General features: G+C 44.6%; 51 protein-coding genes and 1 tRNA gene (2 of these 52 cut by a window edge). 26 read left to right on the top strand and 26 right to left on the bottom strand.

Going from position 1 to position 57,671, the window contains the following annotated elements; translation table 11 throughout:
• From Nant_RS01800 to Nant_RS01770, 7 genes are all read right to left on the bottom strand, one after another.
• Positions 1-336, bottom strand: partial view of a M48 family metallopeptidase gene (locus tag Nant_RS01800; RefSeq protein WP_054339929.1) — the beginning only. It extends 387 nt beyond the left edge of the window; 336 of the gene's 723 nt are visible here — the first part of the coding sequence; it begins with the start codon at positions 334-336; its stop codon lies off the left edge, out of view.
• A complete protein-coding gene (locus Nant_RS01795) occupies positions 333-2,405 on the bottom strand; it encodes a transglutaminase TgpA family protein (RefSeq protein WP_054339928.1) in 2,073 nt (690 codons plus the stop codon). The genes Nant_RS01800 and Nant_RS01795 overlap by 4 nt, the downstream gene beginning before the upstream one ends.
• Positions 2,402-3,355 (bottom strand): DUF58 domain-containing protein, encoded by a 954-nt coding sequence (locus tag Nant_RS01790; RefSeq protein WP_054339927.1) that lies wholly within the window; start codon positions 3,353-3,355, stop codon positions 2,402-2,404. The genes Nant_RS01795 and Nant_RS01790 overlap by 4 nt, the downstream gene beginning before the upstream one ends.
• 2 nt (positions 3,356-3,357) lie before the next feature.
• Complete coding sequence (locus Nant_RS01785) at positions 3,358-4,272, bottom strand: AAA family ATPase (protein WP_054339926.1); 915 nt, start codon at positions 4,270-4,272, stop codon at positions 3,358-3,360.
• A gap of 139 nt (positions 4,273-4,411) precedes the next feature.
• On the bottom strand, positions 4,412-4,894 hold the full coding sequence (locus tag Nant_RS01780; RefSeq protein WP_054339925.1) for an FKBP-type peptidyl-prolyl cis-trans isomerase: 483 nt from the start codon (positions 4,892-4,894) through the stop codon (positions 4,412-4,414).
• A 689-nt stretch (positions 4,895-5,583) separates the two neighbouring features.
• The gene (locus Nant_RS01775; RefSeq protein WP_054339924.1) at positions 5,584-6,873 is read right to left on the bottom strand and encodes a M18 family aminopeptidase; all 1,290 of its coding nucleotides are present in this window, start codon (positions 6,871-6,873) and stop codon (positions 5,584-5,586) included.
• Positions 6,870-7,394 carry a BamJ family beta-barrel-assembly machinery protein gene (locus Nant_RS01770; protein ID WP_054339923.1) on the bottom strand — a complete coding sequence of 175 codons (525 nt, stop codon included), beginning with the start codon at positions 7,392-7,394 and terminating at the stop codon, positions 6,870-6,872. Before Nant_RS01770 ends, Nant_RS01775 begins: the two co-directional genes overlap by 4 nt.
• A 157-nt stretch (positions 7,395-7,551) precedes the next feature.
• On the opposite strand from Nant_RS01770, the gene Nant_RS01765 reads away from it, so the two are divergent.
• From Nant_RS01765 to rpsA, 3 genes are all read left to right on the top strand, one after another.
• Positions 7,552-9,624, top strand: a complete 2,073-nt coding sequence (locus tag Nant_RS01765) for a carboxy terminal-processing peptidase (RefSeq protein ID WP_054339922.1) — start codon at positions 7,552-7,554, stop codon at positions 9,622-9,624.
• 16 nt (positions 9,625-9,640) lie between these two features.
• Positions 9,641-10,417, top strand: a complete 777-nt coding sequence (locus Nant_RS01760) for a hypothetical protein (protein WP_054339921.1) — start codon at positions 9,641-9,643, stop codon at positions 10,415-10,417.
• 179 nt (positions 10,418-10,596) lie between these two features.
• Positions 10,597-12,279, top strand: a complete 1,683-nt coding sequence (rpsA, locus tag Nant_RS01755; protein WP_054339920.1) for a 30S ribosomal protein S1 — start codon at positions 10,597-10,599, stop codon at positions 12,277-12,279.
• A gap of 116 nt (positions 12,280-12,395) precedes the next feature.
• Here the strand turns inward: rpsA and Nant_RS01750 are convergent, their stop codons facing one another.
• The 8 genes from Nant_RS01750 to Nant_RS01715 all read right to left on the bottom strand — a co-directional run bounded on the left by Nant_RS01750 (position 12,396) and on the right by Nant_RS01715 (position 20,724).
• Positions 12,396-12,836, bottom strand: coding sequence for a YcgN family cysteine cluster protein (locus Nant_RS01750; protein ID WP_054339919.1), 441 nt, complete (start codon positions 12,834-12,836; stop codon positions 12,396-12,398).
• A complete protein-coding gene (locus Nant_RS01745; RefSeq protein WP_054339918.1) occupies positions 12,836-13,123 on the bottom strand; it encodes a YcgL domain-containing protein in 288 nt (95 codons plus the stop codon). Before Nant_RS01745 ends, Nant_RS01750 begins: the two co-directional genes overlap by 1 nt.
• Before the next feature lie 6 nt (positions 13,124-13,129).
• Positions 13,130-14,308, bottom strand: a complete 1,179-nt coding sequence (gene rnd / locus Nant_RS01740; protein WP_054339917.1) for a ribonuclease D — start codon at positions 14,306-14,308, stop codon at positions 13,130-13,132.
• Positions 14,309-14,317: 9 nt separating this feature from the next.
• The gene (gene recR / locus Nant_RS01735) at positions 14,318-14,914 is read right to left on the bottom strand and encodes a recombination mediator RecR (protein WP_054339916.1); all 597 of its coding nucleotides are present in this window, start codon (positions 14,912-14,914) and stop codon (positions 14,318-14,320) included.
• A gap of 3 nt (positions 14,915-14,917) precedes the next feature.
• Positions 14,918-15,244 (bottom strand): YbaB/EbfC family nucleoid-associated protein, encoded by a 327-nt coding sequence (locus Nant_RS01730; protein WP_054339915.1) that lies wholly within the window; start codon positions 15,242-15,244, stop codon positions 14,918-14,920.
• A gap of 16 nt (positions 15,245-15,260) precedes the next feature.
• The gene (dnaX, locus tag Nant_RS01725; RefSeq protein ID WP_054339914.1) at positions 15,261-17,231 is read right to left on the bottom strand and encodes a DNA polymerase III subunit gamma/tau; all 1,971 of its coding nucleotides are present in this window, start codon (positions 17,229-17,231) and stop codon (positions 15,261-15,263) included.
• Between the two features lie 478 nt (positions 17,232-17,709).
• Positions 17,710-18,267, bottom strand: coding sequence for a response regulator (locus Nant_RS01720; RefSeq protein ID WP_054339913.1), 558 nt, complete (start codon positions 18,265-18,267; stop codon positions 17,710-17,712).
• A 132-nt stretch (positions 18,268-18,399) separates the two neighbouring features.
• On the bottom strand, positions 18,400-20,724 hold the full coding sequence (locus tag Nant_RS01715) for an ATP-binding protein (protein ID WP_054339912.1): 2,325 nt from the start codon (positions 20,722-20,724) through the stop codon (positions 18,400-18,402).
• A 745-nt stretch (positions 20,725-21,469) separates the two neighbouring features.
• Between Nant_RS01715 and Nant_RS01705 the strand changes: the two genes are divergently transcribed.
• Genes Nant_RS01705 through Nant_RS01690 form a run of 4 tightly spaced genes read left to right on the top strand, consistent with a single transcriptional unit; the run spans position 21,470 to position 26,827 of the window.
• Positions 21,470-23,191 carry an EAL domain-containing response regulator gene (locus tag Nant_RS01705; protein ID WP_054339910.1) on the top strand — a complete coding sequence of 574 codons (1,722 nt, stop codon included), beginning with the start codon at positions 21,470-21,472 and terminating at the stop codon, positions 23,189-23,191.
• The gene (locus Nant_RS01700; RefSeq protein ID WP_076496094.1) at positions 23,188-24,351 is read left to right on the top strand and encodes an HDOD domain-containing protein; all 1,164 of its coding nucleotides are present in this window, start codon (positions 23,188-23,190) and stop codon (positions 24,349-24,351) included. Before Nant_RS01705 ends, Nant_RS01700 begins: the two co-directional genes overlap by 4 nt.
• 5 nt (positions 24,352-24,356) lie before the next feature.
• Entirely contained in the window at positions 24,357-25,181 is an 825-nt protein-coding gene (locus Nant_RS01695; RefSeq protein WP_054339908.1) for a phosphate/phosphite/phosphonate ABC transporter substrate-binding protein, read from the top strand.
• A 29-nt stretch (positions 25,182-25,210) separates the two neighbouring features.
• On the top strand, positions 25,211-26,827 hold the full coding sequence (locus Nant_RS01690; RefSeq protein WP_076496093.1) for a sensor histidine kinase: 1,617 nt from the start codon (positions 25,211-25,213) through the stop codon (positions 26,825-26,827).
• Between the two features lie 47 nt (positions 26,828-26,874).
• On the opposite strand, the gene Nant_RS01685 is transcribed toward Nant_RS01690, so the two are convergent.
• Both Nant_RS01685 and Nant_RS01680 read right to left on the bottom strand, forming a co-directional pair.
• Entirely contained in the window at positions 26,875-28,083 is a 1,209-nt protein-coding gene (locus Nant_RS01685; RefSeq protein WP_054339983.1) for a bifunctional alpha/beta hydrolase/OsmC family protein, read from the bottom strand.
• Positions 28,084-28,404: 321 nt separating this feature from the next.
• Positions 28,405-28,647, bottom strand: a complete 243-nt coding sequence (locus tag Nant_RS01680; RefSeq protein ID WP_054339907.1) for a CDGSH iron-sulfur domain-containing protein — start codon at positions 28,645-28,647, stop codon at positions 28,405-28,407.
• Between the two features lie 372 nt (positions 28,648-29,019).
• On the opposite strand from Nant_RS01680, the gene Nant_RS01675 reads away from it, so the two are divergent.
• Positions 29,020-29,253: a DUF3622 domain-containing protein gene (locus Nant_RS01675; RefSeq protein WP_054339906.1), complete on the top strand. Its 234-nt coding sequence runs from the start codon at positions 29,020-29,022 to the stop codon at positions 29,251-29,253.
• Positions 29,254-29,412: 159 nt separating this feature from the next.
• Here Nant_RS01675 and cysG read toward each other — a convergent pair whose 3' ends face one another.
• From cysG to Nant_RS01650, 5 genes are all read right to left on the bottom strand, one after another.
• On the bottom strand, positions 29,413-30,852 hold the full coding sequence (gene cysG, locus Nant_RS01670; protein ID WP_054339905.1) for a siroheme synthase CysG: 1,440 nt from the start codon (positions 30,850-30,852) through the stop codon (positions 29,413-29,415).
• Between the two features lie 102 nt (positions 30,853-30,954).
• Positions 30,955-31,578, bottom strand: coding sequence for a phosphoadenosine phosphosulfate reductase domain-containing protein (locus tag Nant_RS01665; protein WP_054339904.1), 624 nt, complete (start codon positions 31,576-31,578; stop codon positions 30,955-30,957).
• An 84-nt stretch (positions 31,579-31,662) separates the two neighbouring features.
• A complete protein-coding gene (locus tag Nant_RS01660) occupies positions 31,663-32,154 on the bottom strand; it encodes a DUF934 domain-containing protein (protein ID WP_054339903.1) in 492 nt (163 codons plus the stop codon).
• Complete coding sequence (locus Nant_RS01655; protein WP_054339982.1) at positions 32,138-33,796, bottom strand: nitrite/sulfite reductase; 1,659 nt, start codon at positions 33,794-33,796, stop codon at positions 32,138-32,140. Before Nant_RS01655 ends, Nant_RS01660 begins: the two co-directional genes overlap by 17 nt.
• A gap of 86 nt (positions 33,797-33,882) precedes the next feature.
• Entirely contained in the window at positions 33,883-34,668 is a 786-nt protein-coding gene (locus Nant_RS01650; RefSeq protein ID WP_054339981.1) for a sulfite exporter TauE/SafE family protein, read from the bottom strand.
• Positions 34,669-34,935: 267 nt separating this feature from the next.
• On the opposite strand from Nant_RS01650, the gene cysD reads away from it, so the two are divergent.
• From cysD to nth, 11 genes are all read left to right on the top strand, one after another.
• Positions 34,936-35,853, top strand: coding sequence for a sulfate adenylyltransferase subunit CysD (gene cysD, locus Nant_RS01645; RefSeq protein ID WP_054339902.1), 918 nt, complete (start codon positions 34,936-34,938; stop codon positions 35,851-35,853).
• Positions 35,854-35,902: 49 nt separating this feature from the next.
• A complete protein-coding gene (gene cysN, locus Nant_RS01640; RefSeq protein WP_054339901.1) occupies positions 35,903-37,579 on the top strand; it encodes a sulfate adenylyltransferase subunit CysN in 1,677 nt (558 codons plus the stop codon).
• Positions 37,580-37,742: 163 nt separating this feature from the next.
• A complete protein-coding gene (gene rsxA / locus Nant_RS01635) occupies positions 37,743-38,324 on the top strand; it encodes an electron transport complex subunit RsxA (protein WP_054339980.1) in 582 nt (193 codons plus the stop codon).
• 13 nt (positions 38,325-38,337) lie between these two features.
• The gene (gene rsxB, locus Nant_RS01630; RefSeq protein ID WP_054339900.1) at positions 38,338-38,994 is read left to right on the top strand and encodes an electron transport complex subunit RsxB; all 657 of its coding nucleotides are present in this window, start codon (positions 38,338-38,340) and stop codon (positions 38,992-38,994) included.
• The gene (rsxC, locus tag Nant_RS01625; RefSeq protein WP_054339899.1) at positions 38,991-41,345 is read left to right on the top strand and encodes an electron transport complex subunit RsxC; all 2,355 of its coding nucleotides are present in this window, start codon (positions 38,991-38,993) and stop codon (positions 41,343-41,345) included. The genes rsxB and rsxC overlap by 4 nt, the downstream gene beginning before the upstream one ends.
• A 15-nt stretch (positions 41,346-41,360) precedes the next feature.
• Complete coding sequence (gene rsxD, locus Nant_RS01620) at positions 41,361-42,410, top strand: electron transport complex subunit RsxD (RefSeq protein WP_054339898.1); 1,050 nt, start codon at positions 41,361-41,363, stop codon at positions 42,408-42,410.
• Complete coding sequence (gene rsxG / locus Nant_RS01615; protein WP_054339897.1) at positions 42,410-43,042, top strand: electron transport complex subunit RsxG; 633 nt, start codon at positions 42,410-42,412, stop codon at positions 43,040-43,042. Before rsxD ends, rsxG begins: the two co-directional genes overlap by 1 nt.
• Positions 43,039-43,755, top strand: a complete 717-nt coding sequence (locus Nant_RS01610) for an electron transport complex subunit E (protein ID WP_054339896.1) — start codon at positions 43,039-43,041, stop codon at positions 43,753-43,755. The genes rsxG and Nant_RS01610 overlap by 4 nt, the downstream gene beginning before the upstream one ends.
• A gap of 74 nt (positions 43,756-43,829) precedes the next feature.
• Entirely contained in the window at positions 43,830-44,837 is a 1,008-nt protein-coding gene (locus Nant_RS01605) for a response regulator (RefSeq protein WP_338011151.1), read from the top strand.
• Positions 44,834-45,805 (top strand): GGDEF domain-containing protein, encoded by a 972-nt coding sequence (locus Nant_RS01600; protein WP_054339894.1) that lies wholly within the window; start codon positions 44,834-44,836, stop codon positions 45,803-45,805. Before Nant_RS01605 ends, Nant_RS01600 begins: the two co-directional genes overlap by 4 nt.
• A 79-nt stretch (positions 45,806-45,884) precedes the next feature.
• A complete protein-coding gene (gene nth / locus Nant_RS01595) occupies positions 45,885-46,529 on the top strand; it encodes an endonuclease III (protein WP_054339893.1) in 645 nt (214 codons plus the stop codon).
• Between the two features lie 412 nt (positions 46,530-46,941).
• Here nth and yfaE read toward each other — a convergent pair whose 3' ends face one another.
• The 3 genes from yfaE to nrdA form a co-directional block, all read right to left on the bottom strand.
• Positions 46,942-47,205, bottom strand: a complete 264-nt coding sequence (yfaE, locus tag Nant_RS01590; protein ID WP_054339892.1) for a class I ribonucleotide reductase maintenance protein YfaE — start codon at positions 47,203-47,205, stop codon at positions 46,942-46,944.
• 10 nt (positions 47,206-47,215) lie between these two features.
• Complete coding sequence (gene nrdB, locus Nant_RS01585; protein WP_054339891.1) at positions 47,216-48,346, bottom strand: class Ia ribonucleoside-diphosphate reductase subunit beta; 1,131 nt, start codon at positions 48,344-48,346, stop codon at positions 47,216-47,218.
• 108 nt (positions 48,347-48,454) lie between these two features.
• On the bottom strand, positions 48,455-50,719 hold the full coding sequence (gene nrdA / locus Nant_RS01580) for a class 1a ribonucleoside-diphosphate reductase subunit alpha (protein WP_054339890.1): 2,265 nt from the start codon (positions 50,717-50,719) through the stop codon (positions 48,455-48,457).
• Positions 50,720-51,085: 366 nt separating this feature from the next.
• Here nrdA and Nant_RS01575 point away from each other — a divergent pair.
• The 5 genes from Nant_RS01575 to Nant_RS01555 all read left to right on the top strand — a co-directional run bounded on the left by Nant_RS01575 (position 51,086) and on the right by Nant_RS01555 (position 54,551).
• Positions 51,086-51,169: transfer RNA gene (locus tag Nant_RS01575), tRNA-Tyr, on the top strand.
• Between the two features lie 464 nt (positions 51,170-51,633).
• On the top strand, positions 51,634-52,548 hold the full coding sequence (locus Nant_RS01570; protein WP_054339889.1) for an HDOD domain-containing protein: 915 nt from the start codon (positions 51,634-51,636) through the stop codon (positions 52,546-52,548).
• An 87-nt stretch (positions 52,549-52,635) separates the two neighbouring features.
• Positions 52,636-52,842, top strand: a complete 207-nt coding sequence (locus Nant_RS01565) for a DUF2788 domain-containing protein (RefSeq protein WP_054339888.1) — start codon at positions 52,636-52,638, stop codon at positions 52,840-52,842.
• Positions 52,843-53,021: 179 nt separating this feature from the next.
• Complete coding sequence (locus tag Nant_RS01560; RefSeq protein ID WP_054339887.1) at positions 53,022-53,600, top strand: LemA family protein; 579 nt, start codon at positions 53,022-53,024, stop codon at positions 53,598-53,600.
• Positions 53,601-53,612: 12 nt separating this feature from the next.
• A complete protein-coding gene (locus Nant_RS01555; RefSeq protein ID WP_054339886.1) occupies positions 53,613-54,551 on the top strand; it encodes a GIDE domain-containing protein in 939 nt (312 codons plus the stop codon).
• On the opposite strand, the gene Nant_RS01550 is transcribed toward Nant_RS01555, so the two are convergent.
• On the bottom strand, positions 54,537-55,097 hold the full coding sequence (locus Nant_RS01550; protein ID WP_054339885.1) for a HugZ family pyridoxamine 5'-phosphate oxidase: 561 nt from the start codon (positions 55,095-55,097) through the stop codon (positions 54,537-54,539). The genes Nant_RS01555 and Nant_RS01550 overlap by 15 nt on opposite strands.
• Positions 55,098-55,194: 97 nt before the next feature.
• Here Nant_RS01550 and kdsA point away from each other — a divergent pair, with 97 nt between their 5' ends.
• Both kdsA and Nant_RS01540 read left to right on the top strand, forming a co-directional pair.
• The gene (gene kdsA, locus Nant_RS01545; RefSeq protein WP_054339884.1) at positions 55,195-56,040 is read left to right on the top strand and encodes a 3-deoxy-8-phosphooctulonate synthase; all 846 of its coding nucleotides are present in this window, start codon (positions 55,195-55,197) and stop codon (positions 56,038-56,040) included.
• 76 nt (positions 56,041-56,116) lie between these two features.
• A protein-coding gene (locus Nant_RS01540) for an SUMF1/EgtB/PvdO family nonheme iron enzyme (protein WP_054339883.1) crosses the window boundary here: on the top strand, positions 56,117-57,671 show its 5' portion. The gene runs 512 nt beyond the window's last position; the window shows 1,555 of its 2,067 coding nt (coding positions 1-1,555); the start codon lies at positions 56,117-56,119; its stop codon lies beyond the right edge, outside the window.

The following is a 57,671-nucleotide window of genomic DNA, read 5'->3' as shown; positions in this document are numbered from 1 at the left end:
TATATCAAACCTGTCCTGATTAAAACTAATACTACTTTTTTCAGAGACCATTTGTATGTTGAGTGGAAAATTTTCGCCTAAAAACGGAACACTGCCTGTTTTATAAGGGTTGACCTGATAACTCTGCTGCCTATCTAACTGGGAGCTAATATGCTGAATAATCCAGGCATGACGCTGTGTAATAAACTGTTGTATCCAATGCTCAGATGTTCCCTTCGGGACACGTACTTTTAACTCACCATTTTTCACTTCCAGAGATGCCGTTTTTCTGCGGCTACTCTTTATTACGATAGGCTCCACACTAAGCCCCTCGCATTCAAATGCCAATTTACTCAACGTACACTCCTTCGGACATCCATATCAGTATCAATATCATGCTTTTCCAAACGTTTAATTTTATACACTAACTGCCGGCTGCTTTTGTAATAGACGGCTTCATCACTCAATATTTGTGCATACCGCACACGCTGGTAAAGGGTGTGCCATTCCTCTAGTTCCTCCCTCAGCCCCGGTAATACTTCTTTTAATCGACGGCTGTATTGAGAGATCGTTTCTCCATGGACTCTCTGCAGCGCAGGAGCCAAACGGCCTAACGTATCAGACATCGTTACGGCCGCTTTATCCAATGGGCTTACCGAATGAGGTCTAGCTCTCAGCAACCACCAAATTACGAGAGCTAATACACATCCCACCGGTATAAAAAGCAGCAATAGCATTTTGATGAAATTAAGACGACCAAACCATTCCTCTAACAGACTATTCTGTTCCTGATGATAGCCCAGAACCCAGCGATGCCAGCTATAGTTCAATGCTTCATAACGCAGACGCCCGGCACTTAACCATGTTAAATTATGCTGTAGATTGATTGCTGATAAGGGACTGTCTGCCATGAATTCTGGCGCGTCTGCAAATAGCAGATCAAAGGGTTGTGTCACTCTTTCAGGCGCCACCGCCGCTGTGGGGTCAAGCCTAATCCAGCCTTTACCCTCCACCCAGGCTTCCACCCAGGCATGTGCTTCGTATTGTCGTACCAGTAAATATTTTTCGTAAGGGTTCCACTCGCCACCCAGGTAACCCGCCACGATACGCGTGGGAATACCCGCCAATCTTAAGGTATATGCCGTTGCGTTCGCAAAATGCTCACAGAAACCTTCCTGCGTTGAAAATAAAAATTGATCTATACGATCGTCAGTAAGCCGCTGAGGAGATAATGTGTAGTAAAAATGTTGATTAAAACGCATAAAAAGTGCATCAATAATCTCTTCAGAGGTCATCCCTTTTTTACGCCATTGATTAACCAACGCTCTACTTTTAGGGTTTCCCGTTTCAGGTACAAAAAGGTAACGCGAACGTTCATTCAATGGCTCACCGTTATAACGCCGTGTTACCTCAGCGTAGGCATGGTAATTTATTCTTTCAAGCAGTGGCGATCCTGCTCGATAAGAACCATCGCTTACACTAAGCACGCCTTGTGAAGGAGCCCCAACCGAGTAATCTAAAGCAAAGAGCCATACATGAGCGGAGGGTTCAGCAATAACCTGATATTCAATATCCCCCTGCTGTAACGTATTTCCTGCCGTACGGATTAACGTGTCTTTTCCCATAGACCAGCGCCGGCCATCGAAAACAGAATAGGTCATTGCACGCCAATAACGCGCTGCCGGTGGGGGCGGCCGGTCAGTTGAGAAACTAACGCGAAAAGCAACATCATCTGAGCGTGCTAGCTGGCTGATATCGCCAGGACTCATCGAATCAGACAAGCCCGTTTTTGCTGCTGAATGTTGCAACTGTACACTCCACAAAGGGCTAATACGCGGAAAAATCAAAAACAAAATCAACATTAACGGCATCGACTGCAGTAAGATCACTGCACTCTTCGACCCTGCGCTCTTTATCACAATACGAAAGCCCAAGCTCCCATTCTGATCCCCTTGATGCATCATAATTAAAGCAGTAAAAATAACGACCAGTGATATCAATCCATACAATGCAGCCAACATTGATTGATTGAATAAAAAACCCACCGCGGCAATAAAACAAGCCACTAGTACCAATACCCAGCCATCGCGCCGTGTCTTCAATTCGAGGGTTTTCAGCACAGCGGCGGCTACCAGTAGAGTAGAAAGTCCACCCAACCCCTGCGCAGCAACCGCGGACATTAAAACACCTAAAATAACACCCGCCACCAACACGCCTCTCCCCCATCGGGGCATGTTTGGGCAACGCTCTGGTCTTATAAGCGAGAGTAGTATCCAAGCCAAAATACAGCCCGCAATAATCGCTAACCAAAGAGGAATAATCACCAGTTGAGGAACACAAATCACCAGCAACATAACGATCAATGCGGTTTTCACAGGCGTATCTAAAGAGGCCGATTTTTGACTGACTCCTTTTAGCACACTCACGCCTCACCTCCATGCAATGCCAACAATCTCAGTACTTTCACTTTGTGCGCATCACCCGTTGCAGGGAGTATTTCACAACCAGGAAGACGCAATCCATAAAGCACATGGCGTTGAGACAAGGTTTTAGACCAATAACAAAGACGCGACAACCGTTCCTCTACCTCTAACGCAGGCCAGGCATTCCAGTCCAACCAAATATCCTCTCCCGATTGCCCCTGATACTCCTTAACATGCAACCCCTGCCCTTTGGCGAAGGATTTCCAGGCTATTCTATTTTTTGATACTCCTGAGTGATAACGCGTAAACCCATGAAAGTCATCATCACCCTTCCTGCCTTGAGCGCTGTGCGGATCACCGCCACTGTTTAGCGCCTCGATTTCACCACCACAGATAGGTTTCGGGTATACCAGAGCACGTTGTTCAAAACGCAACCAACTCCATGCACGAAACAGCCCTAATGGATATAAGGTTCTGATTTCAACCAACTCAGTATGCTGCCAGCCTCTTTTTCCACACAAAAACGGTATCTCAATTTTAACGGGGTTATTCACCTGTAAATCAACCGTTACCGTCGGATGATTTTTGAAACACAGCGTTAATTGGTGTATTTCACGCGCAGAATAGAGCTGGTAACGAAAGTGTGCTACGTCACCTGCAAATACAGGTTCGACTAACAACGCTGTTATTTTCACACCCGATAGGTTGGCATAAGTATGCAAGATCGCTGTAATAAATACCGACAACAATGTAAAACAAACGGCGTAGGCTAAATTATTCTGATAGTTAATCGACAGCAATAAGACCAGCATCGCAACCACTGAATACGCCATACCCGCTAGCGTGGGCAGTATATAGATTCGACTCTGTGTCAGCTTAATAGTCTGCTCTGGCGGATAACGATTCACCAGCCATGACTTAATCCACTCACGGACAATGCCTTGCTTTAGCATGATCAATTCAACACATCGACCTTAGCCAAAATATTCCGGACGGCATTAGTTTTACTGTCATGATCGAGCCTCACAATAAGACGATGATCAACAACAGAAGAAAAAACCTTTTGCACGTCATCGGGTATCAAATAATCACGTCCTGACAGGTACGCCCACGCTTTAGAGGCCTGAATCAACGCCAACGCCCCCCGAGGTGAAAGTCCTAATACGATATCATCAGAATCCCGGCTGAACTGAGCCAGTCGCTGGATGTAATCAACAACAGGATCAGACACCCGTACCTGCTGACACGCTATCTGCGCATCCAGAAGCAACGCACTATCAATACAAACAGGTAACTGACTGATATCGCGACGTGTATCTCCATGTTTGAGTAACACTTTTTCTGTATCCGCATCGGGATAACCTAGTGAGAGCTTCATTAAAAAACGATCTAATTGCGATTCAGGCAATGGAAAAGTACCGGACTGACTACCGGGGTTCTGTGTCGCAATAACAAAAAATGGTACCGGTAATTGACGAGTTACCCCGTCCGATGAAACCTGTCCTTCTTCCATCGCCTCTAACAAAGCACTCTGGGTTTTAGGCGTTGAGCGATTAATCTCATCTGCCAGCAACAGCTGCGTGAAGATAGGCCCGGGATGATACGTAAAGCTACTGGCTTGCTGATCGAAAACAGACCCACCCAGAATATCTGCTGGCAACATGTCGCTGGTAAACTGCACACGTCGGTATTCCAAACCAAAGACATGAGCCAATGTATGCGCCAACGTAGTTTTCCCCATACCAGGGAGATCTTCTATTAATAAGTGACCCCGCGCTAACATACAGGCAACTGCAAGCCTGACAGTATCCTCCTTACCTAAAACAACAGACGATACGGCGTTCACTACCTGCTCGATCCTGTCCCGCATAACATTCCTCTTTCTAAAACAGCTATATCATATTTTTAACAAAAATATGTTGTATCGATGTTATCAGTGTAGAGAACAGACTGAAAATTGGCACAAAAAAAACGCAGCCAATGCTGCGTTTTTTTGAAAATCTTAAATTTTAATGCTGATGACCGCCTTCACCATGGACATGTCCATGAGAACTTTCTTCTTCTGTTGGCACACGCACTTCCATAACTTCAACAGAGAACGTCAATGTCTGACCAGCAAGAGGGTGATTACCATCCAATGTAATGCCATCATCTTCAACATTCATAACAGTTACAGGTTGCTCTCCCCAAGGGGCTTGAGCCATAAACTGCATACCTACATGAATATCGTCAACACCCTGAAAATTCTCATGATCTACTTTTTGAACCAATTCTTCGCGCACCAGGCCATATGCCTGTTCAGGTTCAACAGTCACATCCAATTTATCACCAACAGCCTTACCTATTAACGCATTTTCAAGGCCGGGAATAATATTACTAGCACCACCCAAATAAGCCAAAGGCTCTTGCCCTTGTGATGAATCCAGTACTTCACCTTCACTATTCGTGAGTGTGTAATGAATGGTAACAGCTGAATTTTCAGCAATCTGCATGAGAAACTCCTTACATAAAATAATTAATAAATAGCCGGAGGCTCAGATATGTCGTCAGATCGCCAACAAACCCAAAATACCCTCACAGGAATCTGGCGTAATCCTAACCTGCATGTATAAAAACGTCCACCCTGATTCAGACAGGAAAGTAAGAACATCCTTAGATGATATGCGTGCCTATTCGACTAAACGTCAATTTATTAAATAATATTGAATGATGATTCAAGAAATAGGAATTTTTCCTATCTATTTATTTCATTAAGTTATCTATTATAGATAACTTAATCGGCATGCAACAAGGAGCTCAACGTTATGGATAACATCTGCCCAGAGTGTCAGAATTTAGTAACAAACACACAGAATAAGCATAAGAATAAAGAGTCTCATTCATTTTTAACTCTAATCAGCACACTCCCTAACAGCCGCCTATTTAAGTGCACTTCCTGCCATGCATATTTGCACAGCTATGACCAGCAATGGGAAGTATTAATCGAAGGATATTACGATAGATTATCGAATACGCTAGCGGCCAACTCTCACATGCTAGCGGCTGGTTAGCCCATACTTAAAAATGGTTAATTTCAATCATTGCCAGAAGACCGCCACTTTACAGAGCAGCGGTCTTATCAATGCCTCTGAATCCAGCAGTTAGACCTGAACCCTCAGAGCCTATGTTTTAAAGCATCCCGTTAAAGCGCTTTCAATTTAAAAAACTGCTTAAAGACTTTAATCGTATTGATCAAATCGTCCGTACCTGCCAGTTCTCTGATTGAGTGCATCGCCAGTTGAGGCACACCGATATCAATCGTTTTGACTCCAATTTCGGCTGACGTTATCGGACCAATCGTACTGCCACATGCCATATCAGAGCGTACAACAAACTCTTGTACCGGCACATTATCCAGTGCAGCCAGCATCCTGAATAAAGAACTGGTGATATCGGTAGTCGCATAGCGCTGATTAGCATTGAGCTTAATAACCGGACCCTTGTTTAGAACAGGACCATGATTAGCGTCGTGCTTATCCGAAAAGTTCGGATGGATGCCGTGAGCATTATCAGCAGAGATCATTATAGAATGCGCCAGCATGCGGCTTCTGCTTTCTGAATCTGCCTGAATACGTTCAAACAGATGCTCCAGCATTGGCCCTTGAGCGCCTGCAGCACTCATGCTTCCTACTTCTTCATGATCAGTACACACCAGCAGGATCCCTTCATCACTATCAGATTGAAGCAAAGCCTCCAGCCCCATGAAGCAACTTAACAAGTTATCCAAACGAGCCGAAGCAAGAAATTCTTGCTGCAAGCCTATTAAGGCCGCTGACTGGGTATCATATAGTGATAACTCATAATCCAGAACGCTGGATACCTTTTCACCGGCATTTTCTAATTGTTCCTTTAAAAGCGCCCGAAAGTCCGGCTTTTTTTCAGCCTGCCCCAACAGCGGCGGCAAAAACGTTTGCGCATTAATCGCACGACCGCTATTCGCTTCACGATCCAGATGAATAGCTAAACTAGGAATAATGGCAACAGGACTCGTAAAATCAATTAACGCACTGGCTAACGCCCCCTGATCATTAACAAAACTAACACGGCCCGCAATCGATAAATCCCGATCAAACCAAGGGCCCAGTAATGCGCCACCATACACTTCAACACCTAACTGAAAATAGCCAAGCTTGTGTAATTCAGGATTAGGCTTTATGCGCAAACAAGGTGAATCGGTATGCGCACCGACCATTCTGAAACCGGACTCAGATAACAAACGGTTTTTAGGTATTTGCCAGGCAACAATAGATGAATCATTGCGGGTAATAACATAACGTCCACCCGCTTTCAATATCCAGCTATCTTTCTCATCAAGCGACTGATAACCGGCTTCAAGCAGCCTTTTTTTCATCTGTGTTACCGCATGAAAAGGCGTCGGTGAAGCGTTAAGAAAATTAATCAGGCGGCTCAACGTGCTACTTTTATCACTCATTTACTGTCCTTATTGTCGGTAATAGCAAGAAGCTCTACTTTGAAAACTAATACTGAGTTAGCAGGAATCGCTTTCGATGGGCTGGTTGCGCCATAGGCAAGATCAGCCGGAACATATAACATCCAGATATCGCCGGTTTGCATTTTCAGCAATGCTTCCTGCCATCCTTTAATGACCCGTTTAAGTGGAAAAGTTGAAGGTTTGCCGCGCACGTAAGAACTATCAAATACCACACCATCGGTACGGGTACCTTCATAATTTACGACAACCGAATGTAAATAGTCGGGTTTTTCCCCCTGTTCACTTTTGTGTAATATTTGATATTGTAAACCTGACGATGTCACGACGACACCTTCACGCTTTTCATTTTCAGCTAAAAATAGAGTTCCGGCTTTGTGCGTATCATCATTCAATGCTTTTTCTATTAACTGTTGGCGAAAAGCCTGTTTCTCCGGATCTTCACCACAGCCCCCCAAAAACAGACCCGAGACGATGACCATTGAGATAAATATTGATTTCATCAGTAACCTTTCAGAAAAATTGAATTAAAGCGCTGAATTAAAGCATTGATTTTACATTAGTCAGACCGATAGCTACACTCAGAATAAATGATTAATGGAACAATAGAAGATACTTCATGTCTCATTAGCAACCAGAACTGGAAATAGATTGGATAATATGTTGAAAGGTTTACGTACCTCACTCGCAGTATGTTTATTGGCGCCTGCTATTGCATTAGCAACAGCTGACATTAATCTATTAAGCCCTGAAGCGGTTCAGCAGCAGACGCTAAAGGAAATTGTCGGATCGCTTAATATTGGTCACTACAACAAAATCAGTGTTGATGACACGCTGTCCAGCGGTGTTCTGGACGAGTATCTTGCTGAATTAGATCCTTCCCGAAGCTATTTTTATCAGTCTGATATCAGTGAATTTGAAGCTTATCGATATACGCTGGATGATTCGGTTCTTGCAGGAGATCTGGACAGTGCATTTGTCATATCCAATCGTCAACAACAGCGCGTAATCGAACGCTTAACCTGGACTATCGATAGATTAAGCAGCGACGAAGCCTTTAATTTTGACGTAGATGAAACACTAGATACCGATCGTGAAAATGATCCGTGGATATCTTCTCAGGATGAAATGAACGATTTATGGCGCAAACGCAACAAAAGCGCGCTATTAAGCCTCATGCTTTCTGACAAAACAGAACAAGAAGCCAGGGAAGTGCTAATTAAGCGTTATACCAATCAGCTTAAGCGACTTTCACAGAACAAGAGTGAGGATGTTTTTCAACGCTTTGCAAACGTACTAACTAAACATTTCGACCCACACACCTCTTACTTTTCTCCACGCAGCTCCGAAAACTTCAAAATTAACATGAGCCTTTCTCTTGAAGGCATTGGTGCCGTTCTACAAAGTGAGAATGAATTCACAAAAATCGTGCGTTTAGTACCAGCAGGACCTGCAGATAAAACCGGCTTGCTTAAACCCGCCGACTTGATCGTTGGCGTAGGACAAAGTGCTGACGGAGAGATTGAAGACGTTGTGGGCTGGCGTCTTGATGATGTCGTTGATCTGATTCGCGGCCCTAAGGATTCTACCGTTCGACTGGAAATCATACCGTCTGATAGCGAAGATCAGGCGGTACGGAAAATCATTCCTATCACCCGTAATACCGTTGCACTGGAAGAACAAGCGGCACAGAAGCGCATTCTGACAATTAAGCACAATAATAAAGATTATAAAGTCGGTGTTATTGATATCCCTGCCTTTTATATTGATTTTGAAGCACTACAACGCGGTGACGAAAATTATAAAAGCACGACCCGTGACGTCGAAAATCTCATTACAGAGCTACAGTCAGAGAAAATAGACGGCCTTATTATCGACCTCAGAAACAATGGTGGTGGCTCTTTACGCGAAGCGAACGAACTGGTTGGCCTCTTTATCGACAGAGGCCCTACTGTTCAGATCAGAGATCCAAATGGACGCGTCGACATACTCGGTGACTTCAACCCGAAAGTTGCCTATAACGGCCCGATCAGCGTCCTCGTCAACCGTTTAAGCGCCTCCGCTTCAGAAATTTTTGCCGGTGCTATTCAGGATTATCAACGCGGCATTATTGTGGGTAGCCAAACATTCGGTAAAGGTACCGTGCAAACATTACAAGCTCTTGATCACGGCCAGATAAAACTGACCCATGCCAAGTTTTACCGCATTTCAGGTGAGAGCACACAACATAAAGGAGTTATTCCCGACATCGCCTTCCCGGGCATATATGACACAGCCGAAATAGGCGAAAGCGCACTGGATGGCGCGCTACCCTGGGATCAAGTTAAAGAAGCACGACATGGCATCTATAAAGGAATATCAACATTCAAAGCCGAGCTGGAAAAACGTCATGCCATGCGTACAGACAATCAGCCCGACTTTAACTTTCTTCGCGAGCAAATTACCCGACAGGCTGAAGCCAAAATAGACGAAACAATACCGCTGAATAAAGTAAAACTATTGGCTAAACGTGACGAAGCTGAAAAATGGCAAGTGAATTCAGAAAACAAACGCCGCTTAGCCAAAGGACAAACGCCTATCGTGAAACTGACTGAACTCGAAGATTTACTACAGAAAGACGAAAAAGGCCGACCTATTTCAGCCGAATCAGAAGCACTACTGGTAGAAAGCGGTCAAGTTTTATTAGATATGGTTGATTTAACTAATCAACTCATAACATACAACCCACAATAAATACTGGCCGACACTTATGGCGCGCTCCGTAAAGTCCATCATATTTATAATCTTAGCGCCTCTGATACTCGCGGGACTCGGTATCGGAGGTTATTTTCTTTATCAAAGCATTAATGCACAGCAGGCGACTAACACGAAAGATCTGGAACTTTTTGGTTATGGGATGGTGGCATCTTCACAGAGCATGGCCAGCGTCGGAGTAACCGGCACCAACCAACTTCCACCAACTTTTGATGAAAAAACACTCACTCCGACGCAAAAAGTGATACACGGCCTCATTCGTGACAAAGATAACTTATTATTAGAAAACAAAGTGTTACAGAATGATATCGAAACACTAAAAGCGCAACTAACAGAGCTAACGAACTACAAACAGTTCAATGAACACTTTGCACCACAGCACCTTAAGGATGAATTGAAATCCGTAGAGCATCAACTTAAGGCGCTTCTGATCCGCACACCTGAAGCCGAGCGTTTCAGCACTATGCAAATAGAAATAATGTCAGCAGCAGGTGCTGCAGAATATAAAGTCTATATCACACGTAACCGACTGATGCTGTCGGAAGATAAAAAGCAGATAGTAGTCAGCGACTACCTGCCCGCTTATGCTTTCTGTGTTGGCGATGCAGTTGATATTGCGGCCAATACACGCTCAGAAGAACGCGAGCTCGCAGGATTTTTCAGAACTAATGACTCTTCCGGTTTATCAGAAGCATTATTACAGGATCTTTCATCCGTACTGAGCCCTTGTCAATTATCTGTGCGTCAAAAACTTGATAACGACAACGTTTAAATCTATTACCCCCTACCTTGATAACACTTCCTGCTGTACAATGTGCGCTCAATTTTCTCTAATGTGTAACTGCTTGCCAGCAATACAATTGCACATTAATTAATCTGACCCTGTACGCTGGCGTTACAGGTTACGTGCCGGATTTTTCTATCCCCGGCCAAAAATTATAGGACACTTTCATGAGCGAAAGCTTTGCAGAACTGTTTGAAGAATCCCTTCTAAATGTAGACATGAAACCAGGTACGCTTGTTATCGGTGAAGTTATCGATATCGACAGTGACTGGGTTACTGTTAATGCTGGTCTTAAATCTGAAGCGGTTATTCCTCGCGAACAGTTCCTAAACGACGCTAACGAGCTGGAAATCAAAATCGGCGATAGCGTTAAAGTTTCTCTGGAAGCAGTAGAAGATGGTTTTGGTGAAACAAAACTTTCTCGCGAAAAAGCTAAGCGCGCTGAAGCTTGGGAAGTACTTGAAGCTAAATTTGAAGCTGAAGAAACTGTTACCGGTGTTATCAACGGTAAAGTTAAAGGCGGCTTCACTGTTAGCATCAACAACATCCAGGGTTTCTTGCCTGGTTCTCTGGTAGATGTTCGCCCTGTTCGCGATATCGATCACCTGGAAGGCAAAGAACTCGAATTCAAACTGATCAAGCTGGACCAGAAACGCAACAACGTTGTTGTTTCTCGTCGTGCCGTTCTTCAGGAAGCCAACAGCGCTCAGCGCGATGAAATTCTGGCTGCTCTGGAAGAAGGTCAAGTTGCTAAAGGTTTCGTTAAGAACCTGACCAACTACGGTGCCTTCATTGATCTGGGTGGTGTTGACGGCTTGCTGCATATCACAGATATGGCTTGGAAGCGCATCTCTCACCCGAGTGAAATGCTGAACCCAGGTGACGAAATCTCTGTTAAGATCATTAAATTCGACAAAGAAACGGGTCGTATTTCACTAGGTCTGAAACAGCTGTCTGAAGATCCGTGGGAAGCTATCAAAAATCGTTACCCATCCGGCACTAAATGCCAGGCACGCATCACGAACCTGACTGACTACGGTTGCTTCGCTTCTATCGAAGATGGCGTTGAAGGTCTAGTTCACGTTTCTGAAATGTCTTGGACTAACAAAAACATCCACCCATCTAAAGTTGTTCAGATCGGTGAAGCTGTTGAAGTTATGATCTTAGATGTTGATGAAGAGCGTCGTCGTATTTCTCTGGGTATTAAACAGTGCACAGTTAACCCATGGGTTGCTTTCGCTGAACAATACGCAACTAACGATAAAGTATCGGGTCAGATCAAAACAATCACTGACTTCGGTATCTTCGTTGGTCTGGAAAACGACCTTGACGGTCTGGTTCACATGTCTGACATTAGCTGGGAAGGCGATGCTGAAGCAGCGCTACGTCAGTTCAAGAAAGGCGACGAAGTTGAAGCCGTTATCCTGTCTATTGATGCAGAGAAAGAACGTATCTCTCTGGGCATCAAGCAACTAGACAGCGACCCATTTGCTGAGTACGCAGCAGCAAATGATAAAAACACCATCGTTAAAGGCATCGTTAAATCTGTAGATGCTAAAGGCGCTGTTGTTGAACTGGCTGATGGTATTGAAGGCACACTGAAAGTATCTGAAATCAGCACAGACCGCATCGAAGATGCTACGACTGTACTGAAAGAAGGTGAAGAAGTTGAAGCGAAGATCATCAACATCGATCGTCGTAGCCGCGCTATCACACTGTCGATCAAAGCTAAATTCCAAGCTGATGAGAAAGCCGCTATTGCAGCTGTTCGCACTCAGGAAGTTGAAACTGCTGGCCCAACCACTATCGGTGATTTGATCAAGCAGCAAATGGCTAACAAAAACAGCTAATCAGTTGTCTTAAGCTATAAAAAAGGAGCACTTAGTGCTCCTTTTTTTATCTGTTTTCTAGCCGCCGCGCCTCTTGACAAAATGCACGCTAAATCTATCAGGTTATATTCTGACTTTTATTCATCTAATACATAGTCAATCAACTGATCTTCAGTGATCTCATTATCCTTAACTTCATAGACATGCAGAACAGAAGCTCCAGCATCAATAACAGAGTTTTCTTTTCCTGACATCAGCGGATGCCAATCAGGCAACTCCTTACCCTCATCGATGAGACGATAAGCACACGTAGGTGGCAACCAATGAAAAGTCTTCACATCCTCAGGACGTAATTTCACACAGTTAGGCACCAACTGAGTACGCGTTTCATATTCAGTACAGCGGCAATTATTACAGTCCAGCAGATGACAAACCACTGTGGTATAAAAAATTTCCTGCGTATCTTCATCTTCAACTTTCTGTAAACAACATAGCGCACAACCATCACATAGCGATTCCCATTCGGGATCCGTCATCTCCGTTAGCGACTTAGTACGCCAGAAAACTTCCTGAGCCACTAGCGAACTCCCGTTTCAGGGCGGTTTGGAAAAAGATCGAGCAAGTAGTCTTCTTTAGGAGGCGGCATCTGCAGATAAAAACCTTTTTCAGCGATATCCGCTAGCATTTTTTCTACATCAACCCGCGCCAGCTTTCGTTTACCAGTGATCGGCATATCCATCAGATGAGACGGTGTACCAAACATCTCGATCAACACGTCAGGAACACGAATCAACTGCTCCCGCTTATCCACATAAAGATACATTTCATCCTTACGGGGGCTTTTGAAAATTGTACAGATTATCATGTATTTCTAACCATTATTTTCAAACTGTTTAAGCTGAACCAGCAAAGGAAAACCAATAATTTCACGTCGCCAGCCATTTAGATCATCAGGCAATTGATACTCGTTAGTATCCAGGCCACTACGTATCAATGCATCCAAATCCTTTTTACGTAATAACACTTCTTGAGCCATACCCAAACGAGTCGCGACTTCCCGGGCAACCGCTTTGAGTTTCTTAAGGCGCTTATTCCAGACAATAGGCAGTGGACGACTAATCGAGAGAAACGGATCATTCTTCAGACTGATTTGCGCATTGGACAAAATAGCAAGAATTGCCTCGCCCTCATCACGCACCACTTTATGCCGGATATCTTCTGTGCGACCTAACTCATAACTATTACGCGGCCATTTATGAATAATAGAGAGTATCGTCTGATTTCTCAGCACCCAATTACGAGGAGTATTCCTTAAGCGGCTTTCCTTCTCGCGCCACATCGTGATATCACGCAGTGCCGCCAGCTTATAGTCTGGCAGACCCCACATCTGACTAAAACGCCGATAATATTCTTTTCCTTCCGGGTCGACGTCAATCGCATTTCTTAACGCAACCTCCGACTCTTCCACAAACCAGGCCTCTCGATCATGCGCATCAAGCTCTGCTTTTTGCATCAAACAAATCGCGGGCAAGTAAGCAACATCCAGCGCAGCATACACTTCCTGCTCAGAACTCAAAGGACGCTTAAGCCAATCGGATGTTGTCTCACCTTTCCCTAACTGGACGCCCAACGTATGCTCAACTAAACGTTGCAACCCCATTGTAAATCCCCACCCCACGAAAGCAGCGGCAAGCTGAGTATCAAAAATAGGCGAAGGAACCACACCTAACGTATGATAAAAAAGTTCTAAATCCTCACTACCAGCATGGATGATTTTCAGCACATCAGGGTTCTGAAAGACCTGGCACAGTGGCGTAAAATCATCGACACTCAGAGGGTCGATCAGATAACAATGCTGATCATCACCTATTTGAATCAACCCGGGAATCGGATAAAAAGTATCAATACGCTGAAACTCAGTATCCAGGGCGATCATGGGCAAAGATTGCCAATGGGCGCAATACTCGGCGAGAGATGCATTGGTTGTAATATGGACTGGCTGCTGAGCCGACGCTTCCAATACAGACCAATCATAACTATTATCTTTCATTCATTTACCTCACAGCAGCCGACGTCCAGCCAATGCATGCGCCAGAGTGCCACCATCAACGTACTCCAGTTCGCCACCCACCGGTACACCATGAGCAATACGGGTCACTTTAAGTGATTCACGTTTTAATTGCTCAGCAATATAATGAGCGGTAGCATCCCCTTCCACTGTCGGATTAGTTGCAAGAATAACCTCTTTTATCTCCCCTTCATTAATACGCTCCAGCAACTGCTGAATACCTATATCATCAGGCCCTACACCATCAATGGGAGAGAGATGACCTCCCAGCACAAAATACACACCACCAAAACTATTAGTATGTTCGATAGCCAAAACATCCATAGGTGATTCAAGCACACAGAGTGAACTACGGTCACGACTTGAGGATGCACAAAGCTGACACAGATCCGTCTCACTGAGTGTCCGGCACTGCTGGCATTGTGATACTTGCTCAGCAGCCAGGCGAAGCGCTGAGGACAGCTCAAGCGCAGCATTACGATCTCTTTCCAATAAATGGAAAGCCATGCGCTGAGCGCTCTTAGGCCCAACGCCCGGCAAACAACGTAGAGCAGTAACTAATTGCTGTATTAGAGGACTAAAAGACATTATCTAAAACGGCATGTTAAAACCAGGAGGCATAGCCATACCACCTGTGATTTTAGCCATTTTTTCCTGGGATTGCGTTTCAACTTTACGTACAGCGTCATTAACAGCAGCGGCGATAAGATCTTCCAGAATATCCTTTTCTTCTTCCAGCAAACTATCATCAATTGAAACGCTTTTAACATCATGGCGGCCGTTCATCACAATTTTAACCAAACCAGCGCCAGACTCACCGTTTACTTCCAAATTAGCAACTTCAGCCTGCGCTTTTTGCAAGTCTTCCTGCATTTTTTGCGCCTGCTTCATCAGATCACCCATACCACCCTTCATCATACTCTTACCTCATCTATTACGGGTCAATTGGAACAATGGAATCACGATCTATCGTGCCATTAAAGTGTGACACTAACATCTGTACGATGGCATCACTCTCGAATGCGGAAACAGCCACAATCAATCGCTCTGCTTTTAAACGCGCAAAATATTGGCTTGGCGTTTCTCTTGTTTGTACTGCTTCAACAAATTCTACCTCAAGTGAGGTTCTAAAATAATGACAAAGCGCATCTTGTATTCTCTGCTTCTGAACATCATTCATCACAGCATTCTGTTCTGCCCGGTAATGGAAGACTATTTGCGTATCAGACACCGATTCAAGAGAGAGGTTACTGGCAATATTAGCCGTCATACCACTCAATCCGATATACCCTAATAACAAAACCCAATGCGCTTCGCGACAATCGCTTAGCACACTCGGCACATCGGCAGGCAGGCTCGTTACTGCAACAGTGGGTACAGTAACGGATATCTGTTGTTTTTCTACCAACGCTGGCTCAAGCGGCTTCTCAATAACACGCGGGCTAGCAGTGCTTGTAACAGCGTCAACAGCAACTTCAGGCCCAGAGATTACAACCGGGCTTAGCTCTGACTGCTGACGCGTCTCTTTTAATTCATGAGTGGAATGCCCGGTAAATGCGGGCTCAACAGGCCTAGCTTGTGACTTTTTTCCGGGGCTTACCTCATACTCTTCATCAGAAACCGGAATATCGCTCTCATCATACGGAGGCGGCTCCAAATCAGAAACCGGCGTTGGTGCTGGTGCTGGTGCTGGAGCTGGAGCTGGAGCTGGAGCTGGAGCTGGAGCTGGAGCTGGAGAGGATATTGTTTCAGGCAGACGGCTTTGTCCAGTATCTGCAGCCGATATTGGCGGATTTAAATGCACAGAACGCGGTGCAGAATCAGCTGGACGAAAAGCCAGCATTCGCAGCAACACCATTTCCAGTCCTTCACGCGCATCCGGCACATAGGGCAGATCTTTTCGGCCCATCAATGCAATCTGGTAAAATAGCTGCACATCTTCTGCCGTCAGCTGCTGTGCCAATTTGGCAACTTGCTCCTGATCACCCATGCTGTTATCTATCGCATCCGGTATCGCTTGCGCAACAGCAATACGATGGAGCAAGCTGATCAAATCACCCAACACATTCATATAATCAGGTGAAAATAGTGCCAACTCTGCAACAACCCCCAGTAAATTACGGGCATTATGCGCCGTCAACTCATCCAGTATGCGATACACCAAACGCTGATCGATGGTGCCGAGCATCAACCTAACATCAGCCTCAAGCACCGTGCCGCTACCAAACGCGATTGACTGATCCGTCAAACTCAATGCATCACGCATAGAACCATCGGCAGAACGTGCCAACAACCACAATGCCTGATCTTCAAAACTCACATTTTCCTGAGCCAGCACGTACTGCAAATGCCCTACAATACGCTCGGGTATCAGATTTTTAAGATTAAACTGTAAACAGCGCGATAAAACAGTGACGGGGAGTTTTTGAGGATCAGTCGTTGCCAGCAGAAATTTAACATGCGCAGGCGGCTCTTCCAGCGTTTTCAGCAAGGCATTAAAAGAGTGACTGGAAAGCATGTGAACTTCATCAATGAGATAAACTTTAAAGCGTCCATGCGTAGGAGCATACTGAACATTTTCAAGTAGCTCTCGCGTATCTTCAACCTTCGTCCGTGAAGCCGCATCGACCTCAATCAAATCGATAAACCGCCCTTCAGCAATCTCCCGACAGGCGCTGCATTGCCCACATGGCTCGGATGACACACCCACATCACAATTCAACGACTTAGCAAACAACCGAGCGATTGACGTCTTACCTACACCACGCGTGCCGGTGAAAAGATAAGCATGATGCAACCGATCCTGATCCAGCGCATTAACCAACGCTTTGAGGACATGCTCCTGCCCCACCATTTCAGCAAAACGCTTAGGACGCCACTTACGTGCAAGAACCTGATAACTCATAAATAGAAGACGCCATCACCAGAAAAACAAACGCTTATGCTACCGGTTACGGGCTGATATGGCTACCAGTTAAAGCGCATGGCACGCCTCATTAACCGGCAAAATCACGTCATTCAACACGTACTGCGCACAACCTCAAATGACTTGTCTTTACCAACTGTCAGCATCAACAAAAAACACAGACTTTCAACGGACAGCCTGTATTAAAAATGCCGACGGACCCTGCTAACCACTACATAACAGCAAGAACATCACTATTTAAAAGCAGCGCTATTAGTAATATCAAAAAAAACGTATAACAAGGAACCACATCAGGTCGCAATGCAATGGATCATCTGACATTTATGAAACACAATATTCTTAGATGCAACTTTGCATGATGGCAATAAAAACCGTTTATTTCCGCGATTATCGGCCATAAACGGTTAAATTCTCTACTTATTTTAATTATGAATACAGTGTGATCTTTATACGCCGCCTATCCAATAAGTAACTCAACTGCTTTTAAAAGATCATCGTTTGCAAAAGGTTTCTGTAAAAAAGCATCAGCTCCTTTTGTAACAGCTTCTTGTAATTTTTCTTCATCAAGCGCGGATATAACCAAAATTTTTGTATGACTGAGCTCTTCTGATTCACGAACAAACTTTAAGACTTGAAAACCATCAATCCCCGGCATACTTAGATCAAGTGTCATAAGGGCAGGCTTTTCACTGATACATTTACTGCCAGCCGAAAAGCTATCTGTGGCAATAGATGTTTCATACCCAGCCCCTCGCAGCACACGCTGTATAGCTTTAGTAATATTTGGCTCGTCATCTACAATCATAATCAGATTAGAGCGCTTAGTTTCGAACTCTTGCGGCACGGGCATACCATGATGATTAAGGAAATCTATAAAATCCTCAGCTCGGACACGGTTATTACCCCGTCCCGGTAATTTAAAACCCTTAAGATCACCGCGTTCAATCCAGCGTATAACGGTTCTGAGATGCACGTCACATAGCTTCGCGATCTCTCCCGTTGTTAATGTTCTCATTTATAGACAATCCTGTTTATATACAGATAAAAAAGCAGCAGTACGTGCAAAAAACATTAGCGACCAATGTGAGTTTTTATTATCTCAGGTATGCCACGTAGTCGTCTATAGACGGGGATTCTATTCATTGGTTCATTCCGAGATATTATTTTCGGGTAACCAAATATTAAAGCAGCACCCTTTACCTTCTTCATTTTTAACAGATATCTGTCCATTATGAGCTTGAATGATACCGTAAGAAATGGATAAGCCCAGACCCGTGCCAGAACCTATGTCCTTCGTTGTAAAGAAAGGATCAAATATTTTATTCAGAATATCGGCTGAAATACCGCACCCGGTATCTGTGATTTGGATGGATACTCCATGGTTAAAGGATTTCGTTGAAATATGGATTTCGCCATCATGGTCGATAGCCTGGCCGGCATTGATTAATAAATTTAAAAATACCTGGATGATCTGAGAAGGAATACAATTTATTTGAGGTATATCGGACAGATCGGTAAATATTCGAGTATTAAGGTTGAGCTGGTTGCCAGCCATCGCTAATGAGAACTCAATACATTCATTAATATCAGTGATCTGCCAGTCGTTTTGGCTAGGATGAGCAAAGCTGCGTAAGTTATCTACAATCACTTTAATACGCTCCATGCCTGACACTGATTCATCAAATACTGCGTCCAGATCTTCTTTAATGGCTTCATAGTCTGAACGATCAGCCAGCTGTTTAAATAACGCTAATTGCTGGTCTGTGAGATCTAAAGAGGCATATCCATCGATGAGCTCGACAAGATTCTGCGTGTAATCACGTAAACAGCTTATATTGGAGCTGATATAAGCAAGCGGGTTGTTTATTTCATGGGCCACACCTGCTGCTAATTGCCCAATCGATGCCATTTTTTCCGATTGCACCAGCTGCGTTTGCGTCTCATGCAGTTTATCAATAAGCACGGCTTGCTCTCGCTTTTCTTGCTCCAACAACTGGTTGCTGCTTTCTAGATCTTTTGTTCTTGATTGGACACGTGCTTCAAGCTGATGATTGAGTATCGCCAGCGAGCTATTGGCTACCTGCAAGGCGACATTACTTTCCTGAAGATGCAGCCCGGTGGAAACAAGGCCATCCGCCGTGTGTTTTATCTCTTTTATGTCAGTAAGCGAGTGTGAAGATGGATACCGGGCGTTGCCAATGTCGGTAATAATACCTTCCAATGATAAAATCGGCGTAGAAATTCGAGTACTGAGTCGAGCCGCTTTACGGTAAAGATAGATAAAAAAGAGAATGTAAAAAACAAGAAGCGCAACAAGCATGCCATAACCAATACGCTCAAATTTGGCATTCATTTTTAATGCATCGGCGTATAGATTATCTTCATCCGTAATGATGAGCAATTTCCATTCAGCACCAGCAACCGTAGACCATGAGGCTAACTTGCTGTGACTTTTAAGTGCAAGGCTAACAATCCCTTGAGGGCTTTTTTGGAGTTTTTTGGCAATATGCTGAGTGTCCGGGCGTTTAAACAAATTAAAGTCAGCGGGTTTATAGGTGTCTTTTAGTATCGCATTTTCATAAGTAATATTGGTTAATTCTTTCAATCCCCAGTCGCCTTCTCCTTTCTCGGGTAACGCCATGATCGTTCCGTTTTTATCGAGCAATAAAGCATAACTATTCCAGGAAAGCTGAAGGGATAATACCTGCTGGATAATTTTGTCGACGGTAATATCGAGTCCGACTACGCCTTCCAGAAAATCACCGCCTTGGCGATATACAGGCGCAATATTTGAAGCCATAAATCCTTGGCCTGCAGGGTCTACATAGACGTCAGTCCAGATCGTTTTTCTTTCCGGGTTATGCTCGGCATCAGCTTCATAATAAAAATTGTAGCTGGGGATATTCATATCTTCTGGGTACTGCTCTATAACATTAAAATAAGGATAAATTCTATTGATGGAATCATAAGTATTGAAGTAGATTTGTGTGACGATTGGGTTGTAGTCAATAATGCTTTTCATAAGAGGATCAAGTTGCGAGAGTTGCCACGCTTTGTTTCGTTTCACATCGTCAATCGGCGTAAAAGATGAAGCGAATAGTGCTGAACCACCGTTATCACTTAACGTATACCAAGCGCCCAGCTTGCTCAGTCCATAGCGTGAAGTTTCTTGCTCTGACGGCGTGATATTGACTGCGTAAGCTTCAGCTACCTGTGCGGCATAAAGAGTGGTGAGCCTGGCAACAGAACTTAACTCTACCGCTATATTAGCAGCCTCAAGCTTTGATATTTCTTGTAGTTGCGACTGAGCGTTCATTTTTGCGGAGGCAATGCTTTGATCGCGAATCACGTCATTGGTAAAAAAATAGGCGCTAACCAATGCAAATTCAATAAAAAAGATAGGGATTAATGCACTTTTAATGTAAGAAAACCAGACAAGTTTTAAAATAGAAATAGGCTGCTTGGCTTTCATTGTCTACTCGAATTGAGTTGAATTTTACGTGTTGGGAAGCTTCTTTAGACCAGCGCTAATAAAATTCTTTAGTGCTTTCACACATGACTTATTATAATTATAAGATATTAGCATTATTGTCGCTACCGGGTCGATTACGAACGAGTGTCACTTATAATGGCTTAATTCTAGAGCATATATTTTCAAAACTTGTTCGTCTGTATTTTCACAGACACATAAACTGGCATGCTTTCTTTGGTAAGCTTATGGCCTTCATCTGCCCGTAAAATTTCTTTATTATTGATAACATACCGAGAGAGCATCATGTTAGCTTTAGATTGTGAGCAGGTAATTCTCTTCGTTTATTTTATTTTTCTCTTCAAGTATATCCCTAGCTTACGAACTTGTAACGCTCGCCGCTGAACGCGGCTTTTAATCTGCAGATTTACATTAATGTGCTTATCATGAAAAACTTCATAAACAGTCGCGCTTAGCAAACGTTTGAACGCACTTAATACGCTGGGCCCATCATCAACACACAGAATTTCAGACAGTACAAAGGGAATTGCGAAATGAGTCCCTGTGTTAGTTTCGGTGCTGGTGATCATATTCACTCCCTATTTTATATTTCATAATAAATAATGTCACTAATGTCACTAATGTGACACAATAATATATTTATAATATGTACTAGTTTACGTTTATATAAAATCAAGATATCGACGCAGATAAAAAACGGATAATGCCAGAGACAAGGAGAGCATAAATGGGTGCGCAGAAAACACTGTTACTGGTTGATGATGAACGGAGGATTATCAGTACGTTAAAACGTTTTTTTCGTCGTACTGACTATCGAATATTAACTGCTGAATGTGGCGTTGAAGCACTTGATATTTTACAGGCACATCCTGAAATCAAAGTAGTATTAACGGATTTCAGAATGCCCGATATGACAGGAGGGGAATTATTAACACAGGTTAGGCAGTGTTTTCCTCATGTGGTTGGCATTATTTTAAGTGGCCATGCTGAATTAGAGGAAGTGTTCCAAGTATTAAATAATGGCACAGCTTATAAGTTCCTTGCGAAACCTTGGGATGAGAACCTCTTAAGAGAAACAGTGGAGCAGGCCTTTGAACGCTACAGCACACTAAAAGAGCAGCATTTCGCGCCGCTGGGCGTCGATCAACTTTTGTCACGGAGCAAACTGCTGCTCAGTCTCCATGACTGGATAGAACACGACATGCCGGTTTCTGCATTTTACTTGGACGTTAATAATTTTCGTAGTTATTACGACAACTTAGGCTATGAGTTAGCAGATCAGCTATTGTCTTCAATTGCCCGGAGGCTCATACAGAATAAGCCTGCAGGTAGTGTACTAGGGAAAATGAGTGATGATGAGTTGGTACTTATTATGCCGGCAAGTTACTCGCAAGAAGATAGCGAGCGATTGATACAGCACTTATTACAGCCCTTTGAGGAGTCGATCAATATTGGCGGACGAGAATTGCATATCTCATTCAGTGTCGGTTACGGAATCAGCCCTGAGGACGGAAGGACTCCTGAGCTATTGCTGCGCAATGCGCAGGCTACCGTTAAGTACTCAAAGCAGCCAGGGGCTACTCGCCCTCCTCGCTATCAAGCATCAATGCACCTTAAAAACAGTGAATTAATGAGATTGCAAAATAATCTTCATAAGGCAATAGACCTTAACCAATTATCGGTCGCGTATCAGCCCAAGGTATGCGTGATTACTGGCTGTATCGTTGGTGCGGAATCCTTGTTACTCTGGAAACATGATTCGCTTGGCATGGTTGCTGCCTCTGTGTTTATTCCTTTAGCAGAGTCGAGCGGTTTGATTGAGTCATTTGGCGAATGGCTACTGTCTACCGCCAGCACTCAAATAAATGCCTGGGAAAAAGAGGGATTACCTTCTTTTTCACTGTCAATTAACCTGTCAGGTCGGCAATTACAACGAGAAGATTTGACTAAAAAAATCGATCATATTTTGCGCTCATCAGGTATCTCTCCCACTCAGATAGAGTTCGAGATCACAGAGTCATTTCTGATGCAGGATATAGAGAGTAGCCTTAAATTGTTACACGAAATGAAAGGCCTCGGAATAAAATTAGCGCTTGATACTGTTGGTACAGGGGATTCATCATTGAATTATTTGAGCCGCTTACCTATAGATACATTGAAAGTTGATCAATCGTTTGTAAAAGAACTTACAAAATCAAAACAGATGGTAAGCCAGATTAAGCATGTTATTCAAATGTCACATGATCTAGGTATATCTGTTGTCGCTGAAGGAGTGGAGACACAAGCTGAGTTTGATATGTTACGGCAGCTTAACTGTGATGAAATTCAAGGATATTTTTTTAGCCCACCGGTAAGTGCGGAACAGTTTCGTATATTGCTTGAAAACCAGCCATTAGTGGGTATGGATTATCAGCATCAGAAGAGACGAAGTCGAGAGGGCAATAATTGAGCAACACTCCAAAAGCTATTTTTGTTGACGATGACTTGAACACTTTGAATTCTCTTCGAAGGGTCTTGCGCCGACATTGTAACGACTGGGACATTGAGTATTGCCAGTCGCCAGCGGCAGCGCTTTCGCTGATGTCTGAATTCTCTCCTTGGATCGTTGTTAGTGAAAAGCGAATATGTGAAATGGATGGCGCTGATTTCTTACACTTAGTAAGCAATCAGTCACCAGAAGTGGTAAGAGTGCTATTAACTGGTGCTATAACTTCTGAGGTAGCGTTAGATTTGGCTGATATCGCACATATGTTGATTGCTAAACCTTTTAAACCCGAATCCTTGATTGAGCTTTTACATCGCGCTAAATGTTTGCATGAACTTCCTGTCTCTCCGGTCATGCGCAAACAACTAGGTTCAATAAAGCGTATTCCCGTTTTACCACGTGTCTACGCACGCCTCACTAGCTACCTGAAAAATGATATGGTTGATTTGCATGAAGTTGCCAGAATTATCAGCCACGACTCAACTATTATGGCTAAAATCATACAACTGGCAAATTCTTCATTTTTTGGTTTTTCCCGTCCTGTATCGCATCCACACGAGGCGGTTGTCCGATTAGGTCAGGGATTAGTTAAAAACCTGGTATTGTTTTTTGGCATCTCCAAACAATGCGATATAACAGATATAAAACTGCGTGATGAATTATTAGCGCAAGCTATGCATATTGCCATGATTTCTCGACAGCTAAGCGCAGCATGTGGCTGCCTGTTCAAAGAAACAAATGACTCTTTTGTCCTGGGGCTACTGCATAACATAGGTAGCCTGATGTCCAGCATGTCATTTATTAAAATAGAAGCTAATGACGATACTACGGATTATTGTGAAGAAAATGCTGTCGGCGCATACTTATTGGCTCTTTGGGAGTTCGATGAGGAATTAGTGAAAGCCGTTTTATACCAGAATTCACCACAAAATTCGGATGTCATCACACCACTATGCTGTCGACTGCATGTCGCCAAAGTCGTCAATAACGCCCAAAAAAATGGTATAAGTGCGCTTAGCGAAGCGTCAGGACTTAATTATGAACTACTGCAGTCGCAAGGGTTACACGATGATGTAGTGTTATGGATTAATCAATTTGAATCAGAAGAACAGGGAGAGAATTGAATCATATGAGAACGATATTTGTTGCTTTGATGGTTTCGACAATCCTGCTCGGAGCACCTGCAGTCAATGCCGACACGCGGCTTAGTTTCGGAGTAGTACCACAGCAATCAGCCAACAAATCAGCAAAAATATGGACGCCTATTTTAAATTATCTCGGGGCGAAAATGGGTAAAAATATTCGCTTTGCTACAGCTCGAGATATCCCGACGTTTGAAGAGCGTCTACTGGCCGGCCAATACGACATTGCATATATGAATCCTTATCATTATACGGTCTTCCATAACACGCCTGGTTATGAAGCAATCGCACGGCAAAAAAATCAACGCGTTAATGGTATTATGATTGTGCGCAAAGACAGCCCAATTCAAGAACTGGCCGAGTTAAATAACAGAAAATTGGCGTTCCCTTCGCCCACTGCGTTTGCGGCCAGTGTTATTCCGCGCTCTGTCATGAAATGGCAGAATATCCATTTTACCCCGCAATACGTATCTTCTCATGACTCCGTGTATCTTGGCGTGGCTCGCGGCTTCTTTGTTGCAGGTGGCGGTATTATGCGTACGTTTAATAATACGACACCTGAAGTTCGAGAACAGTTACGCGTGCTTTGGGCTTCGCCTGGTTACACGCCTCATGCTATTGCCGTTCACCCGCGCGTCAGTGCCGAGACCGTTGAAGAATTGAAGCACGCCCTTTTAGGAATGAATGATGACCCTAAAGGTTTGGCTTTACTTAAGACAATGAAATTTCAAGGTATTGAACTGGCCAATGATTCCGATTGGGATGATATAAGAGCGCTTAATATCAAACTGCTGGATGAACTGATTAAATAATTTATTAACTCTATTGTAGGAAATATCTCTTGTCGATTAGGGTAAAAACCATCATTGGTATCGCCTGTATTGAGGCTGTTTTATTAGCATTGCTAGTCATGATGACGCTGGATTACCTAAGAACCAGTAACTATGACTCTTTTATTAAGCATGCCTCTACTACCTCAGCATTGTTTGCAGCAACCACCAAAGATGCCGTGCTTTCTTATGATTTGGCTTCGCTTGAGTCTTTTGTTAATGAAGTTTTAATTCATCGTGATCTACTTTATGCGAGGGTATTAGGGCCTGATGGAAATGTTTTTGCGCAAGCTGGTCAGTCAGAATATTTAGAACAAGCATTTGTCGCCGACCATCACGTAGAGTCTGTATCCGATGATGTATTTGATACTTTTTCTGAAATATCAGAAGAGGGAGTGATATATGGTCGGGTTGAAATCGGACTGGATACAAGCAATCTCACTACCATTATTACTGAAGCAGAAAACCGTAGTGCAGTTATAGCTGTTATTGAAATGGGGCTTGTGGCGCTATTCTCTTTTTTGCTGGGTGGTTACTTAACACGACAGTTAAAGATTCTAAGTATTGCCGCTAAATCAATCACAGAAGGTGATCTGGAAATTAATATCCCTATTAAAGGGCGCGACGAAATAGCCAATGTAGCCATTGCTTTTAATGTTATGGCTTCGAGCCTAAAGGAAGCCAGCACTCGCCGGGATCAATATGAGGCTGAGCTCCAGAAGCTAAACCGCTCGCTGGAAGGACGTGTTTTCAGTCGTTCAGAGCAAATCCAAGCAAAAAACATAGAATTAGAAAAAGCTAATCAGAATATAAAAGAAGCCCAATTGAAACTGCTACACTCAGAAAAAATGTCATCAATCGGTTTACTGGCCGCAGGCGTCGCTCATGAAATAAACAACCCGGTTGGTTACGTGATGAGCAACCTTCATTCACTGAAACACTACGTACAAAGCTATCGCAGCTTGATTGATGAATATATGTTATTAACGACGTTGACGGATGCAGACAAAAGGCAAGCTCAGCAGCTTAAAATCGATCAACTCTGCCAGCAATACGATCTGGATTTTATGAATGAAGATCTTGACTTTCTAATACAGGAATCTATTGAAGGCACGGTCAGAGTGAGCAATATTGTTAAAAGCCTGAAAGAGTTTTCTCACATTGATACTATGAATAGCTATATTATGTGTAATTTAAATGACTGTATTAAATCCGCACTTAACATGGCCAATAATGAGCTTAAATACCACTGCGATATTCAAAAAGACCTCGCTGACTTGCCACTGACTTACTGTTGCTCTGGGCAGATTAGCCAGATAGTACTCAACTTGATCATCAATGCGGGCCACGCTATTGAAGGACATGGGAGTATTTATGTACGATCGCGCCAAGATGAAAAAATGCTAGAGATCAGTGTGTCCGACACAGGCAAGGGGATACCTGAGAATCAAATCCATAAACTATTCGACCCTTTTTTTACAACCAAGGCGGTTGGAGAAGGTACAGGCCTGGGTCTTTCGATTGCTTATGGTATAGCTAAAGAGCATGGCGGTGAGATTCTTGTTGAGAGCAAAGTGGGCAAAGGCAGCTGCTTTAGTTTACGCATACCTCTCGTTACTGAGGAGTAATAGCGGTTAGTACTGTTCACCCCTCGGGCTACCTGAGTTTTCACTGCTCATACTTGTGGGACCAATACTGTTTCTACACGAAGATGACTATGAAGCGTTTTATGCACGGGGCATTTATCTGCAATTTCTAATAAGCGTTGTCGCTGCTCATCGCTTAGGTCTCCCACTAAGATCAATTTGCGCTCAATTACCTCTATTGCCTGTGGAACCTCATCACATCCCTCACAATCTCGGTGGTAGTTGCGACTATGGCTGAGCTCTACTTTGATATGCGCTAACGGAATTTTTTTACGACTGGCATACATCCGAATGGTCATTGAGGTACAAGCCCCCAAACCCGCTAGTAGGTGCTCGTAAGGGTCTGGTCCGGTATTACTACCACCCACAGCAATAGGCTCATCTGCCAACCAATAATGGCTATCGCTACTTACATGTTGACTGAAAACATGATTTTTCTCTTCAACAAGTACATGCCCTTGCTTGACCTGACGCTGATGATGCTCCAACGCTGGCAGGTAACGACTAGCCCAACCTGCAATCGTTTCAGCTACATATTCTGAATCTTGTTTTTCTGTTAACAGATGGTCTGCACTATCCAGACTGACGAAGCTTTTAGGGTGCTTAGCATCACGGTAAATTTTTTCTGCTTCTGATATCGGCACAATTTCATCCAACGGAGAGTGCATCACCAGTAACGCTTTTTTTAGCTTCCCTATATCATTATCGATATGCGAATCAATATCGTCCAGAAACTGCTTTTTAATCAGAAATTTCCGGTTACCCAGACAGACTTCAGCCTCTCCGTTTTTCTGAATATCATCTAATGACGCCGCAAAGTTATGCACCACATGCTTAGCATGATGAGGAGCACCGATTGTCACCACACAACGCGCTTCGGGCACCTGTTTAGCCATGGCCAAGACCGCGGCCCCACCCAAACTGTGCCCGATCAATAGTGCGGGGGCCTGGTAGGACTGCCGTAAAAAATCTGTGGCGGCCAACAGGTCCTGAATATTAGATGAAAAATGAGTATTGGCAAAATCTCCATCACTGTTGCCTAATCCGGTAAAATCAAAGCGCAGTACAGCAATTCCTTTCTGTGTAAGCGCTCTGGCAATACGGGAAGCCGCCGCAATATCTTTTCCACAGGTAAAACAATGTGCAAACAGTGCGTAACAGCGGATCTCTGCTTCAGATGTTTCAAGCATACCCGCCAGCGTGTGGCCATTGCTTTCAAATTGAACTTTAATCCGCATCTGCATACCCTCCTTGAAAATTTATATATAATTAATGCCACAGAAAAAATCCGAATAGCACTTATAAACAACGCAGTCACTTAACCTCTATAGCGACCTATGAGTTCCATCACACATCGAACATCGACTGGCTGTTTACTTATAAACAACGCTGTCACTTAACCTCTATAGCGACCTATGAGTTCCATCACACATCGAACATCGACTGGCTGTTTGCTTATAAACAACGCTGTCACTTAACCTCTATAGCGACTTATGAGTTCCATCACACATCGAACATCGACTGGCTGTTTACTTATAAACAACGCAGTCACTTAACCTCTATAGCGACTTATGAGTGCCATCACACATAGGCTGACTGGCTGTTTGCTTGCAGCCGCACAGATACACTTTTGCTGTTTTCTCTGCCGTAAAGACAACTGGCTTAAACTCAGAACCGCGATGCGAACCATCGCAGAACGGCTGTTTTGCACTATGCCCACAAGCACACCAACGGTAAGTTTCACCTTCGACAACGTCGGCGGCATAAGGTGCCTTTTGTGCAATGACGGCTTTTTCACTCATGATGAATTTCCCTTATTTTGATAAAAAGCTCTACTAAACTATTTCTCTAAAGAGCTTTGATAAACAAATATTAGCTTACTGGCGGATTTCCCCAGGCTCCAGCATCGCTTTCTAAGAAACATAACACGCTATGTTCCGATCAACTTTATTAATAGCATACCCGCCATTGCCACGCTAACTATTCAGCCAGCACTTGCCATTCGTGCACAGTTAACATCTAATAACATCATTCAAGTGCCGAACGATCACTCATTCCCACTGCACGCGCGCTCTGAAACGCAGAAGCGGTTCTTCTGCTCTGGCAAACAATGCGTCTTCTAACAATATTCGCGCGCTCACACCACGAAAAATAGTGTAGGAAATTAAGTAAATATGTCTAAAAGCAAGAAGTTCGAGCTACGGGTAGTGCAAAACGACACTGGCTGGACGGTAGAAATAATCAGACAGAAGACAGCAAAAGAGACCATCGTATCCAAAAGTCAGGATGGCTTTACCTCTGCAGAGGAAGCACAAGCGTGGGGCGAAACAGAGCTCGAGTCTTTTCTGAAGGCACTGACAGAACGCAACAAGCGCCGGGCCATTAACCGCGAAATAAAATTTTCTTAAAGGCTCGCAGCACAAAGAGCAGTCATAAAAAAGCCGAATCAATATATGATTCGGCTTTTTATCTGAGCAAATAATTTTAGAACGACGCTCTTTATTTTTGAACTGTACTGGTTATATTGAGCTATACGCTAACAGCGCATTCATGCACAAGCTGCCCGTTTATTCCACGCCTGTGTTGATCATACCTAGCGCATGCGTCTGGGCTTGTTCTTCCACTCGATCGCCAAACCATGCTAACTTATCTTGTAAGGTAACAACCTCACCTACGATTATTAATGCGGGTGCGACTAACTGAGCTTCATACTGCTTCGCTGCTATATCTGCCAACGTTCCAGTCAGTACTTTTTGATCGGGCGATGTGCCTTTAGAGATAATCGCAACAGGCGTTTCAGCAGGCTTACCGTGCCCGATTAAACCGTCGACCAGCTCTGTTAACGTATGTAAACCCATGTAAAACACAACGGTCTGATTAGGATGTACCAATTCAGCAAAGTTGAGCTTGTCTTTACGGTTTTTAAGCTGCCCGGTAACAAATTTAACCGATTGAGCATAACCACGATGCGTCAGTGGTATACCGGCATAAGTAGAACACGCACTGGCAGCGGTAATACCGGGAACAACCTGAAACGGAATACCGTGTGATTTGAGGGTTTCCAATTCTTCGCCACCACGGCCAAAGATAAAAGGATCGCCGCCTTTAAGCCGCACCACACGTTTACCCTGCAGGGCATGCTCTACGAGTAACGTATTGATCCCTTCTTGTGGAACCGCGTGATCATCACGCTTTTTACCTACATAAATCAGATCGGCATCGCGTCGGCACAGATCCAGTACTTGCGCCGATACCAGATTATCATAAAAAACCACATCCGCCTGTTGCATGAGGCGCAGCGCTTTGAATGTCAGTAATTCCGGATCACCAGGCCCCGCTCCCACCAGATAGACTTCGCCAACCTGATGGCCCGTTTCACCTTTTTCTATGGCCGCTTCCAGCAAAGCCTCCGCTTCGTCATGACGCCCTGAGAAAACTTTTTCAGCAATCTGCCCTTCAAGCACATGCTCCCAAAAGCGGCGGCGTTCATTAACCGATCCGAAGGTAGCTTTCACCTGATTTCGAAAACGCCCTACCAGAGACCCTAAGCGGCTATAGCCGTTAGGAATGAGGGTCTCAAGACGCGCACGTAATAGCCTCGCCAGTACCGGAGACTCTCCACCGGAAGAGATGCCAATAACAATGGGAGAGCGATCAACAATGGCAGGAAATATAAAGGTACAGAGCGCAGGCGTATCAACGACATTGACAGGAATATTGCGCTCTAGCGCATCATAATGCACACGCTCATGGAGATTATGATCATCAGTTGCCGCTACCACCAGCGTTTTGCCTTCCAGCAGTTCAGCGTGATATTCGCCAATAATGATCTGATCTTGAGAATCAATCAGCAGCGCTTTAAGTTCATCATCAACAACGTGGGAAACAACCGTTAGGTGAACACCTGAGCGCTTCAGCAAACGCGCCTTGCGTAAGGCGATATCACCACCGCCAATTAACAACACCTGACGTGATTTCAGATTAAAAAATAGAGGTAAAAAATCCACAATGCGCCCTCAGTTAATGTATGAGCCCAGATTAGCATAATCCGGCCAATAACCACTGATTACATAGGGCCCACTGATTGAATTTTTAGTGATTCAGCTACTTTAAAGTTGCGTGTGCAAGCCGCATTCACGGGTTTCCAGTGCTTTTGTCGGATCGAAATAGTCATGTTCATTTGGCAAATTATTAGCCACCAGATACGTCTCCAGATCCGCTTCACTCCAGTTGAACAGTGGTGCTACTTTAATAATTCCATCTTTACTGGCGGATACTATATCCAACGATTGACGAAACTCGGTTTGATCCTTACGGATAGCATTCAACCAAAAATCAGGATTCATTTCCGCCAAGGCTCGCTGAAACGGTTCCAGTTTTACCTGACGGGTAAACTCATCATGCAACGGTTCATCAACATCGGGAATACCTTTCATCAATACATTACGACGTGCTGATGTTTGCTGTGGAATATAGGTTTCCACATTCAAGTTAAAATCCTGGATCATTTTTTCTGCAAAACGGTAAGTAGCAGATGTGTTATAGCCCGAATCAACCCACAGGATTTTAATATCAGGCTTTGCCTGCACGGCCATGTGCAGAATCACAGATTCATAAGGACGGAAATTAGTCGTCACTAATGGATTGTCAGATTGAGCGATAGCCCATGCGATAATCTCTTGTGGTGATTTACCTTCGAGTGCTTTATTAGCAGCAACCAGATCAATACTCATCGTTATTCTCTCTCTTTTCTGAGCTAAAGCCTGACAGGTTTTAGCTCAGATCATACTATGAAAATATAAGACTATGATAATATCTTAACGGCGGAACAGAGGCCGTGGATCGGCCGCAGTACCCTGATAATTAACACTAACTTCAGTAAACGCGCCGAGATCATCAGCAGAAAAACGCTCTTCCGGGATAACAAACGCATTAAAGCCACTGCTTTGCATATAGGCCAGACGATCACGCGTAACATCACCCACCGCGCGTATTTCGCCACTAAAACCAGCGCGCACCAGCTGGCGAGCAATACTGAAACCACGACCATCTCGAAAAACCGGGAACTCAACGGCAATCAAGGCAACATTGGCTTGCTCTGCAGATAATGCCACCCAATCGTCATCACCATTCACCTGAAGACCTAAACGGCCCGAGCGACTCAACAACAGCTCGCGATGTTCCTGATAAAATGTCAAAGGGACAATAACATCGCCATCAGGAAGGTTCTGCACTGATTCAAGCGTCTCAACATCAACCGACTGCCAGCTGTCTTGCGCAACGACTTTTTGATTAATGAGCAGTGGCATAAACATTCTCCTTGAACGGGTCGATACCGATACGTTTAAACGTATCACGGAATAATTCTTCTTCTTGACGGCGCTCTACGAACACTTCCAAAATTTTCTCGAGGGTATTAGCCACATCATCAGTCGCAACTGATTTACCCAATACTTTACCTAATGCCGCATCTTCACGAGAAGACCCGCCCAAGGTAATCTGATACCAGTCTTCACCTTTTTTATCGACGCCCAGAATACCGATATCGGCAACGTGATGATGACCACACGCATTGATACAACCTGACATATTCAGCTGAATATCGCCCAGGTCGTACAGATGGTCCAGATCATCGAAACGCTCATTGATCTGATCAGCAATGTTCAGAGTCTTAGCATTAGCCAACGAACAAAAATCAAACCCCGGGCATACAATCATATCCAACAAGGTTCCGATGTTCGGACGCGCCAGGTTATGAGCTTCCAGTGCCCGCCACACAGTATATAGATCGGATTTTTTAACATCCGCCAATACCAGATTCTGATCATGAGTAGAGCGAATTTCACCGAAGCTATACTTCTCTGCCAGATCAGCGACCAGATCCATCTGCGCATCCGTAATATCACCGGCGGGCTGCAGATAAGGTTTGAGTGACACAATCACAATCCGATAGCCTGCAACACGATGATCGACCGTATTACGCTCGTACCAGGTATTGAAGCCTTTATCTTCGGCCTGCTGCAACGCCAATGAGGTATCAGTTGCGGCTGTCACATCATAGTCAAATGGCGTAAAGAAAGACTTTGCACGCTCAATTTCAGCGTGTGTCAGTGTCAATTCACCATCACGTCCATGCTGCCATTCTTCATCCACTAAGCGACGGAACTCATCAGCACCCAACGCATTAACTAAAATTTTAATACGCGCTTTATACTTGTTATCACGACGACCATTGAGGTTATAAACACGCAGAATGGCATCAAGATACGACAGCAAATGCTCTTTTGGCAGGAACTCGTTAATCATTTTACCAATAACAGGCGTACGGCCTAAGCCACCACCGACCAGTACTTCAAAACCAATTTCGCCGGCATCGTTCTGTACCAGATGCAAACCAATATCATGCACCTGTGACGCGGCACGGTCTTCAAAACTACCGGTTACTGCAATTTTGAACTTACGCGGCAAGTACGCAAACTCAGGATGCAGCGTTGACCATTGGCGGATAATTTCGCAATACGCCCGCGGATCTTCCAGTTCATTCGCATGAACACCGGCATAAGGATCGGTTGTGGTGTTACGGATACAGTTACCGGACGTCTGGATTGCATGCATCTGGACCTGTGCCAATTCAGCAAGAATATCAGGCACTTCTTCGAGTTTTGGCCAGTTATACTGAATATTGGTACGGGTCGTGAAGTGGGCGTATCCCTTATCATACGTACGGGCTATATGCGCCATTTTACGCAACTGTAGCGAAGACATCAGACCATAAGGAATAGCTACGCGTAGCATCGGCGCATATCGCTGAATATAAAGACCATTCATCAACCGTAGAGCAAGAAACTCATCCTCCGGCAACTCTCCTGCCAGATAGCGACGTGTTTGATCACGGTACTGTTCGACGCGCTCGTCAACCAGGGTCTGGTCGACTTCATTATACTGATACATGAATGTTTCACCCATTTAGCAGCGGTACTGCCCGCTATAATACTTAAAAATTAAAAAATCATTTTTCGTTATTGTTTACCGTTTTGCTAACCCGCAAGCACAAAACGTACGCCAATAATCAATAGTAATGAACCCATAATAGGTTGCATCACTTTTGGAGAAAGTTTGGCTCCGAAGTGGCTACCTATAAATACACCCGGTAAAGACCCCGCCAACAAATAAGTAAGCAATGATAAATCAACACTGCCCATCGTGTAATGCCCGGCACCGGCGATACCTGTCAAGACCACAGCATGTACCAAATCAGTGCCTACGATGGCAGGCATACTCATTCTCGGGTACAAGGTAATCAGCATGGCCGTCCCTAACGCACCCGCGCCCACAGAGGACAATGTTACCAGCCCTCCCAGCAAAATACCGGTGAGTACAGTGACAGCCGGGCGTATTTTTTTCGCACGAACAACCCAAGGCCGCCCTTCCACTTTCAGTGCAAATTCACGAATTTTATTGCGACCAAAAACCGCAACAGATGTCAGTATCAATGAGACACCCAAGGTTAGGTTCATCAAGCCTTCAATCTGATCCAGTGCAGCTAAACCTTTTAGGTATTCAAGTGTTAGCAAACTGCCGGGTATACTGCCAGACAGCAACAATATAACAATGCGCCACTCAATGAGCTTTTTACGCGCATAGGCAAAAACACCTCCGAATTTAGTGACGGAAGCATAAATAAGATCGGTACTAACCGCAATAATAGGAGGGATGCCGAAGACCACAATCAGAATAGGTGTCATTAGCGCACCGCCACCGATCCCGGTAAGTCCAACAATAAACCCTACAACTAGCCCTGCTAAGCTGTAAGCAAGTTCCATAAAATGAGCACCTATCACGCTAAACGAATCAGGCGCTATCATACTCATTTTTTTATATAACAGAAAATAATAGTTTTACATTTTGTTATTCGATTAAGAAATATACAGCCAACACCTCCTCTTATTCCAAAAACTTCTAACAAGATTGCTATTTATTACTTTTAATAGATAAAACTCTTTGCGATAATACGCTCAATATATGGCGAATGCGTTCACCTCGGTTACGCACTCCCTTAATTTAGCTTTATATCGAGCAGGCAGAAACAGATGACATCTTTACCAGAGCGCCGTCTTACCCATTTAAAACAGCTGGAAGCCGAGAGCATTCAGATTATTCGCGAAGTAGCCGCTGAGTTTGATAACCCAGTCATGCTTTACTCTATTGGGAAGGACTCTGCAGTGATGCTTCATCTGGCTCGCAAAGCCTTTTATCCAGGCAAGCCACCTTTCCCTCTGATGCATGTAGACACGACGTGGAAATTTAAGGAGATGATCGCATTCCGTGACAAAATGGCGGAACAAGCCGGCATGGATCTGATCGTCCACATAAATCAGGAAGGTGTTGATATGGGCATGGGGCCTTTCTCACACGGCTCTTCTAAGCATACTGATGTCATGAAAACACAGGGGCTGAAACAGGCGCTGGAAAAATACAAATTTGATGCCGCTTTCGGCGGTGCGCGTCGCGACGAAGAGAAATCCCGTGCGAAAGAACGCGTTTTCTCTTTCCGTGATAAATTCCACCGCTGGGATCCTAAAAATCAACGTCCTGAGCTGTGGAATATTTTCAATACCCGTGTTGATCAGGGAGAAAGCATCCGTGTGTTTCCACTATCCAACTGGACCGAATTGGATATCTGGCAGTACATTTATCTGGAAAGCATTCCCATTGTACCCTTGTATTTAGCGGCTGAACGCCCTGTGGTTAATCGCGATGGTATGCTTATTATGGTCGATGATGATCGTTTGCCTTTAGCTGAAGGCGAACAACCGCAAATGCTTAAAGTCCGCTTCAGAACCCTAGGTTGCTATCCATTGACGGGCGCGGTTGAGTCAGAAGCTGAGACGTTACAGGAGATCATTCAGGAAATGCTGCTGACCACAACGTCTGAGCGACAAGGCCGAGCAATTGACCACGATTCATCTGGCTCAATGGAGAAAAAGAAAATGGAAGGTTACTTCTAACACCCATTACTTAGCCATTTTCTGATACCGAATTTAGAGAGCAATACCCATGAGCCACCAATCTGAACTAATTTCTACAGACATTGAAGCGTATCTTCATCAGCACGAAAATAAAGAACTGCTGCGCTTTTTAACCTGCGGTAGCGTAGACGATGGAAAATCGACCTTGATAGGCCGATTACTTCACGATTCAAAAATGATCTATGAAGATCAACTAGCGGCTATTAAAAGCGAAAATGCGCGAGTCGGCAACGCCGGAGAAGAACTGGATCTGGCACTACTGGTTGATGGTTTGCAAGCTGAGCGCGAGCAGGGAATCACCATTGATGTAGCCTATCGCTACTTTTCGACCGCTGAACGCAAATTCATTATTGCCGATACCCCGGGGCATGAGCAGTATACCCGTAACATGGCCACAGGCGCGTCTACCTGCGATCTGGCGATCATTCTGATTGATGCCCGCTATGGCGTACAGGTGCAAACCAAGCGTCACAGCTTCATCGTGTCATTGCTGGGTCTTAAACACACGATTGTCGCAATCAACAAAATGGACTTAGTCGAGTTCAGCGAAGCGCGCTACGAACAGATTAAAGCAGATTATCTGGCATTCACCGCCGACCTTGATCTGCCCGACATTCAGTTTGTACCGTTATCTGCTCTTAAGGGCGACAACGTGGTCAATCCTTCTGAGCACATGTCCTGGTATACCGGCCTTCCTTTAATGGAAACGCTGAATACCGTTAAGATTGCGCGTGACAAAAACGTCGAAGATCTGCGCTTTCCAGTACAATATGTTAACCGCCCTAACCTTGATTTCCGTGGTTATTGCGGCACATTGACATCCGGTATCGTAAAACCCGGTGACGCTGTAACGGTCTTGCCTTCCGGCAAATCTTCACGTGTTAAGTCCATCGTGACGTTTGATGGCGAGTTGCAGGAAGCGTTTCCGCCGATGTCCATTACGCTGACACTGGAAGACGAAATCGATATTTCTCGCGGTGACATTATTGTCCATAGCCAGAATATTCCTAAAGCGACTAATCGCTTTGATGCCACGCTCGTCTGGATGGATGAAAAACCGCTGGCTCAGGGCAAAACCTACGATATAAAATTACTAACAAGTCACACTGCCGGCGCCATCACGGCTATCCGTCATAAAATCGACGTCAACACACTCGAAACAGCGCAGAGTAGCACGCTTGAATTAAACGAAATTGGCCGTTGTGAAATAACACTTGAACGCCCTATTCTGGCCGATAATTACAAAGCGTTCCGCGGCACGGGTTCCTTCATCGTTGTCGATCGCCTGAGTAATGCTACGGTAGCGGCAGGCATGATCATTGAAAGCAATGATGATAACCAACAAGCGCTATTTACAGCACCTCAAGTGGATGCAGCACAAAAAGCACGTAGCTTTGGTCAGCAAGCCGCCGTGATTCAGATTTGCGGATCGGCAACCGCAGCACAAACACTGATTTACTCATTAGAAAACGCACTATTCAAATCAGGTCGCGCCGTCGCAACACTGATTAACGGCGCGCTTCCTTCTACACTATCTGAACAGCCTTCAGCCGTGGCTACACTGTTAAAGCAGAATGGCCTGCTGGTATTAACCAACACCGATATTGATAGCGCTGATCTGATCATACAGGCAGATGAGCAGTCGCAGAACAGCGATCAGATTAACCTTGCAATAAAACAATTGCGCGAGAAGAATCTGATATAATACCGGCTCGCAGGGAGTGGTAGCCCAGGCTACCCTCTCTTTGCTTTAGATTAAGCCTTTCGCTGTGCTGCCAAACACAGATGAAGGCAAACTTTAGCCTTTGTTAAATTCAGATATCTATCAGGGAAAGCCGGATAGATTTTCGCATTTTGATGCAGAGTTCATGACAGATTTTCTTCTCATTTTAATCAGCACCGTGCTGGTCAACAACTTTGTACTGGTTCAGTTTCTTGGGCTCTGCCCTTTCATGGGTGTATCGAATAAACTCGAAACAGCCATGGGCATGTCACTAGCCACCACTTTTGTATTGACGCTGTCCTCCGTATGCAGCTACCTGGTTTACACCTACCTACTGATACCTTTTGAATTAGATTATTTGAAAACCATCTCCTTTATTCTGGTGATTGCTGTTGTTGTACAATTCACCGAAATGGTCGTCAAAAAAACCAGCCCACTGCTACATAAAGTACTGGGTATATTCCTGCCACTGATCACCACAAACTGTGCGGTACTGGGCGTAGCCTTACTCAACATCAAAAAACAGAATGGTTTTATGGAGTCCATTTTTTATGGATTTGGCGGCGCAGTAGGCTTTTCTCTCGCACTGATATTATTCTCTGCTATACGCGAACGCATAGCGGTTGCTGACGTACCGACTCCTTTCAGAGGGGCTGCCATCGGCATGATCACCGCCGGTTTAATGTCTCTGGCCTTTATGGGCTTTACCGGTCTGGTTAAGTTTTGAGCAGGATTTATTAATGAGCGCCGTATTAGTTGCCATTCTTGTTTTACTCAGCTTAGCGATCATTTTTGGCTTGATCCTTGGGTATGCCGCCGTCCAATTTAAAGTGGAAGGCAATCCGATCGTCGATCAGATAGATGATATTTTACCGCAAACGCAGTGTGGCCAATGCGGCTATCCTGGCTGCCGCCCTTATGCAGAAGCGATTGCTAATGGCGAAGCGATCAATAAATGCCCTCCGGGCGGCCAGACTACGATTGAAGCACTGGCTGATCTGCTGGATGTGGAAGCCGTCGCTCTGGATGCCGAACATGGAGAGGAAAGTGTTAAGACGGTCGCTTACATCCGTGAAGATGAATGCATCGGCTGCACAAAGTGTATACAGGCCTGCCCTGTTGATGCCATTTTAGGTGCAGCCAAACAGATGCATACCGTTATTGTTTCTGAATGCACAGGATGTGATTTGTGTGTAGAGCCATGCCCTGTTGACTGTATCGATATGTTACCGATTGAAACCACATTGAATAACTGGAAATGGACGCCTCCCGTGCCGGGTATAGAACTTATTGCGACAGATACTGGCTACAGCTCTGACCCGCTATCGAGTGAACAGGCATTGAACAAACAAGCATTGAACAAGCAGGCATCGAGCAAAGAGAAGGCGGTTTCATGAGTAAGATTTTTGCTTTTCATGGTGGCATTCATCCGCCTGAGAATAAAAAGCAGTCGACGCGTGCACCCATCCGCCTTGCCCCCGTGCCTGAACAATTAGTTATTCCGGTACAACAACACATTGGAGCACCGGCAAAGCCCTGCGTCAAACCGGGTGAGCATGTCCTTAAAGGCCAGGTTATCGCTGTAGCGCAAGGTAGAATCAGCGTCTCCGTACATGCCTCAAGTTCGGGAACGATAGTAGAAATCAGTCCCAAGGCCGTGCCTCATCCTTCTGGCCTTGACGCGACATGCATTACGATTCAGACAGACGGTAAAGATCTATGGACCGAGCATCAGGGACTCGGAGACTACCGCGCACTCGAACGCTCAAGCATCATCGATTTCATCCGTAATCATGGCATTGCCGGTATGGGCGGTGCAGGCTTTCCGACCGATGTAAAACTACATCTGGGTGATGATCATATTGTTAACACACTAATTATCAACGCAGCAGAGTGTGAACCCTATATTACCGCTGACGATATGCTGATCCGGGAACGTGCCGATCAGATAGTAGGCGGGATTGAGATCATCAGCTACCTGCTGAATCCGACCCATATTCTAATCGGCATCGAAGATAACAAGGCACATGCGATCCGCGTTCTTGAAGAGGCTCTGCGCAGCACCACGCTTAATATTGATATTGTGGTTGTGCCCACAAAATATCCTTCCGGCGGGGAAAAACAACTGGTTCAATTATTAACCGGCGTTGAAGTACCCAGCGGGCGCATTCCTGCAGATGTTGGCATTGTTTGCCAAAATGTCGGAACGGCCGCGGCCATATACCAGGCGGTACAGCATGGTATCCCTCTGATATCACGTGTAGTCACTGTTACCGGCGCAGCCGTCAGCAAACCACAGAACCTTGAAGCGCTTATCGGCACACCCTTAAAGACATTACTCGACACCGCAAAAATCAAACGAGATCAGTTAAGCCGATTGGTGATGGGAGGTCCGATGATGGGCTTTACTATCGAAGATGACGGCATCCCTGTTATTAAAACATCTAATTGTATTATCGCTGCCACACAAGAAGAGATGCCGCCGGCACCGCCAGCACAGGCATGTATCCGCTGCGGACTCTGCGAGCAGGCTTGCCCCGCCGAATTGCTGCCCCAGCAACTTTACTGGTTTGCGAAGAGCCGTGAGTTCGACAAAGCCAAAAACCACAATCTGTTTGATTGCATCGAATGCGGCGCTTGCTCCTATGTTTGTCCGAGTAATATTCCGTTAGTGCAATATTATCGCTTTGCTAAAAATGAGATCAGAACAGAGGAAGCGGAGCAACGCAAAGCTGATCAGGCACGCCAACGCTTTGAAGCACGCCAAGCACGCCTGGATCAGGAAAAAGCAGATAAAGAAGCACGCCGTAAAGACCGCGCAGTGCAGGCAGCCAAAACACAAGCCGCTAAAAAAACCGCCACGGAGGCCGCTGAGGCCAATCCTGAAGATAAAATAAAACAGCTGAAAACAGCCGCCGCTATCACACGCACTAAGCTCAAAAAAGCGCTAACAGCGCTGGAAACGGCAAAAGTGGAAAGCAGCGATAATATCGCACAGCTGGATTTGCAGTACCAACAAGCAGAACACGCCGCAAACGATGCACAAAAAGCACTCGAATCAGCGGAACAGAACCCACCGCCGAGCTTAACGATCGCACCTGATATCAAACAACTGAAGACTCAAGCAGCAGTTGCGCGTACCAAGCTTAAAAAAGCACAACAAGCACTGAAAATAGCGGAAGAAAAAAGCCACGACGGCGCTGAATTATTGCGCGTTACCGTTGCGCAGTTAGAAGAGAAGGCGAAGAGCGCACAGAAGGCATTTGATAATGTTGATGAGAACGCCGCGCACAACTCCGCGGCACAAGAAACGCTACCAAAAGAAGCCGCACTCAACGCTATTGATCTGAAAGCACTCAAACAGAACGTATCAATCATGCGCACCAAGCTGAAGAAAGCTGAAAAGGCAATGGAGTTGACCGAGGCCAGCTCGCCCGAGGCAACAGAACTAGAGCAAGAAATCAGCCGCTTAACGCAATTACATCAGCAAGCAAAAACACAGCTGGACAATGAAGAAGCACGAAAAACCAGCATAGCAGCCGCTCAAGGTGTCGACTTGAAAAAATTAAAAATCGATGCCGCTCTCGCCCGCGCTGCTGTCACAAAGCTGGAAAGATCCATTAAAAAATTGCAAGAAACCGCCGAGCCAGAACTGAATAGCCCAGAGCTTGATAAACTGCAGTCTGAACTCGCCGCTGCCCAGCAAAAAGCAACATTACTTAACAACACTCTAAGCCAATTTGAATAGGATATGCGGTAGATTATGGCGCTGATTCGTATAACATCTCCCCACGTACATAAGCCAGCCAGCACGGCTGACATTATGCGCCTGGTGATACTAGCCACCCTACCCGGTGTGTTAGCGATGACCTTTTTCTTTGGCTGGGGAACCCTGATCAATATACTCTGGGCGGCGTTTTTAGCACTCGCATTTGAAGCCGCCTGTATTAAAGCGCGTAAACGCCCTTTGTATTTTTACCTTAAAGATAACAGCGCCGTTCTTACCGCCGTTCTGATTGCCTTAGCCTTACCGCCCTTCGCGCCCTGGTGGCTAACCATGGTGGCTGTGTTTGTGGCTATTGTCATTGCCAAACAACTCTACGGCGGCATTGGCCAGAATCCGTTTAATCCGGCTATGATTGCGTATGCATTAGTACTGATTTCATTTCCGGTGGAGATGACACGCTGGACAGCACCTTTTATGCTGCATGGCGAAGGCTGGAACGTTCTCGGCTTTATCGATACGCTGCAATTGATCTTTGGCGGTTGGTCGGAACATGCTGACGCCTTTACTTCCGCAACGCCACTGGATGAAATGCGTCATCGCGGTGGACTAACGACAGAAGAAGCCTGGCGGGCATCCGATGTTCTGGCCAATGTAGGTGCCTGGCATGCCGTCAGTGCTGCTTATGTAATGGGCGGTATTTTTTTACTCTATAAAAAAATATTTTCCTGGCACACACCTGCCGCCATGTTGCTGTCTTTAGGCGCTATTGCTACCTTCTTTTATCTGATTGCTCCCGACAGCTACGCCGACCCCTTCTTTCATCTCACCGTGGGTGGCACAATGTTAGGCGCATTCTTTATTGCAACAGATCCTGTTTCTTCTGCAACCAGTAATAAAGGAAAAATCTGGTTCGGTATTGGTATCGGTAGTCTGATCTACATTATCCGCACCTGGGGCAACTATCCTGATGCCGTCGCTTTCAGCATTTTATTAATGAACCTTGCTGCCCCTTTTATTGACCAATACACGCAACCGCGTACTTATGGCCACAAAGCTCCTAAGCGCGGCATAAAGGAAAAAGCCTGATGGAATTACTGACATCACTTAGGCAAAACACCTTGGGCATCGCCATTTTTGCTATTGTTACAGCAGGGCTCATTGCGATTACTCAGGTTTCAACAAAAGACCAGATAGTCGAGAACGAGCGGGCACAGCAAGCAAAAGCCTTATACGAAATAATCCCTGCCAGCAGTATCGATAATCACCTGCTGGAAGATGTCATTTCTATTCAAGCCCCCGAACTAGGCTACCCGCTTGCCAATGTCTATCAGGCGAAACGTAACAACCAGGTAACGGCTGTTCTTCTGCCCGTGATATCACCCGATGGCTATTCTGGTGATGTCTCTCTGATGGTTGGTATCAATGCCGATAGCTCAGTGGCAGGTGTTCGCGTTCTTGCTCATAAAGAAACACCGGGGCTGGGAGATAAAATTGATCTTAGAAAATCGGATTGGATACTCAGCTTCAACCAAAAATCTATGCAGGGTGCGAATGACCAAAACTGGGCTGTCAAAAAAGATGGTGGCCAATTTGATCAGTTTACGGGTGCTACCATTACCCCTCGGGCGGTAGTCAATGCTGTCGGCATGGCACTTCGTTTTTTTAAGAAAAACCGTACAACGCTTCTTGATTCACAGCCCGCTAAGGAGGCTTCATGAGCATCGATTATCGTAAAATCACGCTTGATGGGCTCTGGCATAATAACCCGGCACTGGTTCAACTGCTGGGACTTTGCCCATTGCTTGCGGTTACCGCCTCGGTGGTAAACTCAATTAGCCTGGGAATCGCCAGCACACTGGTCTTAACCGGCTCAAACCTGACCATTTCAGTTTTCAGAAAATTTATTCCGGATGCTGTCCGCTTACCCATATTTGTGATGATTATTGCCTCTTTTGTGACCTGCATCGAGCTACTTATGCAGGCAGTAACCTATGAGCTTTATCAAATCCTGGGGATCTTTATCCCACTCATCGTTACCAACTGCGTCATTATGGGAAGAGCCGATGCCTTCGCATCCAAAAACCCCGTATCGGCGTCAGTGCTTGATGGTGCCATGATGGGTATTGGATTTACTATCATATTAATACTTTTGGGCGGCTTACGTGAAGCGCTGGGGTCAGGCACCTTGTTTGCTGATATGCACCTTCTATTTGGCCCCGTGGCAGAAAGCTGGAAAATCACACTGGTTGATGACTATAAAGGCTTTCTATTTGCAATTTTGCCGCCAGGGGCCTTTGTTGGCTTAGGGCTACTCATAGCATTGAAGAACATTATCGATAAGCGCCTAAAAGAACGCCAGAGTGCCAACGCACCGATACAAGTTAAAGAGACCGTCAGCAAACGAGTACGCGTCACAGGCCAAATAAGCTAAGCTTATTAATGATTTAAGCGTTGTATTTGTTTAAACAATTAGCTAACTTTAGTCTATAAGAATAATATTGAGAGTTGATTTTTTTGAACACACCTTTCCCTGTCATTATTTGTGACGACTCAAATCTCGCCAGAAAACAAATGGCACACGCATTAGACGGCTGGAATGTCGATATCACCTTTGCCCAACACGGTGCTGAAGCGCTTGGCGCTATTCGTCAGGGCAAAGGAGATTTACTCTTTCTAGACTTAAACATGCCTGTGATGGATGGCTACCAACTATTAGAATTAATCCAGCGCGAAGACTTACCCACCATGGTAATAGTAGTTTCCGGCGATATTCAGCCGGATGCTTATATCCGCGTAAAAAACATGGGGGCCATTGATTTCATCAAAAAGCCCATCAATACAGATAACGTAACCGATATTCTGCATCGATACGGTCTACTTGATGCGCTTAGCGCAGGAGAAAAACCTGCACTCCTTCCCAGCGACACAGCTATTGACCTGAAAAGTTATTATCAAGAACTCTCTAATATTGCGATGGGTCATGCTGCCGACCGCTTAGCAAGACTTCTTAAGGTATTTATCCAACTTCCTATTCCGCGTGTCGCTCTTATAAATATTGATGAATTGGATATGATACTTCACCATCATTCCAGCGAAGATCAAGGGGCTATTGTCAGCCAGGGATTTATCAGTTCAGGAATTGCTGGAGAAGTCCTCTTAATGTTCAGCGAGTCCAGCATTCAGGACATGGCAAAATTACTGAGATATGAAGGTGATATCAATGTTTCCAGCGAGAAAGAGATTCTGATTGATCTGGCAAATGTCCTTAGTGGCGCTTTCCTCAACAGCCTGGCTCATCAACTGGATATTATCTTCAGTCAAAATTCACCGGTAATATTAAGCTTTACTGATGAATTAACAGCAAGTAACAACACAGAACAACGTTGGAATAAAACATTATCAATAGAGATCAGCTACCGGATCGAGGAACATAACATTAGTTGTGATCTCCTTTTGCTTTTTACAGAAGACTCATTAGACGCGTTAAATCAACGGGCACAATTTTTCCAATGAGCATAACCATATCTGATACGAGTATTGACGAGTTTCACCTGCAATTAGGCTTACTACAAACGCTGGATGTCGGCCTGATTATTCTGGACCAGACGTACCATATTAATCTATGGAACACTTTCATGGAGAATCACTCAGGTCTTTTGCATACACAATTGTATAAAAAGAATCTGTTTGAGCGATTTCCGGAATTATCTGAATCATGGCTCAAACACAAAATTGATGCCGTTTTCCTGCTTAATAATCGATCATTTATTACGTGGGAACAGAAACCCTATTTCTTAAAATTTAAAAGCTATCGGCCGCTCACCAGTGATGCCCCCTATATGTACCAGAACGTCACCCTCATCCCTCTTTCTTCCCCCTCTGGAAAGATTGAACATGTCGGCATTCTTATTTACGACGTTACTGATGCCGCAATGGGCCGCCAAGCACTTGAAGCTGCTAACATTAAATTAAAGCTGCAGAGCCAGACCGATCAACTCACGGGCCTTTATAACCGGGGCTTCTGGGAAAGCTGCTTACAACAGGAGTTTGACCGGTTTGCCCGCACTCCCCTACCCTCATCATTAGTGATGATCGATATTGATCACTTCAAAAAAGTGAATGATACCTATGGCCACCCAGGCGGAGACGAAGTTCTGCGCCAGCTAGCGACCATACTCACCGAAGTAACGCGCACAACCGATCGTGTAGGCCGTTATGGTGGTGAAGAGTTTGGTATCTTACTGGTCGGTAGCGATGCTTATCAGGCACAATCTGTTATCACACGGTTACAGCAGCGCGTTGATAGTCTTACTGTTAACCATTATAACCATGATATCCGTTTTACCCTCAGCATGGGCCTGACCGAAATAAGCCATACATTCAATTCTCACGAGCAATGGATTCATATGGCAGATCAGGCGCTATATCAATCTAAACAAAATGGCCGTAATCAAGTGACGATCATTAACGCTGAAGAGTAAACCTATCAGCGTTTATTTTTATCCATATAGCGGGTAACACTTTACTTTCTTATTACTGCCTAATTAAAAAGAAACAGATATGAATCAAAAAATCCGACATCAGATTTTTACCCGCTGGCGTGCTGAGAACCCTCATCCCACTACAGAACTTGAATACAATAGCCCTTTTGAACTACTGATAGCGGTTATACTCTCAGCCCAAGCGACAGATGTCGGCGTCAACAAAGCCACGCGTAAGCTTTATCCCGTCGCGAATACCCCAGAAACAATTTTTTCATTAGGTCTTGATGGCCTGAAATCGTATATCAAAACAATTGGCTTATATAACACAAAAGCTGAGAATGTGATTAAAACCTGTCAGATGTTAATTGAGCACCATAGCTCTATTGTTCCCGATACCAGAGAAGCGCTGGAGGCTCTTCCCGGGGTAGGAAGAAAAACAGCTAATGTAGTTTTAAATACGGCCTTTGGACAGCCCACCATGGCGGTTGACACGCATATATTCAGAGTGGGCAACCGCACCAGAATCGCTCCGGGCAAAAATGTGTTGGAAGTAGAGCAAAAACTGCTCAAAGTTATCCCGAAAGAATTCATGCTCGATGCACATCATTGGATGATTTTACATGGCCGGTACGTCTGCATTGCCCGTAAGCCGAAATGCGGCAGCTGTCTTATTGAAGATTTATGTGAATACAAGGAAAAAACTGAGATTGATAGCGAATAACGACAATAACGGCTTCTTTTAAACTGGAATTAGTTATCCACAAAAACTGTGGATAATTCTGTGGAAACCTTTTGAGTAGATACCTGCAGAGCCCGTCATTCCTGACTCTGTGTTAAATTGACCGAATTTCATCCAGAACATAATAATTCAATACTTTCAAAGACTTAGGTTTTACAATAGCTAACTATAAAAATATTGAGTTGTATTTATTATTATTTTTCATGTTGCATTCTGCTTTGTGGATGACTTTCAAAAAAACATAAAAATACTGTAATTATTCACGTTTTATTGTCGCATAGAGATTGCGCAGTGGATAAAAACATGAACCACCACCTCTTGACGTAAAACACTTCACAAGAGGGGGCAGCATTAGTCGATAGTATTAGGCTTACAAGGAGAGATATCAGAAAAATCAGGACTCAGGTAATTCAATTTCTATATGAGTCTTAGGGACACAGCAACAGGTCAAAATTTCACCCTCATCCAGATCCAGTAAAGTTTCCTGAACATAGTCAACATCGCCATCGATCAAGCGAACCTTACAACAGCCGCAGTAACCACCACGACAGTTATAAGGTGCTGGAATATTCTGTGCTTCCAAAGAGTCTAACAAGGTAGACTCATACTGATAATAAAAGGTATGGAAATTATTTACTTTAATTCTAGGAATGGCCATCGCTTATTCCTTACAGGTCAAATTCATCGAAATCACCATCATCAACCTGGTTATCAATCTGCCCAACCAGATAAGAACTGATTTCAGACTCTTGAGGTGCTACCTGAACATTATCACTGCTCAACCACGCATTCATCCAGGGTAATGGATTTTGTTTAGCCGGAAACAAATCATCAAATCCTAAAGCCCGCATACGTACATTAGTGATGTATTCAACGTAGTCACTCAGAATTTTTGCATTCAGACCAATCATAGAACCATCGCGGAAAAGATAAGTTGACCATTCCTTCTCCTGCTGTGCAGCTTCAGCAAAAATCTGAATAGCCTCTTCACGACACTCTAACGCAATCTCCTTAAATTCAGGATCATCTGCGCCCGACGCCAGGATATTCAACATATACTGAGTGCCCGTAAGATGCAGAGCTTCATCACGTGCGATCAGTTTAATAATCTTTGCATTGCCTTCCATAATAGCGCGCTCTGCAAATGCAAATGAGCAGGCAAAACTAACATAAAATCGAATCGCTTCCAGCACATTGACAGAAACCAGTGTCAGGTATAGCTTTTTCTTCATGTTACGCATGGTCACATCATAAGGCTTACCTGCGATCACATGATGGCCTGAGCCGTGAACCGAATAGATGCTGGTCAAGTGAATCAAGTCATCATACAAACGTGTCACCGTCGCCGCACGCTTAACAATCTCTTCATTGGTAACGATCGTATCAAAAACCTCTGAAGGCTCATTAATGATGTTACGGATGATATGCGTATAAGAACGGCTGTGAATTGTCTCACTGAACGCCCATGTCTCAAACCATGTCTCCAGCTCTGGTAGAGAGACGATAGGCAGAAAGGCCACGTTAGGCGAACGCCCCTGCACAGAATCCAGCAGTGTCTGATATTTAAGGTTACTCAGGAAGATGTGCTGTTCATGCTCAGGCATGTTCATAAAGTCTTTGCGATCCGTCGACAGATCAACTTCTTCGGGACGCCAGAAAAAAGAGAGCTGCTTTTCAATCAGTTTTTCAAAAATAGGATATTTCTGTTTATCATACCGAGCCACATTCACATTACGCCCATAAAACATGGGTTCAAGGGTGGAGTCGTGTGAACTCGTAGTAAAAGTAGAGTAAGACATTTATATCTGCTAATTCATTCTTGAGGAAATTAAGCCGCTGGCTGATCATCAGATCAGCCAGCTGCAACTCAGAGTGTTGTTACCAAGCCTGCCGTTTATATAGGTCGTTTACAGCTTGCAGGCACCGCTTTCGCAACCGTCATCATCTTGCTGATCTTTAGCACCGTCACGCGTGTTATGGTAATACAATGTTTTTACACCGTATTTATACGCTGTTAACAAATCTTTCAGCAGTTGTTTCATCGGTACTTTATCACCCGGAAAATTACTCGGATCATAATTAGTGTTAGCCGATATAGATTGATCTACAAATTTCTGCATAATGCCGACCAACTGCAGATACCCTTCATTGGTTGGAATGTCCCAAAGCAACTCATAACTTTCTTTGAGCGTGCTGTACTCAGGCACTACCTGCTTCATAATACCGTCTTTACTGGCCTTCACGGATACATAACCACGTGGTGGCTCAATACCGTTAGTTGAATTGGTAATTTGCGACGACGTTTCACAAGGCATTAATGCTGTCAGCGTACTGTTACGCAAACCAAACTCACGAATATCCTCACGTAACGTCTCCCAGAAATAGTGTAACGGCTCATCACAAAATTCATCAACCTCACGCTTATATGTATCAATGGGCAAAATACCTTTAGCATAAGTGGTTTCATTAAATTTGAGACACGGGCCGCGTTCTTTAGATAACTGGTTAGACGCCTTCAGCATGTAATACTGAATAGCCTCAAAGGCACGATGCACCAAACCATTAGCAGAACCATCCGAATAACGAACACCATTTTTTGCGAGATAATAAGCAAAGTTAGTCACGCCCACACCCAGAGTGCGACGATTATCCGTAGCATTCTGTGCGGCTAAAATAGGGTAGTCCTGATAGTCCAACAAATTATCGAGCGCTCTCACTATCAGATCAGACAACTCTTCCAACTCATCCAGGCTATTTAAAGCACCCAGATTAAACGCTGACAATGTACACAGCGCTATCTCACCTTCAGGATCATTAATATCATTAAGTGGTTTGGTTGGCAGTGCAATTTCCAGACACAGGTTTGACTGCTTAACAGGTGCTACCGCAGGATCAAACGGACTATGCGTATTACAGTGGTCTACGTTCTGAATGTAAATACGGCCGGTAGAAGCACGTTCCGATGCCAACAGACCAAACAACTCAACGGCTTTAATCGTGCGCTTACGGATAGAGTCATCTTGTTCGTACTGTGCGTATAAACGTTCAAATTCATTCTGATCAGCAAAAAATGCATCATAAAGTCCGGGCACTTCATGCGGGCTGAATAACGTAATGTTTCCGCCTTTAATCAAACGCTGATACATCAGTTTATTGAGCTGTACGCCGTAATCAAGATGACGCACGCGGTTCTCTTCAACACCGCGGTTGTTTTTCAAAACTAACAGTGATTCAACTTCAAGATGCCATAGCGGGTAAAACAATGTAGCGGCTCCACCTCGAACGCCACCCTGAGAACAGGATTTCACAGCTGTCTGAAAGTGTTTATAGAAGGGAATACAACCGGTGTGGAACGCTTCACCATTACGGATCGAGCTACCAATGGCACGGATACGGCCCGCATTGATACCAATACCGGCACGCTGTGAAACATATTTAACAATAGAGCTTGCCGTAGCATTGATAGAATCGAGGCTATCGCCGCATTCAATCAATACACAAGAGCTGAACTGACGTGTGGGTGTACGCACACCCGCCATAATGGGTGTCGGTAATGATATTTTAAACAAAGAGGTCGCATCGTAAAAACGCTTAACGTATCCCAGTCGCGTGTCTTTTGGATAAGACGCAAAAAGACAGGCCGCCACCAGCATATATAGAATCTGAGGACTTTCATAAATTTCACCTGAGACACGATTCTGTACCAGGTATTTACCTTCCAACTGCTTCACAGCCGCATAACTGAAATTCATATCACGGCTGTGATCAATAGCCTCATTCAACTGATCAAATTCTTCACGGGTATAATCATCCGTCAGATGCTTATCATAACGTCCCATCTCGACCATGCTTTTCACGTGATCAAACAAATGCGGGGCATCAAAACTGTCAAAAGCGCGCTTTCGCAAATGAAAAATAGCCAGACGTGCAGATAAGTACTGATAATCCGGTGCTGATTCAGAGATCAAATCAGCTGATGACTTGATCAACGTCTCGTGGATATCAGAGGTTGTGATGCCATCATAAAACTGAATATGTGCCTTTAATTCAACTTCTGAAGGTGAAACCTGATCCAGTCCTTCCGCCGCCCAGATAACAACACGGTGAATTTTTTCCAGATCAATTTTCTCACGACGCCCATCACGCTTTGTGACCATCAAATCTTTCTGCATATCAGTAGCTCTTTTGTTCCGTTATATATAAAAATCATTGAAAGTATGCTCTATCAACTTACTACCGATTGGTGTAAGCGTCGTAAAAAACACACTACATCTTGTACAACTGTTAGCAACAGGCACTAAATATAGCGTTATTCGTGTTTATTTCAACACTTGATTTCCCTTGTCTACTGTGCCGAGTTTTCCTAAAAACACGCAGATACAGGCCCCATGCGGCAGTCACCAAAATCAAGTAAAAAAATATATTTTTTAGATGAATTACAAAAATGAAACATGGCTTCCATGTGAAAAAAACATGTGGATAAATGACAGTTAGGCATTTACAACGCTCATATTTAAGTCTATTATTCGCGCCGTTGTGGTGAGGTTCCCGAGTGGCTAAAGGGATCAGACTGTAAATCTGACGCGCGAGCTTCGGTGGTTCGAATCCACCCCTCACCACCACTTTTCTTTTAAGCAATGCTTAATTAAAAAACAGATCTATTGTGTACAACAACTCATCTCTCGCTAAACACCTCAAGCCGCTGCACCTCGATCTACTATAGCTTCACCTTCTGATTGCAATAATATCCGTTCCCGTCTGACCTGAATAATTCCTATTCTAATAATTGCACGTCGCCCAACTACCCCCAAAAAAATTATCTAGCTGGTTGCTCAAATTATCAAAACAACAATGAAGACAAAGAACGTCCCTCATCTTCAATAAAACGTGTACGATTACGAACAGGCCCTCCTTCTGTTAACAAGCGCTAATACGTTATTTGATGAAAGGCTGATAAGCCCTATGCTTATACCCATCATGGGAAAGCAGACTGATAGCCGCACTGATGGCACAGGAGCCTTCAAGTATGGCGTCAACGCAGTTTACAACCCACTGAAATATATGCGGTGAACCAGAAGAGGCACACATGTCAGAGGAGTCATTTGAACAGTCCAGAGCATCTAATCTGGAAAAGCTCACACGTCACATTAATCAGCTTCCGATGTTACCGGGGGTATTGTTTCAACTCATGAAGCTCAACTCCGATGATAATGAATTTTACGATCAAGTTCATGAACTGGCGAAATCAGACCCTCCATTGGCAAGCTTTATATTAGGGTACGCTAATTCAGCAGCATCTTCGCCCAACCACAAAATCAACAGCCTTCAAGCCGCGCTTACCCGAGTAGGTTCTCAAACTATTGTGGAGCTGATTACCGCACTATCCGTTTCAAAAGTTTTTATTCCATCACAACCCGAGCATAAAGCCATCTGGAAGCACTCTATAGAAACAGCCGTGATTGCATCCTTTCTCAGCAAAAACACCCATCACCACGAAGTGGATCCAGAGATGGCCTATATGTGTGGCCTATTGCATGATATTGGTCGCTTTGTCCTGTTCCAATTTGCGCCTGAAGCACTCAATGAAACGGATATAATGGGGTGGAGCTCTCCCGATGAACTCCCCTTAGTCGAAGAAAAAATACTCGGTACTTCTCACACCGAAATAGGTTTTATCGCTTGTCAAAAACTAAACTTACCGCCCGTTGTCGCGAGTGTTGTTAAGCATCACCATAACTATAATATTTTTCGTAACACACAAGCCCCTAAAGTCTTTAGAGAATTAGTTCTCATCATACAATTCGCTGATTTTTTAAGTGTTATGGCAATAAAAACCCCTGGATGGGCGCAACTAAGCACTGACGATCTCAAAACACATATTCTGGCTCATTGTATAATGCCGAATTGGGGACAGCATGCATTACCGTTAGATATGATTGCTAAAGCCCTACCTATGCTAATCACTAAAAGCGATAAGCTAGCAGCCAGCTTAGGCGTTTAATTCTCTATAAAGTAGAACCTCCTCGGAAAGCAGATACGTTTCACGTATAATGTCGCCAAATTCTCTTAACCTATTCGGTTTTTTACTATGCGCTTAGCTGATATCGAAGGCCTGATGCTGAACATCGGGATTATAGCGTTCTCTTGTTTCATCTTTTTCATCATTTACGATCTGGCCAAGCGTTCCAATGCCGGCAAATTTGGCACCTTTGTACTATTTTTTGCCTTAGGTTTAGGGCTGCTCGCTTTTATCATTAAGACTGTCGCGGTTGAGATGATTGAAGGCAACATTTAGTCAATCTATGTACTAAACTATTTATCAACCTACTGTAGAAAATTAATCTATAAACTTATATTCAGCCCTAATTTATCGCCCTTGTTAAGGCTCAAGCATGTAGTGGCCAACTAGGTTCACTCTATTTTCAGAGCTTTTTTCGACTGCACTTACGACTTAGCGGCTAAGGATGATTGTTAATGGAACCTAGTACTCTAATTTTTATTGCTGTGATTGCGATACTGACTTTTTACGTTATTTCGCTATATAACAATCTGGTTCGTTTGAAACATAACGCATCCCAGGCATGGTCCAATATTGACGTTCTACTCAAGCAACGCCATGACGAACTTCCTAAGCTGGTAGACACATGTCGTGAATATATGCAGTACGAACAAGAAACGCTGACGCGTGTTATTGAAGCGCGTTCTCACGTCGCTGAGGCACGCGAGAACCAGGATGTAAAAGGGCTGGGGCAAGCTGAAACACAACTGCGCCTAAGTATGGGGAACCTTTTTGCTCTGGCTGAAGATTATCCAGAACTTAAGGCAAGCGAGTCCTTCCAGCATCTACAAAGCCGCATTTCAGGACTGGAAAACTCCATTGCCGATCGCCGTGAGTTTTATAATGCATCCGTCAATATTTACAATGTCCGTATTGAGCAGTTTCCTGACCTGATTATTGCGCGACAATTGAATTTCACATCTCGCGATCTGCTCGAGTTCAAGATAGCTGAACTTGCTGATGTTAACGTTGGCAACTTATTTAAAAGCCGCTAACAGCATGTCGCTATGATCACGCAAGCCTCCATTGGCCTTTTCATCACCCTTATTGCCGCGGGCGCTACGCTCTGGAAAGGATTCACTTTCCTCAAACGCTATCGCTTGATTACCGGCACACCCACCTCCCGCATACGTTCAGCCCATCAAGGTTATGTCGAAGTTATCGGCCATATTATTGCAGGCGAATACGGACCATTAATAGCACCTCTTTCTGGCAGAGAATGTGTCTGGTATCGCTATTCCGTTTCTTGTTTAACCAGCGGCGGAAAAACGAAACACTGGAATGTTGAACGTAGTGGCGAATCAGATGCCTGGTTTCAGATAAACGACGCAACCGCAACGGCGCTGGTCGACCCGGCCGGCGCGACCGTCAGAACCGAAAATACGCGTGTCTGGTACGGAGATACTGCTAACCCATCTATTAGCCACTTAACTAATCAACAGTTTCAACACTCGTCCAATAAATCATCAGGCTTTAGTTTGAATACGCTGTTATTAAAAGATCTGGACACATCGCGCTATCGCTATAAGGAAACATTGCTGTTTACTCATGAAAAAGTCTACGCTCTGGGGCAATTCCAAAGCGTCGGTGGCGGCAGACAGCTACCTTCAGCACAACAGATAAGCGGCGATATTATTCGTGAGTGGAAGCAATCTTACGACACACTGGTGCAGCGCTTCGACACCAATAATGACCAGAAATTAGATATGCAGGAGTGGGATGACGTTCAAACAGCTGCGCATCAAGAAGCTGAAAAACGTCGCCGGGAAATTTCCGCTACTCCCACTATGCATGTATTGTCCTGCCCCACAGAAACACACCATCCTTACCTTATTTCAACGCTGGATGAAGAAGTACTAGCGAAACATTATGGCTGGTATGCCTTAGGAGCCTTGGTCGCACTCATTGGAGAAGGCTACCTTATTCTCCATTTACTGGCCGCTTGATACTTGCCGTACTGATGACGCCCCACCTGCCAGCTTTTCTGCACTCACATGCACCAATGATTCGCGCTTCAAGTCCAGATCATAGGCTTTACCAAAACCTGCAATATAACGTGCCTGAACAGCCGTTAATCTGAAAAGCACAAAGTCGGATAATGTTCTTAAAAGTCCGACAGTACTACCTAATTCAGTCTCCATTAGATCAAGTATGCTATTTGTATCGCTGTCTGTGTTGCTATGAGCGGCAGCCAGCTCTACCTTCTCGACCTGAACATCAGCAATCAAGCGCTCTCGCGCAAACAGATTACGACTATCCGCCTCATCTTTAATCACCATCACACTGGCCTTAGGCATCTGCTGCAGATGCTGCAGATGCTGAGTATGGCTCGCTAACAGGCTCACAAAAATGTAAAAACAGTCCTCCTGTCGAACAAAAGGTGCGTAGCTGATATGAGGCCACCCCTGCGAATCAACTGTCGCTAATTGCAGTGTTTTGCACGTACTCAACAATGCCATGCAATCCTGCAACCGCTGTGCTTCTTCATTCATTTGAATAACTCATTACTGGCTTAAGTTTATGACTGCTCCCTTTTCTCAGGGCTTCACGTATACTAATCATTTTACAGCTTTTATCAGGTTATAGATCATGGAACAGAAAGTCATTCAGGTAGGTGCGCTGCAAATTTCGAATGATAAACCGATGGTTGTATTCGGTGGTATGAATGTGCTCGAATCACGCGATCTTGCATTACGTATTGCCGAGCACTATGTCACGGTCACTGAGAAGTTAAATATCCCTTACGTGTTTAAAGCCTCTTTTGACAAAGCCAACCGCTCATCACTGACCTCGTTCCGTGGCCCCGGGCTGGATGAAGGATTAAAAATTCTCGAAGAGATTAAAAAAACCTTCAACGTCCCACTGATTACCGATATTCATGAGCCGCACCAGGCTGCGGCTGCGGCCGAAGTCTGCGATATCATTCAGCTACCCGCATTTCTGTCTCGTCAGACTGATCTGGTTAAAGCTATGGCAGAAACCGGCGCGGTTATTAATATCAAAAAAGCCCAGTTTCTAGCCCCTCATGAAATGAAACATATTCTGCACAAATGCGAAGAAGCGGGTAATGACCGTCTCATCCTCTGTGAGCGCGGCACGGCATTTGGCTACAATAATTTAGTGGTTGATATGCTGGGTTTCTCTATTATGAAAGAGTTTGGTTACCCTATTATGTTTGACGCAACCCACGCCCTGCAGGTACCAGGTGGGCGCTCTGACTCTGCTGGCGGCCGTCGTGGATTGGCTGCTCAATTAGCGCGTGCGGGCATATCTCAAGGGATCGCCGGACTGTTCCTGGAAGCGCACCCTAACCCTGCTGAAGCCAAATGTGATGGCCCTTGCGCATTACCTCTGGACAAGCTTGAGCCTTACCTCGCCCAGTTAAAAGCCGTTGATGAATTAGTGAAAAGCTTTGCTCCTTTACAAACAGACTAGATAACCGGCTGATTTTACTTAAAAGATTGCCCGTTCTTGTCTATTATTAATGAAGCAACCCAGACAGGGACGCGCAATGGATAACCAACAACCACAACAGCAACCAGCACTTACACTCAGTGACGGTCAAACCATTGGACCAAGTCACCATAAATTTACACTTAAAGGTATGCCAAGCGAACACCCTCTTGGCCAATTCTGGCAGGCTGAAGATATCAGCACCTCAAGCCCTACGCCTGTTTCACTCATCATTATTTCACCCGAATTAACACAACATAAAGAGTTACTGAATGCTTTTAAAAAGCAAATAATTCAAGCAAAAAACCTTCACCATAAACATATTGCCGCGATCTATGGATACTTCGTACATCGAAGTGATTTTCTATTTTTCTCATGTGAAGCGCTGGATGGTTTAACACTGGCAGCACTCATCAAGGAAAAGAAAACAAGTAAGCTGAAAGAAAACCGATTACGCGGCTTACTGCTACAAATAGCCACAGCGACAGACATCTACATCAAAAAAACCCAAACTACTCACGGGGCGCTGGCGCCTGACCTGATCTATATCAACCGTGAGGGAGGCGTAAAATTACTCCCCATCAACCCTCGCTTGTTACTCAAAGAAACCACATTTAAACTAAATCCGGCCTTTCAATATCCTGCTTACCAAGCCCCCGAAGCATTCCATGACAACCCCTTACCGGCTACCTCTGATATTTATTCAATGGGTTGTATTGCTTACGCCGTCTTATCGGGATCAGCACCCTTTACACTGGCTGATGATGAATCACTACATGTCCGCAAAGAACTGAAACAACCCGCCAAACTAAGCAAGACTCAGTGGACATCATTACAGCAAGCACTGTCTACAGACGCTGAACTTCGCCAAAGCAGCGCTACCGCTTTGATTCACTCACTGTTTGCTGAAGAGACTAACCCCGAGAAAGGTGCGCCGATCTTAAATAGCGCAACAGACTCTGATAATATTCAGCCCAATAATGCGTCAGACCCAATCCAGTCAAATAAGGCCGAGTCAAACCAAAATCAGTCAGAAAAAACGTTATTTAAGCGCCTTCTTCAGCTATTACCTCAGCCCTCACCATTATCAATGCGAATACTCTCAGGTTCGACTCTTTTTGCTATAGGTGTCGCCGTGGGTTTTGTGGCTAGTCTTTATTTAGGCCAACAGCAGCAAGCACTAATGACGAAACAAATGGCCGCGTGGCAAGAGCAAGCTGAAATATTGAAAACCATCTCAGATGAGCACATAAAAGACATCAAAAGGTTAGAAGAACAACTCTCTGCACAGTCTGAGTTCGCGCCCATACCCTCCAGCACACAAACAAACCCCGCTCCAGATGCTACCTCCGTCTACCCCCGCGAAGAGGCGCAATTACAAGATAATTTCGGAGTCTTTCAGGATTCGCTGACAAGCGGAGAATTCGGTCCGCAAATGATTAGCTTGCCGGCAGGTCAATTCCAGATGGGAGACCTGAATAATCGTGGAGATGATAATGAAAAACCCGTTCAGACTATTTTATTAGCACGTACTTTTGCACTGTCCCGCCTGGAAATCACCTTTGAGCAGTATGATCACTTCGCAACACTAACCGGAAGAAAGCTACCAAACG

Origin of the sequence: Neptunomonas antarctica (assembly GCF_001305295.1) — a bacterium.
GTDB classification, from domain to species: Bacteria; Pseudomonadota; Gammaproteobacteria; order Pseudomonadales; family Balneatricaceae; genus Neptunomonas; species Neptunomonas antarctica.
This window is presented reverse-complemented; position numbering and strand designations above follow the sequence as displayed.

What these genes read in the sequence shown, in the direction of transcription:
- Nant_RS01790 (WP_054339927.1), bottom strand. Translation starts at nt 3,355, where the DNA reads ATGCTAAAGCAAGGCATTGTCCGTGAGTGGATTAAGTCATGGCTGGTG.
- Nant_RS01785 (WP_054339926.1), bottom strand. Translation starts at nt 4,272, where the DNA reads ATGCGGGACAGGATCGAGCAGGTAGTGAACGCCGTATCGTCTGTTGTT.
- Nant_RS01780 (WP_054339925.1), bottom strand. Translation starts at nt 4,894, where the DNA reads ATGCAGATTGCTGAAAATTCAGCTGTTACCATTCATTACACACTCACG.
- Nant_RS01775 (WP_054339924.1), bottom strand. Translation starts at nt 6,873, where the DNA reads ATGAGTGATAAAAGTAGCACGTTGAGCCGCCTGATTAATTTTCTTAAC.
- Nant_RS01770 (WP_054339923.1), bottom strand. Translation starts at nt 7,394, where the DNA reads ATGAAATCAATATTTATCTCAATGGTCATCGTCTCGGGTCTGTTTTTG.
- Nant_RS01765 (WP_054339922.1), top strand. Translation starts at nt 7,552, where the DNA reads ATGTTGAAAGGTTTACGTACCTCACTCGCAGTATGTTTATTGGCGCCT.
- Nant_RS01760 (WP_054339921.1), top strand. Translation starts at nt 9,641, where the DNA reads ATGGCGCGCTCCGTAAAGTCCATCATATTTATAATCTTAGCGCCTCTG.
- rpsA (WP_054339920.1), top strand. Translation starts at nt 10,597, where the DNA reads ATGAGCGAAAGCTTTGCAGAACTGTTTGAAGAATCCCTTCTAAATGTA.
- Nant_RS01745 (WP_054339918.1), bottom strand. Translation starts at nt 13,123, where the DNA reads ATGATAATCTGTACAATTTTCAAAAGCCCCCGTAAGGATGAAATGTAT.
- rnd (WP_054339917.1), bottom strand. Translation starts at nt 14,308, where the DNA reads ATGAAAGATAATAGTTATGATTGGTCTGTATTGGAAGCGTCGGCTCAG.
- recR (WP_054339916.1), bottom strand. Translation starts at nt 14,914, where the DNA reads ATGTCTTTTAGTCCTCTAATACAGCAATTAGTTACTGCTCTACGTTGT.
- Nant_RS01730 (WP_054339915.1), bottom strand. Translation starts at nt 15,244, where the DNA reads ATGATGAAGGGTGGTATGGGTGATCTGATGAAGCAGGCGCAAAAAATG.
- dnaX (WP_054339914.1), bottom strand. Translation starts at nt 17,231, where the DNA reads ATGAGTTATCAGGTTCTTGCACGTAAGTGGCGTCCTAAGCGTTTTGCT.
- Nant_RS01720 (WP_054339913.1), bottom strand. Translation starts at nt 18,267, where the DNA reads ATGAGAACATTAACAACGGGAGAGATCGCGAAGCTATGTGACGTGCAT.
- Nant_RS01715 (WP_054339912.1), bottom strand. Translation starts at nt 20,724, where the DNA reads ATGAAAGCCAAGCAGCCTATTTCTATTTTAAAACTTGTCTGGTTTTCT.
- Nant_RS01705 (WP_054339910.1), top strand. Translation starts at nt 21,470, where the DNA reads ATGGGTGCGCAGAAAACACTGTTACTGGTTGATGATGAACGGAGGATT.
- Nant_RS01695 (WP_054339908.1), top strand. Translation starts at nt 24,357, where the DNA reads ATGAGAACGATATTTGTTGCTTTGATGGTTTCGACAATCCTGCTCGGA.
- Nant_RS01685 (WP_054339983.1), bottom strand. Translation starts at nt 28,083, where the DNA reads ATGCGGATTAAAGTTCAATTTGAAAGCAATGGCCACACGCTGGCGGGT.
- Nant_RS01680 (WP_054339907.1), bottom strand. Translation starts at nt 28,647, where the DNA reads ATGAGTGAAAAAGCCGTCATTGCACAAAAGGCACCTTATGCCGCCGAC.
- Nant_RS01675 (WP_054339906.1), top strand. Translation starts at nt 29,020, where the DNA reads ATGTCTAAAAGCAAGAAGTTCGAGCTACGGGTAGTGCAAAACGACACT.
- Nant_RS01665 (WP_054339904.1), bottom strand. Translation starts at nt 31,578, where the DNA reads ATGAGTATTGATCTGGTTGCTGCTAATAAAGCACTCGAAGGTAAATCA.
- Nant_RS01660 (WP_054339903.1), bottom strand. Translation starts at nt 32,154, where the DNA reads ATGCCACTGCTCATTAATCAAAAAGTCGTTGCGCAAGACAGCTGGCAG.
- Nant_RS01655 (WP_054339982.1), bottom strand. Translation starts at nt 33,796, where the DNA reads ATGTATCAGTATAATGAAGTCGACCAGACCCTGGTTGACGAGCGCGTC.
- Nant_RS01650 (WP_054339981.1), bottom strand. Translation starts at nt 34,668, where the DNA reads ATGGAACTTGCTTACAGCTTAGCAGGGCTAGTTGTAGGGTTTATTGTT.
- cysD (WP_054339902.1), top strand. Translation starts at nt 34,936, where the DNA reads ATGACATCTTTACCAGAGCGCCGTCTTACCCATTTAAAACAGCTGGAA.
- cysN (WP_054339901.1), top strand. Translation starts at nt 35,903, where the DNA reads ATGAGCCACCAATCTGAACTAATTTCTACAGACATTGAAGCGTATCTT.
- rsxA (WP_054339980.1), top strand. Translation starts at nt 37,743, where the DNA reads ATGACAGATTTTCTTCTCATTTTAATCAGCACCGTGCTGGTCAACAAC.
- rsxB (WP_054339900.1), top strand. Translation starts at nt 38,338, where the DNA reads ATGAGCGCCGTATTAGTTGCCATTCTTGTTTTACTCAGCTTAGCGATC.
- rsxC (WP_054339899.1), top strand. Translation starts at nt 38,991, where the DNA reads ATGAGTAAGATTTTTGCTTTTCATGGTGGCATTCATCCGCCTGAGAAT.
- rsxD (WP_054339898.1), top strand. Translation starts at nt 41,361, where the DNA reads ATGGCGCTGATTCGTATAACATCTCCCCACGTACATAAGCCAGCCAGC.
- rsxG (WP_054339897.1), top strand. Translation starts at nt 42,410, where the DNA reads ATGGAATTACTGACATCACTTAGGCAAAACACCTTGGGCATCGCCATT.
- Nant_RS01610 (WP_054339896.1), top strand. Translation starts at nt 43,039, where the DNA reads ATGAGCATCGATTATCGTAAAATCACGCTTGATGGGCTCTGGCATAAT.
- Nant_RS01600 (WP_054339894.1), top strand. Translation starts at nt 44,834, where the DNA reads ATGAGCATAACCATATCTGATACGAGTATTGACGAGTTTCACCTGCAA.
- nth (WP_054339893.1), top strand. Translation starts at nt 45,885, where the DNA reads ATGAATCAAAAAATCCGACATCAGATTTTTACCCGCTGGCGTGCTGAG.
- yfaE (WP_054339892.1), bottom strand. Translation starts at nt 47,205, where the DNA reads ATGGCCATTCCTAGAATTAAAGTAAATAATTTCCATACCTTTTATTAT.
- nrdB (WP_054339891.1), bottom strand. Translation starts at nt 48,346, where the DNA reads ATGTCTTACTCTACTTTTACTACGAGTTCACACGACTCCACCCTTGAA.
- nrdA (WP_054339890.1), bottom strand. Translation starts at nt 50,719, where the DNA reads ATGCAGAAAGATTTGATGGTCACAAAGCGTGATGGGCGTCGTGAGAAA.
- Nant_RS01570 (WP_054339889.1), top strand. Translation starts at nt 51,634, where the DNA reads ATGTCAGAGGAGTCATTTGAACAGTCCAGAGCATCTAATCTGGAAAAG.
- Nant_RS01565 (WP_054339888.1), top strand. Translation starts at nt 52,636, where the DNA reads ATGCGCTTAGCTGATATCGAAGGCCTGATGCTGAACATCGGGATTATA.
- Nant_RS01560 (WP_054339887.1), top strand. Translation starts at nt 53,022, where the DNA reads ATGGAACCTAGTACTCTAATTTTTATTGCTGTGATTGCGATACTGACT.
- Nant_RS01555 (WP_054339886.1), top strand. Translation starts at nt 53,613, where the DNA reads ATGATCACGCAAGCCTCCATTGGCCTTTTCATCACCCTTATTGCCGCG.
- Nant_RS01550 (WP_054339885.1), bottom strand. Translation starts at nt 55,097, where the DNA reads ATGAATGAAGAAGCACAGCGGTTGCAGGATTGCATGGCATTGTTGAGT.
- kdsA (WP_054339884.1), top strand. Translation starts at nt 55,195, where the DNA reads ATGGAACAGAAAGTCATTCAGGTAGGTGCGCTGCAAATTTCGAATGAT.